This window comes from uncultured Alsobacter sp. (assembly GCF_945952055.1).
Lineage (GTDB): Bacteria > Pseudomonadota > Alphaproteobacteria > Rhizobiales > Beijerinckiaceae > Alsobacter.
This window is the reverse complement of record NZ_CAMFHB010000017.1, coordinates 57,672-114,088: the sequence shown is the minus strand read 5'-3', so window position 1 is coordinate 114,088 and position 56,417 is coordinate 57,672. Positions and strand designations below refer to the sequence as shown.

Below are 56,417 nucleotides of genomic sequence, written 5' to 3'. Positions count from 1 at the left end.
CGCCTACGGGCTCGCCATCGTGCTGATGCTGTTCTGGTTCGTGGCCCTCCGCCTGTTCCTGCGCAAGACGTTCCTGGGGCTGGCAATCAGCGCGCTCTCCCAGGACTTCGACGCGGCCCGGGCCGCCGGGCTTCCGGTCCGCCGGCTGCAGCTTATCGCTTTCGCCATAAGCGGCCTCATGGTCGGATCGGTGGGGTTCCTGGTGGCACCGGTCATCTCGGTAAACCCGGACGCAGGACTGCGGTACGTCCTCAACGGGTTCGTCGCTTCCGTGGTCGGCGGGATCGGCAGCTATGCGGGCACCCTGATCGGCGGCCCGCTGGTCGGGGTCACCGCGATGCTGACGGCGTACAAGATCGGGGGCGCCTACCAGGACCTGGCGTCCCTCCTGCTCCTCGTCGGCATCCTGATGCTGCGGCCGCAAGGCCTGTTCGGCCGCGTCACGGCACGGCGGGTCTGACATGGCCGTCGTCGAAAAGCACGCAGCGATGACGGCAAGCGGTGTTTCGGGCCGGAAGGCCGGCCGGTTCAACTCCGATCTGCCGCAGGTCTGGATCGGCATCGCCCTCATCGCCCTCACCGGCTTTGGGCCATCCCTGCTGGGCAACGAGTACTGGATCCACACATTCCAGCTCGTGAACATCTACATCGGCGTCGCGATCTTCCAGAATTTCCTCTTCGTCGACGCCGGGCAGAAGTCGTTCGGCCAAGGCGCCCTGCTGGGGATGTCGGCCTACGGCGCCGCCATCGTCTATGGGCTCAATGGCTGGCCGCTCGCCGCCGCAGCCGTCTTCGGCATCGGCGCGGCCATGGTCGGCGGCCTGCTGTTCGCCCTTCCTGCCTTGCGCGTCCAAGGGTTCCACCTCGGCTTCGTGACGATGAGCGCGGCGATCGTGTTTCCGCAGCTTCTCGTCACGCTCGACAAGTGGACGAACGGCATCAACGGGATCAACGTCAAGATCCCGTTCCTCACGCAGGAGCGGGCGTTCGGCCTGTCCCTCATCGGGCTCGCCATTGCGATCTTTCCGATGCTGGCGCTCGTGACCCACTATGCCATCCGCAGGTCGCGGCTCGGTCGCAGCATGTTCGTCGCCGCGCTGAGTCCCGAGGCGGCACGGGCGCTGGGCATCCGGCCGGGCGTGATGCGCTTCATCGCCTTCCTCATCGCCGCCGTCGGCACGGGCGTCGCCGGCCTCCTCTACCTGCCGGCCGTGGTGTTCGTGAGCCCGCAGGGCTTCAACATCGAGATGTCCTTCATCTTCTTCTTCGCCGTCGTCGTCGGCGGTCGGGGACAGATGTTGGGGCCGGTCGTCGGCATCTGGATCGTCTACATCCTGCCCAACATCCTGCTGGCGCAGTTCATCGAGTACCGGCTGCTGGCCTATGGCTGCCTCACCCTTCTGGCCGTGATGATCTTTCCCGACGGGATCGTTGGCTCGCTCGAACGCCTGCGGGCGCGGCGCCGGAGCACCGGAGGAGGAGAAAAGGCGTTCCGGATCGACAACTTCCTGGCAGACCTCGATCGGCGTTCCTTGACTTCCAGGCCGCAGGACGAGGTCATCGTCGAGGTGATCGGCGGAACGAAGAAGTTCGGCGAGGTCGTGGCGATCGACTCCGTGAACCTGAAGGTCCGCAAGGGCGAGGTTCATGGCCTCATCGGAGCGAACGGGTCCGGCAAGACCAGCCTCCTCAACGTGCTGACGGGATTGAGCCGCCTGACCAAGGGGTCGTTCAAGATCAACGGCATCGACGCAACCACGATGGCGGCCGACCGGATTTCGACGATGGGACTGGGACGGACGTTCCAGACGCCGCGGATCTTTCCGCAGATGTCCTTGTGGGACAACCTCAGGATCGGACTGGACGCGCGCACGGAAAACCCGAGCGCCGAGGTGGCGGCCCTCGCAGCGCGGCTCGAAGAGGCCGTCGGCGAGGACAGCGCGGCCCTGCTCTCCCACGGCCAGCGTCGCCTGGTGGAAGTGATGCGCACGGTGCTGAAGGAGGCGTCGATCGTACTCCTCGACGAACCGGCGGCCGGCCTCTCGCAAAGCGAACGGCAGCATTTCGCCGAGCTCGTCCGGTTCCTCAGCCGGAAGATGGGGAAGACCGTCATTGTCGTGGAGCACGACCTCGATCTCGTCTGGAACATCGCCGACACCATCACCGTGCTCGAGCAGGGGAAGGTCGTGGCCTCTGGGGCGCCGGTGGCGGTGGCCAAGGACCCGGCCGTCCAGCATATGTTCGTCGGAGCGCGGCATGCTTGAAGTCACCAACCTTGTCGCCGGCTATGGGACCGTTCCGGTCCTGCGCGGCGTGTCGCTGGCCGCCAACCCCGGAGAGATCCTGCTCATCGGAGGCGAGAACGGAGCCGGCAAGTCGACGCTGCTCAGGGCCATCGCCGGCTTCAACAAGCCGGACAGCGGCACCGTGGTGCTAGACGGAAAGCCCATCACAGGGATTGCGCCCGAGACCGCGGCGCAGATGGGACTGCGCCTGGTCCTCGACGGCCACCGCGTTTTTCCGGAGCTCAGCGTCTTCGACAACCTGCGCATGGGTGCCGCGGCACGGCGCGGAGACCGGGCCGGCTTCGAGCGCGCCGTCGAGGAGATCTACACGATCTTCCCGATCCTAAAGGAGAAGCATCGCCGCTTCGCCCGGGACCTGTCGGGCGGGCAGCAGCAGATGCTCGCGCTCGGGCAGGCCTTCATCGCACGGCCGAAAGTCCTGCTGTGCGACGAACCGTCCATGGGCCTGGCGCAGGCCCTCCTGCCCACGATCCTGGCCTTCTTGCGCAAGTGGGCCGAGACGGGCACGGCCGTGGTGGTCGTCGAGCAGCACCTGGCGGTGACGGCGCCCTATGCCGACCGCGCCATGATCATCGAGCGCGGACAGGTCAAGCTCAGCTGCCGGGCCGACGAACTCGAAGCCAGACTGGCGGGCGAGCCTGTCGTCGAAGCGACCTGAGCGATGGCGCCCATGGCAGGGACGCAGGGAGGCATTTCCCCGGAGACGACATACTCCGGCGAGGTCGATGCCGCCTGGATCGACGCCAACGCCCACATGAACGTGAGCTGGTACGATCGCGTGTTCGACCTTGCCGAGCTTGCTCTGTTCGCGCGGATCGGAATCGAGGATTCCTTCATCGCACGCACCGGCCACTCGCTGTATCGCCTGGAGCGATTCGTCCGGTACGAACACGAGCTGCTGCAGGGCACCCGCATCGCCGTGCAGAGCCGGATCGCCTGGACGGATTTCAAGCGCATCCATCACCAGCATGAGCTGATCGACGTCGACCGGCGCAGGCGCGCCGCCTTCGTCGACGGACTGTCAATCCACGTGGACCTCGGATCACGTAGGTCCTGCCCCGTCGTGGCAACGGAGGTGCGCGAGGTACTGGCGGCCCTTGCCCGCCGGCACGCGGCACTCCCGGCTCCGAAGGGCATTCCGCCGCGCGACGAGAGGCACAGGTTCGGCTCATGACGACAGAGTTCGACTATGTGATCGTGGGAGCCGGTGCCGCGGGCTGCGTGGTGGCGGCCCGCCTCGGAGAAGTTCGGGACGCGCGGGTCGTCTTGATCGAGGCCGGCGGGAGCGACAGGAACCCCATCCTGCGTCTTCCCGCCGCCAACGTTGCGACCGGGACGGATCCGCGGTTCAACTGGTCCTATGAGACCGAGCCCGTCGCCGAACTTGGAGGGCGTCGCCTCTATTGGGCGCAGGGCAGGATCCTCGGCGGATCCGGATCCATCAACGGCATGATGTACATGCGGGGGCACCGCACCGATTACGACCGGTGGGCGCGGCTGGGCTGCGCCGGATGGGACTATGCGGGCGTCCTGCCTTACTTTCGGCGCTCGGAAACAAACGAGCGCGGCGAAAGCGAGCTCCACGGCGGCAGTGGTCCCCTCCAGGTTTCGGCGGGACAGGGCACCGCGCCGGTGTGCGACACCTTTCTCGATGCTGCCGCCGCGGCAGGCTTCCCCGTCGTGGGCGATCTCAATGCCGATGTCCCGGAGGCCTTCGGGCACGTCGACATGACGATCGGGAACGGGCGACGATCCAGCACCTCGCACGCGTTCCTCAGGCCCGCGCTGCGCAGGGGCAACATAACGGTCGAACTGGACGCAGCCGTCGCCCGGATCGTGCTCGAGCGCGGCGTGGCGCGCGGCGTGGAGTTCGTCAGGAACGGCCAGAAGCACCAAGTCCGTGCGAGCCGGGCAGTCGTCCTGTGCGGGGGCGCGGTGAATTCGCCGCAGCTCCTGATGGTGTCGGGCATCGGCGATCCGCAGGCCCTGCGCAAGCACGGCATCCAGACGCAGGTCGAACGGCCGGCGGTGGGCCGCAATCTGCAGAACCATCCGATGTACAAGCTGATGTTCGCCGTCAGCGAGCCCGTCAGCGCGTACACCTACGCGAGGCCGCTGGGCGCGGTAAAAGCCGGCCTGCGCTACGCGCTCACCAGAAAGGGCGTCTTCTCGCGGGGGCTGTTCCCGACCTCGGGCTTCTTCCACGCGGATCCGGGCGACCCAGCCAGCGAAATCCAGGTCTGCATGGCGCCGGCGATCGTGGTCCGCAGGCGTCCGGGCGTGCTGGGCATCCTCCCGACGGAACACGGCTTCACGCTTCTGCTCAACCACGGTTCACCCTTCAGCCGCGGCGAGGTGCGCCTGCAGTCCGCCGACCCGCTCGCCAAGGCCGCGATCTCGCCCAACTACTTCTCCGATCCGCGGGACATCGGCATCCTGGCGCGCGGCGCGAGGCGCGTCCACGAGATCGTGGCGTCGCCCCCCCTCGGCCGGATGATCAGCCGCGTCATGCAGCCAGCCCGCCCGACACCCACGGTGTCCGACATCGAGGACGACATCCGGGCGACCACGGTGACGCACTACCACGCGGTCGGGACCTGCCGCATGGGGAGCGACGACGACGCCGTGGTGGACCCGCAGCTGCGCGTGCGCGGCGTCGAGAACCTCTTCGTCGCCGACGCCTCGATCATGCCCGTGCTCGTCAACGGGAACACCTACGCGGCCTCGATCATGATCGGCGAGAAAGCGTCCGATCTCATTCGGGCCCACCACTGACAGCGTCCAGGCAGGACAGGAGAAGGTCGATGGAGAAGCGCTACCTCGGAGGCTCCGGCCTCGAAGTGTCCGTCGTCGGGCTCGGGTGCAACAATTTCGGCGGCATGATTAAGTCGCTGGACCTCGAGGGATCCCGCAAGGTGATCCATGCCGCGCTCGACGCCGGCATCACCCTTTTCGACACGTCCGACAGCTACGGCGCCAACGGGGGATCGGAGATCACGCTCGGCGAGGTCCTGGGTGCGCGCCGCAAGGACATCGTCCTGGCCACCAAGTTCGCCTCCCCGATGAACCGCGAGAAGAGCAGCCGCTACAACGGGTCGCGCGGCTACATCATGCAGGCCGTCGAAGACAGCCTGCGTCGGCTGAAGACCGACACCATCGACCTCTACCAGTATCACTTCCCCGATCCCGCGACGCCGATCGAGGAAACGCTCCGGGCCCTCGACGATCTCGTGCGCCAGGGCAAGGTGCGCTACATCGGCTGCTCGAACCTCGCCGCCTGGCAAGTCGTCGACGCGAACTGGACGTCGCGCTACTGGGGCCTGAACCGGTTCCTGTCGACTCAGGCCGAATACAACATGCTGGCCCGAGGCGCGGAGAGCACCCTCTTCCCGGCACTGCGCGCCACCGGCCTGTCCCTCCTCCCCTATTTCCCGCTGGCCTCCGGCCTGCTCACCGGCAAGTACCGACAGGGCCAGGCGATCCCGGACGATACGCGCATGAGCCTCGCCTATTTCAAGGGCGGGTTGACGGACCAGCGCCTGGCGGTGGTCGAGCGTCTGATCGCCTTTGCGCAGGACCGCGGCCACTCGATCCTCGAACTTGCCTTCGCGTGGCTTAGGGCGGAGCCGCTCGTGGCCAGCATCATCGCTGGCGCCACCCGGCCCGAACAGGCGACGGCGAATGCCGCGGCCGCAGGCTGGACCTTGTCGGCGGAGGATCGTGCCGCGGTCGCGACCATCCTGGCCGACAACGGCTGACCCGGCTTCCCGGGCGTTGCAACGTCCGAACCGGTAGTCTCTTTGGACGATTGCCGGCCCAAGGCCGGATTCTACGGTCGATCATCCAGGAAAGGTCTGACGATGACGGATTTGGTGGAGCCGCGGACTGCTGACATCACCTACGAGACCGACCAACCGGTGCTCTACGAGGCCGAGGGTCCGATCGCCTGGATCACGCTCAACCGTCCCGCCTTCAACAACGCCCAGAACTCCCAGATGACCTACGCGCTCGACGACGCGTTCCAGCGTGCCGTCGACGACGATTCCATCCGAGTCATCATACTCAAGGGGGCCGGCAAGCACTTCTCTGCGGGGCACGACATCGGATCGCCAGGGCGGGACGTGAACAAGAGCTTCGAGCGGCGACTATTGTGGGCCGATCACGTCAACAAGCCTGCTGCCGAGATGCTCTACACCCGCGAGCACGAGGTCTATCTCGGCATGTGCCGGCGCTGGCGCGACATCCCCAAGCCGACGATCGCGCTCGTGCAGGGAGCCTGCATCGCGGGCGGGCTGATGCTGGCCTGGGTGTGTGATTTCATCGTCGCGACCGAGGACGCGTTCTTCCAGGACCCGGTCATCCGCATGGGGATCCCCGGCGTGGAGTACTTCGCGCACGGCTTCGAGTTGCCGACGCGCGTCGCCAAGGAATTCCTGCTGCTCGGGGAGCGGCTCAGCGCCCAGCGCGCCCTGCAGTTCGGCATGGTCAACCAGGTGGTCGACCGCGAGGTACTCGAGCAGGCCGGCAGGACCATGGCCACGAAGCTCGCGGCCTATCCTCGCCTGGGTCTCTGGCTCGGCAAGCAGGCGATCAATCACGTCGAGGACCTGCGCGGGAAGCGCACGGCGATGGACGCTCACTACCACATGCACCACTTCGCGCATGCCCAGAACGACCTGACGACCGGCGATCGTCTCGGCGGACAGGATGCGAGGAGCATGGCGGCTGCCAACAAGAAGCAGGCCGAGGGCGGCTAGGCGCCGCCTGCCAGGCCCGGACGAGGATCGTACCGTTGGATCTCACCTACAGCGCCGAGGAAAAGCAGTTCCGGCACGAGGTGCGGACGTGGCTGGAGAGCAACATTCCGGCCGAACCGCTGCCCTCTTTCGATGCGTCGCGCGAAGGCTTCGAGGCGCACCGCGCTTGGGAGCGCCGGCTCGATGCCGGCCGCTGGGGCATGGTGACGTGGCCGCAGGCCTATGGCGGACGCGCGCTGAACCTCATCCAGTGGCTGATCTTCGAAGAGGAGTACTATCGCTCGGGCGCGCCGCTGCGGGTGAACCAGAACGGCATCTTCCTGCTCGGTCCCACGCTCATGGAATACGGCACGGCCGAGCAGAAGGCGCGCTTCCTGCCGCCCATGGCCGCCGGTGACGAAATCTGGGCGCAGGCCTGGTCCGAACCGCAGGCCGGCAGCGACCTCGCCGGCGTCGCCGCCTCGGCCACCCGCGTCGGCGACACCTATGTCCTGAAGGGCCACAAGATCTGGTCGTCGCGCGCGGCGTTCGCCGACTGGGCGTTCGGCCTGTTCCGGACGGATCCCGGGTCGCAACGGCACAAGGGGCTGTCCCTCATCTTCTTCCCGCTGACTGCGAAGGGGGTGCGCGTCCAGCCGATCCCGCAGATCGACGGCGAAACGGGGTTCGCCGAGATCTTCCTTGACGACGTCGAGGTTCCTGCCTTCAACCGGCTGGGCGGCGAGGGTGACGGCTGGTCCATCTGCATGGCGACGGCAGGCTTCGAGCGGGGGCTGATGCTGCGGTCGCCGGCCCGGTTCCAGGTCGCAGCGCGCAAGCTGGTCGAGCTCTACCTCGCTCACCGGGACGCCGTTGAGCCGTCCGTGGAAGCTGCCGTGCTGCAGGGTTTCATGGATGCGGAGGCCTACGCGCTGTCCATCTACAGCACCGCGTCCCGCCTCGCGGCCGGAGGGCAGATCGGCGCGGAAGCGAGCACCAACAAGATCTTCTGGTCCGAGATGGACATCGCGCTGCACAGGACGGCCCTGTCGATCCTGGGGGCCCGCGGCGAGCTGCTGCGCACCGCGCCGGCCGCCGGCGACGTCGGCAAGTGGCTCGATGGCTACTTCTTCTCCCTGGCCGGACCGATCTATGCCGGCTCGAACGAGATCCAGCGCAACATCATCGCCGAGCGGATGCTCGGCCTGCCCCGGGCCTGACGCCATGGATTTCCGCTTCACCGACGAACAGCTCATGATGGGCTCCGTCCTGCGCGACCTCCTGGCCGATCTCTGCCAGCCGGCGGACCTGCGCCGGTTGATGGCTGCCGGAGCGCCGCGCGACGAGCGGCGCTGGAGCGCCATCGTCGAGATGGGCGTCGCCGGTGCGCTTGTCGCCGAAACCCAGGGCGGCCTGGGGCTTCAGCCGGTCGACTTCGTGCTCGGCGCCGAGGCCTGTGGCCATGCCTGCCTCCCCGAGCCTCTCGTGGAGAATGCCGGGGTTGCACTGCCCCTTCTGGCTGCCCTTCCGAGCGAGGCGACGCAGCCATGGCTGGCCGCGGGACTGGCAGGCGAAACGACCATCGCCATCCAGCATCCCGTCAACCCGTTCGTGGCGGATGCCGACACCGCGGGCGCGCTGCTGCTGGTGACCGATCACGGGCTGCATCTCGTCCCCAGAGAAGCCGTCCGGCTCACCGTGCAGCCCAGCGTCGATCCGTTTCGGCGCCTGTTCACGACCGACTTCGACCCGCCGGATTGGCCTCCGCTCGTGGGGCCGGATGAAGCGGATCGACTTCTGGCCGCAGCGCTCGACCGGGGTGCCCTGTTTGCCGCCGCCCAGTTGCTCGGCATCGCCCAGCGCTGCGTCGATCTCGCCGTGGCCTATGCCAAGGAGCGCCAGCAGTTCGGAAAGCCGATCGGCTCCTACCAGGCGGTCAAGCACCACCTGGCGACGGCGCAGGTCAAGATCGAGTTCGCCCGACCCGTCGTGCACGCTGCGGCCGCCTGCCTGCCGCAAGGGGACCTCTTCTCCCGGGCCCGCATCTCCCACGCCAAGCTGGCCGCCGGCGAGGCGGCGGACCTCGCCGCGCGCACGGCCATCCAGGTGCACGGGGCCATGGGCTACTCGTGGGAAGTCGACGTCCACTTCTTCCTGAAGCGCGCCATAGCCCTCCAGACCTGGTGGGGCACCCCTGCCCTGCACCGCGGCCGGGTCGCCCGGCGGGCCTATACCGGGGCGCTGGGACCCGACGCAACCTTCCCCATGGAAAGCAGCCATGCCTGAGGCCTACATCATCGACGCCGTCCGGACTCCCGTCGGCCGCAAGAAGGGCTCGCTGGCTGCACTCCATTCAGCCGACCTCGGCGCCATCCCGATCAAGGCACTCATTGAACGCACCGGCGTCGATCCGGCCGCCGTCGACGACGTCGTCTACGGCTGCACGGAGACGGTCGGGAGCCAGGCGGGCGACATCGCCCGGACGTGCTGGCTGGTGGCCGGCATGCCCGAGCACGTGCCCGGCGTCACGGTGGACCGCCAATGCGGATCGGCCCAGCAGGCCGTGCACTTCGCGGCCCAGGGCGTCATGAGCGGCGTGCAGGACCTCGTGGTGGCGGGCGGCGTCCAGAACATGAACGCCATCCCGATCATGACCGCGATGATCGTGGGCCAGCAGTTCGGCTTCCCGACACCGTTCGCCACCTCGCCCGGCTGGCTGGCCCGCTACGGTGACCAGGAGGTCAGCCAGTTCCGCTCGGCGGAGATGATCGCCGAGAAGTGGGACTGCTCCCGCGAGGAGATGGAAACCTTCGCGCTGGAGAGCCATGCCCGCGCCATCGAGGCCATCGACAAGGGGTACTTCTCGCGAGAGATTGTGACGGTGGGCGACTTCGCCACCGACGAGACACCGCGAAGGGACACGAACCGGGAGAGGATGGCCGCCCTCAAGCCGCTCACCGAGGGGGGGCGCGTCACGGCCGGCGTCTCGAGCCAGAACGCCGATGCGGCAGCTGCGCTGCTCATCGCCTCGGAGCGTGCCGTCAAGGACCACGGCCTCACACCGCGCGCGCGGATCCATTTCATGACCGTACGGGCGGCGGATCCCGTCTGGATGCTGACCGCCCCGATCCCGGCGACGCGCCATGCCCTCGCGAAGGCGGGTCTGACGGTGGACGACATCGACCTCTTCGAGTGCAACGAGGCGTTCGCTCCCATTCCGCTCGCATGGATGAAGGAACTCGGCATCCCGCGGGAGAAGGTCAACGTGAACGGGGGGGCCATTGCCCTGGGGCATCCCATCGGCGCGACCGGGGCCAGGATCATGACGACCCTGCTGAACGAACTCGAGCGGCGCCAGGGACGATACGGGCTGCAGACGATGTGCGAAGGCGGGGGACAGGCCAACGTCACGATCATCGAGAGGCTCTAGACATGGCCGTCTATGCGTTCGAGGGAATCGTGCCGGTCGTTCATCCCACGTCCTACGTCCATCCGTCGGCGGACCTCATCGGCGACGTGACGATCGGACCGCGCTGCTACATCGGTCCGAGCGCCTCGCTGCGCGGCGATTTCGGCCGGATCACGGTCGAGGGCGACAGCAGCATCCAGGACAACTGCACCATGCACACCGGCTCCGGCTCGGACTGCATCGTCCGGCGCGGCGCTACCATCGGACATGGCGTGATCCTGCACGGGTGCACCGTCGGGACCAACACGCTGGTGGGCATGAACAGCGTGATCCTGGATGGCGCGGTGATCGGCGAGGAATGCCTCGTCGCGGCGCTGAGCCTCGTGAAGAACGACACGATGACGCCCGACCGCTGGCTGATCGCCGGCAACCCGGCCAAGCCGGTGAAGGAGCTGGTCGAGACGGCCATCCGGTGGCGAAACGACGGCAACGGCGAGTACCAGCGGCTCGCGGACCGTTGCCTCGCGGGACTCGTCGCCTGCGACCCGCTCACCGAGGCCGAGCCGGACCGCAAGCGGAACGCCGGCATGGCCCGTGCCGTCCGCCTGTCGCCGTCCAAGTCATAGGGATCCGGAGCCATGCAGAGACTTTGCGAAGGCCGCGTCGTCATCGTGACGGGGGCCGGCCGTGGCCTCGGACGAGCCTATGCGCTCGGCCTCGCCGGGGCCGGGGCGAAGGTGGTCGTCAATGACCTCGGCGTGGGAACGCATGGCGACCCGACCGTGGAGACGCCCGCCCAGCAGGTCGTCGACGAGATACGCGCCGCCGGCGGCGAGGCCGTCGCGAACTTCGACGACGTCGCCGACTGGGAGGGGGGACGCCGCATCGTCCAGACGGCCGTCGAGGCCTTCGGGAGCCTGCACGCGGTGGTCAACAACGCCGGCTTCGTCCGCGACCGCATGTTCGTGTCGTGCACGCCCGAAGAATGGGACGCCGTCTTGCGCGTCCACCTGCGTGGCCACTTCTGCGTGAGCCGCCACGCCGTCGATCATTGGCGCGCCATGGCGAAGGCCGGGCAGCGCGTCGATGCGAGGATCGTGAACACCTCGTCCGGCGCAGGCCTTCAGGGCAGCGTCGGGCAGAGCGCCTACTCGGCGGCGAAGGCGGGCATCGCGACGCTGACGCTCGTCCAGGCCGCGGAACTGGGCCGCTACGGCATCACCGTAAACGGCCTTGCCCCCAACGCGCGCACGCGGATGACGGAAACCGCCTTCGCCGAAGCCATGAAGGCCCAGGAAGGCGCGTTCGACATCTATGCACCCGAGAACACGGCGCCGCTCGTGGCCTGGCTCTGCAGCGATCGGTCCGCTTCCGTGACCGGCCAGGTGTTCGAGCTCATCGGAGGCAAGATCAGGGTCTGCCTCGGGTGGACCGATGGCCCCGAATTCGACCTTGGCAGCCGCTGGCCGGCCAAGGACCTGGGCGACAAGATCCTCGAGCTCGTCGCCAAGAGGCCCGCGCCGAAACCCGTCTACGGCGGCTGACGGCGCAGCCCATCTGGCACGCACCGCGACAATGTCAGAGGCCGGATCGGGCCGTCAGGAACGCCCCAAGACCTCCGCTCGCAAGACAGTCTTTTGGACCTTGCCTTGCGGGCTCGTCGGCAGCGCGGCGCGAAACTCGATGCTTCGCGGGACCTTGAAGTTGGCGATGGTCTGGCGCGCCCAGGCGATGAGCTCCTGCTCGGTGGCGCTGCGGCCTGGCCGCAGGACCACGAAGGCCTTGCCAACCTCTCCCAACCGCTCGTCCGGGACGCCGATCACGGCGATCTGCCCCACGGCGGGATGGGCGCTGAGGAGCCTTTCGATCTCGGCCGGGTAGCAGTTGAATCCGCCCGTGATGTACATGTCCTTCAGGCGATCCTCGATCCTCAGGTTCCCGTTGGGATCGATGTAGCCGATGTCCCCGGTGTGCAGCCATCCCGCCTCGTCGATGGTGCGGGACGTGGCCTCCGGATCCATGAAGTAGCCGCGCATCGTGATGTAGCCGCGGATCACGACCTCGCCGTGCTCGCCATCGGGCAGGAAGGTCCCGTCCTGCGCCATGATGCGGACCTCCGTCTCCGGGAACGGCTTGCCGCAGGTGTTGGCGATCACCTCGTCGTCGTCGTCGGCCCGACACATGGTGCCATAACCGCCGCACTCCGTCAGGCCATAGCCGTTCACCACGCCGGCGAACCCGAGGTCGGACCGCATGCGCCTGATCAGCGTCGAGGGCACCACGGCCCCCCCGGTGATGCCCAGCCTCAGGCTGCTCGTGTCGTAGGAGGCGAGATCGGGCAGTTGCAGCATGCCGTGGAAGATCGCGGGCGGCCCCGGGATCACCGAGATCCGTTCCGCCGCGACGCGCTTCAGGATCTCGGCGGGATCATAGGTCAGGTGCGGCATCAGCACCGCGCCCCGCATCATCGAGACAATCGCCCCGGAGCGGTAGCCGAAGGCATGGAAGAACGGCGGGATCACGAGAATGCGGTCGCCATGCCCGATGCCCACCCGCGTGGCCCAGGCATCGATCGCCCGCAGGCACTGGCGATGACCGTACATCACGCCTTTCGGGTAGCCGGTGGTGCCGGACGTGAAGAGCATGTCGCACAGGTCGTCGGGCGTCACTTCGGCCGTGCGCTCCTCGAGTTCGCCGTCGCCGATCGCCGCTCCCCGGGCCAGGAACTCGTCCCACGGCAGGTCGCGTCCACGCGCCTCGTCGAACACGACGACGGCGCGCAGCGGTGCGCGCGCCTCCCGCTCGAGCATGTCGGGATAGTACTGTCCCAGGAACTCGCCGGCGCAAAGCATCATCGTGGTGCCGCTGCGCCGGATCAGCTCGGTCACTTCCGTCGCCTTGAAGCGGGTGCTGCAGGGGATGAGCACGGCTCCGGCACTCAGGAGTCCCAACGCACCCACGAACCATTTCCAGGAATTGGGGCTCCAGATCATGACCCGGTCGCCCTTGGCGACGCCGGCGGCCATGAAGGCCTTCGCGGCCTGCCGGCGCATGGCGTCCAGTTCGACGAAGCTGATCGACCGCTCACCGTCCTCGATCGCCGTCTCGTGCCCGTATGTCTGCGCGGCCCATACGCAGAGGTCCGGGATGGTCGTGAAGTCCGGGGGCGAGACGTTCGGGTCCATGCTGAACCTGCTGGCCCGGACGCGGCGCTCCGCACCCGGGAATTGAGCCTTCCCGTTCGATAGTCGGCCCATCCATCATCGGCATCGTCCGAAGGGACGAGTTGTCCGCACGCACGCTGGGCTAGGTGTACGATAGGGGGCATGGACAGGCCCTTGCCGCAAGGAGCTGCGCATGACGGCTGGCCTGTTTTCCCATCTTCCCGACCTGCACGGGCGTGTGGCCATCGTCACGGGTGGAACCAAAGGGATCGGGCGGGCGATCGCGACGGGGCTGCTGCACGCCGGCGCAAACGTGACGATCTGCGCACGCTCCGAACCCGAGACCCTGCCCGAGGCGATGGGCAGGCGCGCCCATTTCGTCGCGTGCGATGTCCGGCAGGCCGCGGCCTGCCGCAGCCTCGTCGACGGCGTGGGCGAAGCGCAGGGTCGGGTCGACATCCTGGTCAACAATGCGGGCGGATCGCCGCCCGCCGATGCGGCGACCGTCTCCCCGCGGTTTTCAGAGGCCATCATCGCGCTGAACCTGCTCGCACCGCTGCACCTCTCCCAGGCTGTTCATCGCTGGATGAATGCGCAGGCCGAAGGCGGATCGATCGTCAACATCGCCAGTGTCGTCGCCGAGCGCCCCGCTCCCGGAACCGCGGCCTATGGCGCGGCAAAAGCCGGCCTCGTGAACCTGACGGGCACGTTGGCGCAGGAGTGGGGTCCGCGGATCCGCGTCAATGCGATCATCGCGGGTCTCATGGAGACGGAGGACACCGCCCTGACCTACGGCTCAGCGGCGGCACAGCAGGAGCTTGCGGCGAACCTGCCGCTGCGGCGCATGGGGCGCGGCGAGGACATCGCGGCGGCGGTGGCCTTCCTGTGTTCACCCCTCGCCTCCTTCGTCAGCGGCGCGACTCTCGAGGTCCACGGCGGGGGCGAGCCGCCCCTGTTTCTCGACATCATCAAGCGTCATGCCGGCGCCTGAAGGAAGACTCCCAGCCTCTTCTAGTCTGAATGAATGATGCCAGCTGGACCGCAGGCGTTGATCGTCGGTGCAAATCAACCGGAGGGAGGATCCGCATGAAGATCGCATCAATGGGACGCAGGGCCGGCCTTCTCGCCATGGTCTCCACCATCGCGCTGGCGGCGAGTGCCATGGCCGCCTCGGCCCAGGAGACGATCAAGATGGGCGGCATCGTGTCCATCACGGGCGGCGGCGCCTCGATCGGCAAGGTCGCCACGATCGCCTGGAAGATGGCCGTCGACGAGATCAATGCGGCGGGCGGCATCAACGGCAAGAAGGTCGAGCTGGTGCTCGCCGACACCACGACGGATCCCACCCATGCCGTCAGCGAGGCGCGGCGCCTCATCAGCAACGAGAAGGTGCAACTGCTGGTGGGACCGGCCACCAGCCAGGAGACGATCCCGATCGTAGCCGTGACGAACGAGAAGAAGTTGGTGCAGGTGTCGACCGCAGCGTCCACCGACCTGACGCCTAAGTTCGGGCCCTACCACTTCTCGGACTCGGTGACCGGCCTCAACCAGATGAAGGCCAACATCGACTACGCGCTGGACGTGCTGAAGCTGACGAAGCTGGCGCTGATTTCCGACAACGGCGGCATGTCGAAGGCGGCGGTCTCCGACATCGTCGCCTACATGAAGTCGCGCAAGGCCGATCCGGTCATCATCCAGGAATTCCCGTTCCGCGCCGAGGACATGACGCCGCAGCTCTTCTCGATGCGCAACGCGGGGGCCCAGGCGATTCTCATGATCAATTCGATCGGCGACGACTCGCGCAAGCTGCTCGAAAACCGCGCCGACATCGGATGGGACGTCCCGGTGCTGGCCAACCAGACGATGACCAACTACGCCGTGGGCAACGTGAAGATCCTCGGCGAAGCCGCCTTCAAGAACGTCTACAGCACCCAGTTCGTCGGGATGACCTATTGCCCGAACGACCCTGTCGGCGCCTCCGAGTTCGCGAAGTTCGCAAAGCGTGCTGCCGAGAAGGTGCCGGACCTTGAACGCATGGGCGGAGCGCCGTCGCTGATCCCCTATTACATCCAGCCCCTGATCCTCGCGGATGCCGTTCGCGGCGCGGGAACGACGGATGGTGACGTGCTGGCGAAATGGATCGAGCAGAACGCCGGCAAGATCAAGGTCTCGATTGGCCCGCTCGACGCAAGCGACAGCAACCACTTCCTGCCCTCGCCGGCCGCGATCAAGGTGGTCAAGACTCCCTACAAGCTCCGCTCGGATGGTCTCGCGGAGCGCGTCGACTGTTCCTCCTGATCAACTCCCTCCCAGGACGAACATCCTGAGGCCCTGCGCTCGCGCAGGGCCTTTTTTCTTTTCGTCGTTTTTGCATCGACTTCATAAATCGTCATGTCGATGAATTTTTGACACTGCCATTGAGTATTTGACACGGCGTTGAATTTGCGACAGAGTCAGTAACAGACAAGATGATGGGGAGGGACGCATGCTCAAGCTGACGCGCTCACCGAACTCCGTTGCCGAGAGTCGAATGTTCTGAGATCGCTGTCGCGAACCCAATGACGTCACTGACATCGCTGGACAAGTAAAACCGCGCCATAGAGCTTGCGGAAAGGGGGATTCATGTCTTTCTATTCGAGACCAGCAATCGCATTCGGCCAGCTCATGAACGCCGTGACGCGCTCTTTGACTGATGGCCAGCCAGTGTCGACTGCGCTTGCGATCGTGCGCGACCACTTCCAGGCTGCGGACGCCGAGCTGGTCGTCACCCGCAGAGGCCAAGAGCCGACAGCGTACCGAAGCGTCGCCGACGATATTCCCGAGTCGGTCGACGACGACGGCGAATACACGTGTCGCATGGCCCAGACGCAAGAAACGAGCGGCGACGTGGACTACACGATGCGCCTCTTCTTCGGGCCGGACGCCGCTGCGTTCGAGAGGGATGAAGAGGATCTCCTCGGCGTCGTGCTGAACCAGATCGTCAGGGCGCTGGAACTCGCGTCGAGGATCGACACGCACGCTGTCGAGCGGGCTCTCTACTCGGACGCGCTGGACAAGCTCAACGTCGGCGTCATCACCGTCGACGCGGCGGGCAAGATCGTCAGCTCCTCGCCTGTCGCCGAACGGTTCCTGCGCGCCCGCGACGGCCTCCAGATCCAGTCCGGCAAACTGCGGGCCATGCTCGGCACCGAGGACAAGGAACTCCAGGCCTCGATCCGGCTCGCGTCGCAACGCCGCCCGTCGGGCGAGGCTGGTCCGTCGAAGGGCCTGGCCCTCACGAAGCTCTCCGGATCGCGAACCCTGGGAATCATGATCCGGCCGGTCCCGTCGTCGTCGGGATCGAGCAACGCCGTGGCGATCTACGTCCGTGACTGCGACAGCGTCCCCGAGGTCGAAAGCGAGTTCGTCCGCCAGATCTTCGACCTGACCCCTGCCGAGGCGGCCGTCACCCGACGCCTGACCGCGGGGCTGTCCCTGGAAGATGCCGCGCACTCGTTGGAGATCAGCAGGAACACCGCGCGGGCCCACCTGCGCTCGATTTTCTCCAAGAGCGGCATCACCCGCCAGACCGAGTTGGTGAGGTTGGTCCTCAGCAGCGCCGTGGTGCTGGGCGAGCGGCCGGCCCAGGTGGCGTGAGGGCGACAGCAGGGGTTCGGAGGCCGAACCTTTGTGGCTTGGCTCGGACCTGCTTGGGCGTCTCGCTAGCATTCGAATGTGGCCACCAGCCATTTGCGCGAGTGGCGATCGACCTACGGGAAATCAGTCCTGCGATTAGTAGAGCCCACCTGACCCCGATGTAAGCGTTCCACTCGCCTGCCAGGGAGGAGCAATGCTGGGTACAGAGTACGTATCGGGAGGCGCGGTTCCTGGTTTGAAGGCTTCCAAGATGGCGGTATTGCCATTGGCTCGCATTCCGGTCTGCGGATCGACGTGGATAAGTTTGATGCCCGGAGGGACGCGGAACGGCGTCGCCGGCTTATCCTTCAGGGCAGCCGTCATGAAATCGCGGAAGATCGGAGCGGCATACTGAGCAGCGCCAGCTGAAGTGCCAAGAGACTTTGGTGTGTCGTAGCCCATGAAGACTCCCACCGCCAGATCAGGTGAAAAGCCTACAAACCACAAATCTTTGGCGTCATTGGTCGTTCCCGTCTTGCCCGCCAAGGGTTTGCCGACCGAACTCACCACTCTGCCTGTTCCCGACTGAACAACGCCCTCGAGAATTGAAACCATTTGATATGCTGTAAGCGGGTCGAGAACTTGAGCGCTGTTGTCTGTAATCTTCGGTTCTGCTTGGCCAGTCCATGCGTCGGCGCTACAGGCTTCACAGACGCGCTGATCGTATCGAAAAATTGTCCGGCCGTGCCGATCCTGGATCCGATCTACGAGTGTCGGGCGGATGCGCCGGCCCCCGTTGACCAGCATGGAATAGGCGGCCGTCATACGCATGACCGTCGTCTCGCCGGCCCCGAGAGACATGGAGAGCAACGGCTGCATGTCGTCGTAGATACCGAAACGACGTGCATATTCGGCGATCAGCGGCATGCCGATGTCGTTGGCCAACCGCACCGTCATTTGATTTTTTGAGAACTGGATCCCGTACCGGAGTGTGTGCGGACCGGTCGACTTCCCGTTGGAGTTCTCCGGGCGCCATATGCCGACACCCGGCCCCTGATCAATTTCGATCGGAGTATCCATTACGATGGTGGAAGGGGTGTAGCCGTTGTCCAAAGCCGCGGCATAGACGAACGGTTTGAAGGACGACCCAGGCTGGCGGAAGGCTTGGGTCGCGCGATTGAAGACCGACTCGTTAGAACTAAACCCTCCGATCATCGCCAGCACGCGTCCAGAGAACGGCTCCATGGCAACGATGGCGCCATTCACCAGCGGCAGCTGACGCAGCCGAACTTGGCCAGCATGTCCGGCCATGGGCTCGACATAAACCACGTCCCCGACAGAAACGGCTTGGGAGGCCTGCTTTCGGCCAGTCCAACTGAAGCCCTCTCCAGATAGCGTCACCACCTCGCGTGCGGCACTCAACTGGCCAGAGCCGTCCCGAAGCGGGTGGAGTCCAAGCTTGGCGCTACTGGCACTGACGTCCAACACCACGGCGAGACGCCAAGGAGCGATGTCGCTCAAGACACGTTGCGCCCCAATCGCGAGGCCCCAATCCGTCCCGGTCAGCGCAATATGATCAATGGGTCCCCGCCACCCGCGAGTTTCGTCGTAACGAACCAGCCCATCTACGAGCGCCTTGCGTGCTTGAAGCTGCATTTGCGGATCAATGGTTGACCGCACCGACAGCCCACCCTCAAGCAGCTTTTTCTCGCCATAGCGATCTTGGAGTTCGCGGCGAATCTCTTCCACGAAATAACTTGCACCAATGTTGGTAGCGGAAACCGTTCGGGAATGGACATCCAGCGGCTGCTTCTTCGCAACGTCCGCAGTCACGCGGTCGACGTAGCCGTTCTCGACCATACGATCGAGGACGTAGTTGCGGCGCTCTAGGGCTCGGTCTCTGTTTCGAAAAGGATGCAGATCACTCGGCGCTTTCGGGAGTGCTGCCAAATAAGCAACCTCGTGCAGCGTCAACTCGTCGACCGACTTGTCGAAATACGCGAGCGCCGCAGCGGCCACACCGTAGCTGCCCTGTCCAGGTAACGGGGCGCCCAAGTATATCTCGTTCAAGTACAGTTCAAGAATCTTGTCCTTGGAATAGATCTTCTCAAGCTTCAGCGCGACCAAGGCCTCCCGGATCTTGCGATCCAGTGACTGCTCAGAACCGACTAAGAAGATTTTGGCAACCTGCTGCGTGATCGTCGACGCTCCTTGTGGGCGCCGGTTGCCGCCCCGGTTTCGGAAGTTCGCGATTGCGGCTCGGGCCAGGCCTTCCGGATCAACCCCAATATGCGTGTAGAAATTCTTGTCCTCGGCCGAGATGAAGGCCTTAATCATAAGCTTGGGAACTGCCTGAATCGGCAGATAGAGGCGGCGTTCGCGAGCAAATTCAGCAATGACGCGGCCGTCGCCAGCATGCACGCGGGTCATCACCGGGGGCTCATAATCCCGCAGCTGAGCAGTGTCCGGCAGATCGCGCGAGAAATGCCAGACAAGAACTCCCAACGCTGAACTGCCGATGACAAAGGCGATTGCGCCGGCCGCAAACAGCCAACCGAAGAATCTCATGATGTACCGCATCTGCTGCGTCAGCCTTGAGTGCCCCAGGCATGAAGGCGCTCCATCGTCGGGAAAGGTGCCATGGGCGGGTTGAACCGAGGCGCCAGGAGCATGGGCGCGACCCGTTCGATAACGTGCCCGGTGACCGCTCCCGAGTTCCAGGCCGCGGCGGCTTGGCCGAAGGTTTCCGGAATGCCTTGAGGTTCGTCCATTACTGTCAGAAACAGGTACTTGGGCGCGTCCGCCGGTACGATCGCCATGAACGTCGTGAACAGCCTGTCGTGAGCGTAGCGGCCATTGATCACCTTCTCGGCCGTGCCCGTCTTGCCGCCGACGAAATAGCCCGGCACCGCGGCTCTGGAGGCGGAGCCTTTGACGGCGTTCAGCCTCATGACGTAGCGCAGCGCCTCGCTTGTCTCCGGCTTCACCACCTGCTGCGCCTGCTCTGACGCCTCTGGTGTACTCCGCTTGAGGAAGGTCGGACGGATCAGCTTCCCCCCGTTGACCAGGGCTCCGACAGCCATCACGGCCTGGAGCGGGGCGACGGCCAGGCCATGCCCGAACGCAATGGTCATCGTGTTGAGCTCACCCCAGCGCGAGGGCACGATGGGAGCAGCGCTTTCGGGCAGTTCGGTCCGGAGACGATCCAGCATGCCCATCTTGCGCAAGAACTCCTGATGTCCCTGCACGCCCACCATCAGGGCCATCTTGGCCGAACCAATGTTGGATGAGTGCACGAACACCTCGGGAACGGTGAGGCTGCGGCCGGTGCCGTGATACTCATGGATCGTCTGCTTGCCCCAGCGAAGGACACCCGTACTGGTGTCGAAGGTCGAGTTGATCCCCACCTTGCCGGAATCCAGCGCCATCGCTGTCGTCAGCGCCTTCAGCGTGGAGCCCATCTCGAACACGCCCACGTTGATGCGGTTGATGCGGGCCGGGTCGAGTGCATCGGCGGGGTTGAAGGGATCGAAGTCCGGCAGTGAGGAGAGGGCCAGCACCTCGCCGCTGTTGACGTCGTAAACGACGCCCGCCGCGGCAGCCGCCTTGTACTTCCGCAGACCTTTCTCGAGCTCTTCCTGCAACGCATGCTGAACTCGCAAGTCCAGCGATAGCGTCACCGGCTTCAGATCTCCTCTTTCGATGTTGAGACCGGCTCTGCTCAGATCGTCGAGTCCGTGGGTGTCGAGGTATTTCTCGATTCCGGCAATACCTGTGCCGTCGATGTTTGTGGCCCCAAGCACATGGGCGGCCAGCCGACCATTGGGATAGACCCGCTTGCTCTCGGGCCAGAAACCGACGCCAGGAATGCCCAGTCGATGCACTTCAGCCTGCTGCCGGGGTGTCACGTGGCGGGCAATCCAGGCAAATGCCTTCTTGGATGCAAGCTTCGCGCGCAGATCGCTGGCGTTCAGATCAGGGAAGACGCCGTTCAAAAGCTCGGATGCCTCATCGGGATCAACAATGTTGCGTGGCTCGGCAAAGATTGAAGCTGTGCTGACGCTCGTTGCGAGAAGCTGTCCGTTCCGGTCCACGATGTCGGGACGCAGAGCAACCACGCCAGGGCCGCTCCGCGTTCTCGCCTCACGTGCGAGGTCCGGTGAGAGACCTAACGCCATGAGGCGCCCTGCGATGACCAGGAAGACGACTGTGAACGCTATGGAGATCAGGCCAATTCTGGGTCCAGTCTTCGCCCCATCGATGTAAAACAGACCGCGTGGCAGAGTTTCTGCCAGCCTTTTTTCATTTTCATCCAAGATCGACATGCGTAGATCGGTGGGTTCGCTGAGTATTACATGAATTCGTGGAGCGGGTATGCTCCCCGCGAATTCCCAGTGCATGGAGTTCCGAGCGTCCGGAGAGCTTTCACGGCGCTGCGTTGACGGTTAGCCAGGAGAGGCCTATCCGTCCAATTGATTTATTGGGTAAAAGCATAAGGTCATGTTATGCGAGTGACTCTTCGGCAGCTCGAGGCTTTTGCGACGGTGGCGAAGCTCTCCAGCGTGACGGCCGCTGCGGAACGAATGGGACTGAGCCAGCCTGCCGTCAGCAGTCTCCTCAGGGAGTTGGAGCGAGCCTGCGGGGACATTCCCCTTCTCGACCGATCGAAACGTGTCATTCGCCTCACGGAAGCCGGACGCGAAACGCTGCGGCGAGCCGAACTGATTCTTGGAGAAACGGCGACCCTGATTGAGGAGCTTAGGGGCTTGCAGGAGGGGCACGTCGGTAGCGTCAGCCTCGCCTGCACGGCGGCTGTCGCGAGCTCGATCCTGCCGAAGATGCTCCGCCAGTTCAGGGCGCACTATCCGCGCTGGCGATTTGTCATCCACGATATTCTCCCGCAGGATCTCGTCGATACGGTCCTGAATGGCAGCGCCGACTTTGGCATTGGGACTGTTGCGTCTCATCCCGACCTCGACAGCGTCCGTCTCTCGTCAGACGTCGTCAGTCTCGTCGTTCCCGCACAATCCGCCCTGGCGGACCGGAAGAGCTTGCGATGGGATGAGCTTGTCGGACTGCCGACCATAGCGATGCGCAAGAGCAATGTCGTGAGGCCCATTCTGGATGGGATCCTTGCCGCACACGGGACGGACTTCCAGCCTCTGATTGAGGTCTCGCTGCTCTCGACCGCTCTGGCGCTTGCATCCGAGGGACAGGGATATGCAATCCTGCCCGCGTTTCTGATCCCGGAACAACTGCGCGCTGGGTTGTCCGTCGTGCCCCTCACTGACCCGATAATAGAACGGCCGCTGTCCCTCTTCTCCAGGAAAGGTCGGGTTCTCTCACCAGCCGCGGAGCGCTTTCACGAAATCGTCAGCAAGACCTTTGAGGGTTCCTGAAGTCGGTAGGCTCCCAGCGAACCACCGTTCCGCCACCGGAGCCGGCCCCGGAGTGCAGCCGGTGCCTCCTCCGTCGTCCTTTGGCTCTACGGACCGGCCGACGATCCCTTGGCGACGCCGGCTGCGGGACGGACCAATTGCGGCAGCCTGGGGGATTTCACCAGGACCTGGGCTAGACCAGCCCGGCCAGCGCGTCCTTGTCATACCCGACCATCTCCGACAGCCGGCCGTCGCGCAGCTTGATGGCCCATTCGGCATCGGCGAGCAACGCACGCCCCACGGCGAGCAGGTCGAACTCGCCACGCTCCAGGGGACCCTTGATCACGTCGAGCGATGCTGGCGCTGCAGCGCCCAGCCCGGGCCGAGACAGGCCGACCCCGCCGACGGCGATCACGGGCCTGCCGCTCAGCTTCCGCGTCCAGCCGGCGAGGGTCAACTCTGAGCCTTCGAAGGCCGGTTCCCAGGCCCGCCGCGTCGAGCCATGGAAGATCGACACGCCGGCGTCGACCAGCGGCTCGAGGATCTCGGCGAGTTCGCCCGGAGTATCGGCCAGGCGGGCCGCGTAGTCCTGCTGCTTCCACTGGGAGAAGCGGAAGGAGATGGGGTAGTCTGGCCCGACCCGATCGCGGATGGCCGACACGACCTCGACCGCGAAGCGCGTGCGCGCCCGCCGGTCCCCGCCATAGCGATCGGTCCTCCGGTTCGTGGCCGACCACAGGAATTCGTCGATCAGGTAACCGTGGGCCCCGTGGATCTCGACGCCGTCGAAGCCGAGGGTGCGCGCGTCCTCGGCCGCCCGTGCGTAGGACTCGATCACCGCTGCGATGTGGGCCTCTGACATGGCCGCCGTGGCCTCGGGGTGACCCGTGAAGGCATTGAGGTTCTCGGACGGCCCCCATCCGGGTACCCCCGGCTCTGGCCCCATCCAGGACTGGCGGAAGCTGCCCGTGTGCCAGAGCTGGGGAAACATGCGGCCGCCCGCGCCGTGCACGGCATCGATGACCCTCTTCCAGCCGGCGAGCGCCTCGCCGTGGAAGACCGGAACCTTGTCGTAGCTGGCGGCGCTCGGGTGCCCGACATAGGTCCCCTCGCTGATGATCAGTCCCACCGCAGCAGCGGCCCGCCTCCGGTAATAGGCGGCGACCTCCTCGGTCGGACATCCGTCCGGGCAGGAATAGCGGGACATCGGCGCCATGACGATCCGGCTCGCCAGGTCCAGACCCGCGACGGACGTGGGACGAAAAAGGCCGTCGAGGACTGTTGCGTCAGCGGACACGCTGGCCTCGGATCTCCCGCCCCGCCCGCATCGTCTCGATGAACGCCTCGAGGGGGGCCGGCTCGCCGATCGGTTCGGAGGGCGCGCCCTTGCGGCTCCAGTACGTTTCCCAGCTCGGGAAGAGATCGTGGAAGGACCCCTCGTACGGCTCCCGTCCCGGCCAGCGCATCTTGCGCGAGCCGATCGGCGGGCGGTTCAGGTCGGTCGCGTACCAGTAGAGCGGTTGCCGCTTCGCGAAGCACCAGCGGCCGTCCACGCGCCGATAATGGTCGTAGTACATCATCTGCATGATGACCCATTCGGCCCCGGTCTCGTGCTCGTTCTTCGAGTAGACGACACCGACGGCCTCCTCGGTCCCGATGAACTCGATGATCGTCGTTCCGACGTGGTGCGACGTGCCGTCGAACTGGCGGCGCATGGTGTCGTCGAGCCAGTCGCGGAGCGCCTGGCGACCGGACGAGCCGCGTCCGACCTTCACGTCGGGCACGAAAAGATTGGCCATGGCGTCCATGTCGCGCATGTCGAGCGCGAGGGAATATTTCGAGATGAGCTGGCGGATTTCGTCGCGGGACTCGATGCGGTCGAGTCGCCTGAGGATCTCTGCTTGCACGTCGTCCATGGCCACCCTCTTCAGAGCCGTCGTGTCTTTCGCATCAGGACTGCCAGTCCAGTTCAGGCCCATCTCTCAGCCGTCATCCCCGGGCTTCGGCCCGGGGATCCACGACTTTGCCGGGGCCACTCTCAAGTCGTGGATGGCCGGGCCGAGCCCGGCCATGACGTGGAGAGGGTGGCGCAAGCTGGACCGGGAAAGCCATTCACGAACTCTCAGAAGTAGAAGCGGCCGACGATGTCCGCCACGCAGCCGGGCTTCGCCTGCCCTTCGATTTCCATCGTGATCCGCACCGTCGTCTGCACCGCGTTGCCGTCCAGCAGATCGGCCCTGACGAGTTCGCCGACGGCCCGGATCCGCGAGCCCACGGGCACGGGCGCGGGAAACCGCAGCCTGTCGGCACCGTAGTTGATGCCCATGGTCATGCCTTCGGCACGGATGAGATCCGGCAGGACCATGTTGATCAGCGAGAAGGTCAGGTAGCCGTGCGCCACCGTCCGCCCGAAGGGCCCGTCCTTGGCGCGCAGGGGGTCCACGTGGATCCACTGGAAGTCGCCCGTGGCCTTCGCGAAGCGGTCGATCCGCTCCTGGTCGATCGCGATCCATGGGCTCGCCCCGAGCGCGGTTCCCACCGCAGCGACCGCCTCCGATGGAGAGCGAAAGACGAGCCCCACGTCTCAGGCCCTCTGGCTGGAGACGGACACGACCTCGCCCGTCATGTAGCCGGAGTAGTCGCTGGCCAGGAACATCATCACGTTGGCGACCTCCCACACTTCGGCAGCCCGGCCGAAGGCTTCCTGCGCAGCCAGGGCCTCGAGTTCGCCGGGGCCGGCGGCCTTTTTCAGGAATTCGTGCATGGCGATGGAGGGCGACACGGCATTGATGCGGATGCCGTGCTCCGCGGCCTCGAGGGCGCTGCACCGGGTGAAGGCCATGACGCCGGCCTTGGCAGCCGCATAATGGGATTGGCCCTTCTGGGCCCGCCAGCCCAGGACGGACGCATTGTTCACGATCACGCCGCGCCGGCGAGGGATCATCTTGCGCAGGGCGGCACGGGTCATCCGCATCGTGCCGGTGAGGGTCACGTCGAGCACCAGGTCCCACTCCTGGTCGGTCATCTCGACGACGGGCTTCAGCCCACCCATGCCCGCATTGTTGATGAGGACGTCGATGCCGCCCAGTTCGGCCTCTGCAGCCTCGACGAGCGCCTGGACGTCGTCCTCGCGGGTGACGTTGCACAGGCGCGAATGGACGGACGGGCTACCGGGCAGTGCGCGCAGCTTGTCGGCCGCTTCGCCCAGCCGGCGCTCGTGGATGTCCGAGATCATGATGGCCCGGCATCCCTCTTCCACCGTCCGCCGCGCCGCGGCGAAGCCGATGCCGACGCCTGCGGCTGCCGTGATGAGGACGGTGCGGCCGGACAGAAGGCCATGGCCCTCCACGTAGCGCGGTTGCAGCATGCCAGTCGATCTCCCGTTGCCGCCCTCAGCGGGCGCCCTTTGCCTTGTCGAAGTCGGCGTCGCGCTTGGCCACGAAGGCGTCCCGCGCCTCTTGGGACTCTGCGGTGAGATAGGCTTGCGCCGTGAAGCCCTGTTCCCAGCGGTACTTGTGCTCGAGGTCGCCGTCCTCGATGCCGTTCAGGGCCTCCTTGGCGAGGCGGATGATGGTCGCGCTCTTCGACGCGATCTTCGCGGCGATGGCCATTGCGGCGGCACGGAGCTCGTCGCGCGGGACGACCTTCTCGACCGCCCCGAGCCGGTGCGCCTCGGCCGCGTCGATGGGCTCGCCGGTGAAGTACATCTGCCGGACTTTCTGGACCGGGAACAGCCGCTGAAGGTGGGCGCCGGCCCCGAGTGCGCCCCGGTCGACCTCGGGGACGCCGAAGGTCGCATCGGGCGAGCAGACGATGACGTCCGCCGAGCCGCAGATCCCGATGCCGCCGCCCAGGATATAGCCGTGGGCCGCGACGATGACGGGTTTCAGGCCGCGGTGGATGGCCCGGAAAGTCTCCCAGTTTCCGGCATTCACCTCGGGAATTCTCTCGGGGTGCCGCTGCAGTTCCTTGATGTCGACGCCGGCGCAGAAGCCACGGCCCTCGGCACGGATGACGATGACCCGTACGTCCGGATGCCTCTGCAGCGCGTCGATTTCTTCCGAGAAGCTGCGCCAGCCGATGCTGTCGAGCGCATTGACCGGTGGGTTCTCGATCACGAGTTCCGCGATGCCGTTCTCGATGGCGGTCCAGAATTGCTTGGCCATGCCCGTTCTCCCTCAAGCCACCGGCGCCAGCGACGACACCGCCGAAAGGCGTCCCACGGCCTCGCGAACGATGCGCGAGACCAGGTCCTCACAGCTCTCGAGGCGGTCGATCATGGCCGCGGCCTGTCCGCCCGGGAGCAGCCCGTGGTCCGGATCGCCGGACACGACGCCACGCTGCACGAGGGTGGGAAGGTTCGGGGCCATCACCGTCTGGGCAAACGTCGTGTCGCCGTTCGAGAGCACCTTCACGGCCAGCTTGGCCATGTCCAGCGCGCCAAGGCCCGACTGGCGCCCCCAGCGTCGGGCATACGCGATGCTCATCGCAAGGCGCGCCGGCATCGACATGCCCTCCAGTCGCCGGATCTCGTCGTTCTCGATGAAGCGCTGGGGCAGTCCGTCGACGGCGGTCGTCACGCGGATGACCGTAGGATCCTTGGTCGCGAGATAGCGGTCGAGGGCAGACCTCGGAACGGGTGAATCGGTGGTCATGAGGAAGCGCGTTCCCATCGCGATGCCGACGGCCCCGTAGGCCAGCGCCGCGGCCAGGCCGCGACCGTCGAACATGCCGCCGGCCGCCACGACCGGGACCTTCACCGCGTCCAGAACCTGCGGGAGAAGAATGGTCGTCGGCACGGCGCCCGTGTGGCCGCCGCCCTCTCCTCCCTGGACGGTCACGATGTCCGCCCCGAGTTCGACGGCCTTGACCGCGTGCTTCACGGCGCCGACGGTGGGCATGCAGACGACGCCTGCATCCTTCAACCGGCGGATCACCTTGGCGTCCGGCCCGCGGCCATAGCTCACGGCGCGGACCCCGTGCTTGATCACCCCGGCGATCACCTCCTCGGCGTTCGGCTGGAACATGTGGAAGTTGACGCCGAAGGGGCGATCCGTGAGCGCCTTGATCGCCAGCAGTTCCTTCTCGACCTCCCCGGGCTCGGTGGTCGCACCCGCGTAGAATCCGAAGCCGCCGGCGTTGCAGGTCGCAGCCGTCAGCCTCGCGTCCGCCACCCAGCCCATGGCGGTCTGGACGATCGGATAGCGACAGCCCAGCCTGTCGCACAGAAGCGTGTGGAGTTCTGCGGTCATCGGCCCTGCGCCCGTAACGTCATGCCCTGTCCCTTGGCCCCATCGCAGGGGGCCAACATCGTCCGAATGAGGTACGGCCGGTCAGTAGAAGACCCTGCCGCCGTTGACCATCAGTGTCTGCCCGGTGATGAAGCGCGCCTTGTCGCTCGACAGGAAGACGACCGCGTTCGCGATGTCCTCCGGATCGCAGAGTTCTCCCATGGGGATGGCGTTGCGGGCCCGCTCGTAGGAGTCCTTCGGGATGCGCTGCATGGCCCGCGTCTTCGTTGGCCCGGGACAGACGGCATTGACGTTGACGCCGAACGGTCCCAGTTCGCGGGCCAGCGCGCGGGTGAAGCCCAGCACGCCGGACTTGGCCGCGGCGTAGTCGACGCAGCCGATGTCGCCGTTCATGGCCGAGTCCGAGGAGATCGAGACGATCTTGCCCGTCCGCCGCTCCCGCATCGCCTCCACGACCTGGCGCGAACACATCAACGTCGTCATGAGGGAGACGTCGACGACGAAGCGCAGCGTCTCCGGCTTCGCCAGCCAGAACTCCGAATAGTTCTCGCGTGCGGTCTGGCCGATGTTGTTGAGCAGGATGTCGACGGGTCCGAGCGTTTCACGGACATTGGCGAAGGCGGAGACCACCCGGTCTAGGTCCGTCATGTCGCCGACCACCGACGTCACGCGAGCGCCTGCGGAGCGGAGCATGTCAGCCGTCTCGGCGAGCGCATCGGCCTCGCGGTCCAGGATGCCGAGATCGGCCCCCTCCCGGGCGTAAGCGAGCGCACAGGCCCGCCCGATCCCGTTGCCGGCGCCCGTGACCACGGCGACCTTGCCCTTGAACTCTGCCTCGCTCGCCATCGCGGTCGCTCCTTCGTTTCATTCCGTGGGGTTTGCCCGGCCGAACCACCGCAGGGCGTGGTAGGACAGGTCGTCGGGCCCCGCTCGCCCTGGCGGGCTTCCGGCCGCGAAGTCCTGGTACGCCTGCGCCGAGACCTCGCGTTTCACGGCCCAGTCGAGCGTGATCGAACGGCTCAGGAATCGCCACGCTCCGCCGGCCTTGCGGTAGCGGTCGAGGCTCCGGCTGCCCGTGACGATCTCATGGGGCGCGTCGCCGCCGGTGCGGTGGTAGTTCAGCTTGTGAACCTCACCCTCGGCCTCGTCGCCCCTGACCTCGAACAGCGCGTGCACAACGTAGTGAACGGTCGTGTCATAGGCCGAGACCGCCCGGCGGACGAAGGCGACATACTCGTCCGGGCCGCCCTGGAACATGTCGCCGTGTTTCTCGTAAGCCTCGTCGTCGTAGAGGCTGCGCAGCAACCCGAAGTCCCGCCGGTCGACGGCCCGCGAATAGGTGACCACGAGGCGGTGCAGGGCCTCGCGGGCGGTCAGCTCCTCCATCGTCGCCGGCACGATGCCCATCAGCGACCTCCCGTTCCGCGCGGCTCGCGGGGCATTCCCAGGCCCTGCTCGGCGAGGATGTTGAGCTGGATCTCGTTGGTGCCGCCGTAGATCGTGTCCGCGCGGCTGAAGAGGAACAGTTGCCTCAGCCGGTCCCGCCGCGGGTCGGCGTCCTCGATCGTCGCGACGGGGCCCATGACGTCCATCGCCAGGCGGCCGAGATCGCGATGCCAGTTGGACCAGTGGTACTTGTAGCCGAGGGCCTCGATGCGGGCCTCGGCGTCGGTGCCCTCGGCGAGCACCCGCATGGCGAGGTAGCGCATGGCCCGCAAGCCCACCCAGGCGCGCGCGATCCGCTGGCGGATGACGGGCGACCGGTCGGCACCCGTTTCGCGGGCGATCTCGCAGACGAGGTCGAGCTCCTGTGCGAAGGCCATCTGCTGGCCCAGCGTGCTGATTCCGCGCTCGAACCCCAGGAGGGCCATGCCGATGGACCACCCCTCTCCCGGTTGGCCGACGACGTCGCGCGCCTTCGCCCGCGCCCCGTCGAAGAACACCGCGTTGAACTCGGTGCCCCCGCCGATCTGGCGGATCGGTTGGATCTCCACGCCCGGCTGGTCGAGCCGCATCAGCAGGAAGATCAGGCCCTTCCGCCCGACCGATCCCTCCTCGCACCGTGCCAGGACGAAGATCCAGTCGGAAAGATGCGCGAGCGACGTCCAGACCTTCTGTCCGTGGACGACCCAGTCGCCGGTCGCGGCATCGAGCCGGGCGCGGGTTGACAGGCTGGCGAGGTCGGATCCGGCCGAAGGTTCGGAGTAGCCCTGGCACCAGAAATCGGTTCCGGCACGGATGCCCGGCAGGAAGCGTCTTTGCTGGTCCTCGGTGCCGAAAGCCAGCAGCGTGGGCCCCACCAGGCCTTCCCCGATGTGACCCAGGCGCCCGGGCCCGCCGGCCCGGGCGTACTCCTCCTGGAACGCGACCTGCTCCGCGACGGAAAGGCCGCGGCCGCCCCATGCCTCCGGCCAGCCCGGGCACGTCCACCGGCCGGCGGCGAGTTCGCGCTCCCACTCCTTGCGAAGCTCCGGCAAGGCGTCACCGTCGCCGGCGTGGCCGCGATGCTTCAACGGCAGGAAGCGCCCGACGAGGTGGGTCTCCATCCAGTGGCGGACCTCGGCCCTGAGGGCCGCGACGGGATCCTGGCTCATGACCCCACTCCCGCGCGCAAGACGATGTCGGCGATGGTGGAGAGATGCTCGTCCTGCCGGCCCAGCAGCATGGCGCTGGCCTGGGCCCGCTTGAAGTAGAGGTGCGGGTCGTACTCCCAGGTGAACCCGACGCCGCCATGCAGTTGGATCGCCTCCTCGGCGGCCCGGAAGGCGAGGTCGGTTGCAAGCGCCCGCGCCCCAAGGGCTTCGAGAAGCCGTTCCTGCGGCGATGCGGAGACGGCGTTCGCGGCGGCCCCGTAGACCATAGCCCGGGCTTCGGCGAGATCGATCTCCAGGCGGGCGCACCGATGCTTGATGGCCTGGAAGGAGGCGATGGTCCGGCCGAACTGCACCCGGTCGGCGATGTACGCGAGCGTGACGTCCATGGCCCCGCGGGCAGCCCCGACCTCTTCGGCGGCCAGGGCGAGTTGCGCCGTCGCGACGACCTTGGTCCAGTCGTCCTCCGAGAGGTCGCCCCGATCGATCCGCGCCATCGCCGGGACGTGCGACAGATCGAGTTCGCCGTAGGAACGGGTGCCGTCGAGACTGCGGACTCTGCGAACCTCGACGCCCTGTCCAGGTCGCAGTGCGAACAAGGCACGCCCTGTGCCCATGCGTGCAATGACGAGAAGGAGGTCCGCCACGGGTGCGTCGATCAAGGGCCCCACACGACCCGACAACCGATAGCCCTCGTTTTCGGTCTCGGCCGCGATGCCCATGAGCCCGGAGGCATCGGAAATCCCGGGCGCGGCAACCGCCGCGATGGTTTCACCGGCCGCGATACGGGGCAGCCACGTCTCGCACGCTTCAGGCGTCGAGACGTGGGCCAGCAACGCCACGGCGAAGGCGGCCGTCGACCAGAGCGGGACCGGGGCCAGACGACGCCCCGCCGCTTCCATCAGGATGACGGTTTCGACGGCGCCGAGGCCGAGGCCGCGAGACTGTTCCGGAACGGTCAGCGAGCACCAGCCGAGGTCACCGGCCACCCTGGCCCAGAGCTGGGCATCGTGCCCCAGGTCGTGGCTGAGGACCTCGCGGATGCGCGCCGAGTCGGCCATCTCGGCAAAGAGCCGGGCCGCCTCGTCACGGATCATCACCTGGTCTTCCGACAGAACGAGGCTCATCTCGGGCTGGGTACCTCTCTGACCGTCCACCTCATTCGTGGGCCACGGTCGGGACACACCATCGATCCCACGGGTTCAAGGCCCTCGACATCGTCCAATCGAGGGATGAGGCGCCGGTGCCATGGGGGCGGCTCAAAATGCGGCGGCATCCTACAAATGAACGATGGAGAACCTCCGGCCATCGGCAATGCTCGTCGTCGAGAGGGTCCGACCGTGACGCAAGCATCCACCATCGAAGCGCGACTCGCCAGCATCGAGCGTCGGCTGGGCGTGGCGGAAGACCGTCTGGCGATCTACGACCTGATTGCGCGCTATGGTCCCGCGGTGGATTCACGACGAGCCGCTGCGACCGGCGCCTTGTGGACGGACGACGGTACCTACGATTTCGGCGCGACGCCCCTGTCGGGCAGCGCCGACATCGGGGCGCTCGTCGACCGGGAGCCGCACGTCTCCTATGTGGAGAGCGGCTGCGCCCACGTCATGAGCCTTCCCGTCGTTGTCGTCGACGGTGACCACGCACGGGCCACGGGCTATTCGCGCGTCTACGTGCACGACGAGGGTCGCTGGATCGTGCTTCGGGCCAGCGCCAACCACTGGTCGTTCGTCCGTTCCGACAAGGGCTGGCGGGTCCAGAGCCGCGTCAATCGCCTCCTGGACGGTAACCGGGCTGGGCGGGACATCCTGTCGCTCGCCGACGACGAGGAGTGAGCGATGAAGCCCCTGTCCGGCAAGAGGATCGTGATCACGGGGGCCGGCGGCGGCCTCGGCGCCGCCTATGCGAGCCACGCGGCATCGCTGGGTGCCGCGGTGATCGTGAACGACATCGATCCGCAGGCCGCAAACGGGACCGCCGAAACGATCGTAGCCGCCGGGGGACAGGCCATCGCCCATGCGGGCGATATCTCGAACTGGGACTTTGCCGAGACCTTGATGGACTCGTGCATCGATCATTTCGGTGGCCTGGACGGCTTGATCAACAATGCCGGCATCCTCCGGCCCGCCCTGATCGCCGACATCACCGAGAGGGATGTCCGTCGCATGGTCGAGATCAACCTGGTCGGCACCATCGCCTGCGCGCGCGCGGCCGCCATTCGCATGAGGCAGCCGGGGCGCGGCAGCATCGTGAACGTCGCGTCGGGCTCCCAGGCCGGCGACATCGGGCTCGGCGCCTATGGCGCGACCAAGGCCGGCGTTGCGGCATTCACCTTCAGCATGGCCATGGAGCTTCGCGACTCGGGAGTACGGGTGAATGCCCTGTCGCCGCTGGCCGAGACGGCCATGGCCAAGCAGAACGCCCATCTCATGGCCATGCAGTCGGCCAGCCGCGACGTCCGCTACACCAAGCTGCCGGACCCCGGCATCAACGCGCCGGTGGCGTGCTACCTCCTCTCCGACGAGGCCGACCAGGTCCACGGGCAGGTCGTGCGGATCGCGGGGCGCCAGTTGTCGTTCGTCACCCACCCCACGATCGCGGCTCCGGTGATCGAGGGGGACTGGACGTTCGAGACTGTGGCTCACTGTTTTGCGACCGTGCTCAAGGGTCGTCAGCAAAAGCTGGGCTTGACGTTTTCGGGGCAGTTGTCATGAAGCGCAGCAGGATGCCGAGCGATGGCCGTTGGTCGGCGTTGTCAGGATGTTGTAGGTCACCGCGCCAACGTGGTCGTGGATCGCCGCGCTGCCGCGCGAAAGACGGGAAGGACAGGTCGTGAATCGTCCGGAGACTATCCTGGATAACGCGCCATCCTCCGTGGAGGCGCCCGAGGTCCTGCATCGTGGCACGGAGGCCCGCAACGGCTCCAATCCGCGCAAGGAGCTCGTCCGCGAGCAGTTGATCGACATCGCCGCGCAGCTCTTCGACAGCAAGGGCTACGCGCAGACCAGCATCAACGACATTGCGAGCGCCATCGGCCTGGGACGCTCGGCCGTGTATCACTACTTCCGCAACAAGGAAGAGATCCTCGCCGCGCTCGTCGAGGCCGAGGCGCTCGAACCGTCGCACCAGTTGCAGGAGTTGATCGAGCAGCGGGACCTGACGCCGAGCCAGCGCCTGCGCCTGGCCATCGTCGACGGCATCAAGCGTCGCCTCACCTCCGGATCGCGCTTCCTGCTGCTGTCCAGGCTGGAGGCGCAGATCCCGGAGGAACTCGGCCCCCTCTACAACCAGGGTCGCCGGGACATCTACGACTTCTACGTCCGCTGCATCTCGGACGGGATTGCCCGCGGCGAGTTCCGCCCAACGGATCCCAAGATCGCGGCGTTCGCGGTGATCGGCATGGCCAACTGGACGTCACGCTGGTATTCGCCCCATGGAGCCCTGAGCCCGCAGGAGATCGGCGAGATCATCGCGGATTTCGCCATGCACGGCCTGACGGCCCGCGACAGTGCCGTGACCGACGAAACGGGCGTCAGGGCCGCCCTTCAATCGATGCGCGAACAGATCGACTGGCTCGAGAAGAAGCTGACCTGACCCTTCAGCCCTGCATCGGCTTCTTGTCGGCGAGGAAATCCGCATAGGTGTCGTAGCGGATCAGCGGATCGCCACCGCTCCACGCGGCAATGCGGTCGAAGACGGCCTGGCGGGCCGCCTTCCAGCGCGGCGGCGATAGCTCGAGCATCGGCCCGAAGAGCGTCGGCGAGCGATAGTAGACGATGGGTTTGACCTCCCCCGGCACCGGGATCACGAATTCGCTGACATAGCCGGCCGCCTCCACGCGACGGCACGCCTCATCGTGGTCATGGACCCAGTAGCCAAGGTGCTGCAGGCCCTCATGCCCCGCGTCGAGGAACTCCCGATAGGGCGACGGTGCGTCGTTGACCTGCTGGATCAGCTCGATCTGCACGTCGCCGACATAGCCGAAGGCGAGCCGGGTCTCGACACGGACGGTCTCGCCCCGGAAGAACGAAGGATTGGGCGGCCTGCCCGTGCCCTTGTCGAGGAAGAGCCAGGGGCCGATGCCCATCTCCAGCCAATGCCGGACGGCGGCATCGAGGTCCCGAACCACGAAGCCGAGCTGGGTCGACGGTCCCAGGACGGGATTGAACGGCGGGCTACTGACCATCGCTCCGACCACCTCAGGAATAGATCTCGAACAGGCCGGCGGCTCCCATGCCCCCGCCCACGCACATGGTCACGACGCCATAGCGCGCCTTGCGCCGGCGCCCCTCGACCAAAACGTGCGCCGCCGTGCGGGCGCCGGTCATCCCGAACGGATGCCCTATGGCGATCGCGCCCCCATCGACGTTCAGCTTCGCGGGATCGATGCCCAGCGTGTCGCGGCAGTAGAGAGCCTGGCTGGCGAACGCTTCGTTGAGCTCCCACAGGTCGATGTCCTGCACGCTCAGGCCATGCTGGCGCAGCAGCTTGGGAACGGCGAACACGGGCCCTATGCCCATCTCCTCCGGCGGGCAGCCGGCCACCGCCATCCCGCGAAACGCACCCAGCGGCTGCAGGCTCCGGCGGGACGCCTCGCCCGCCTCCATCAGGACGAGCGCTGCCGCACCGTCCGACAGCTGCGACGCATTCCCCGCCGTGATGAATTCACCGGTCTTGACGACTTCGCCATCGGCAAAGACCGGCTTCAACTTGGCCAGGCCCTCGAGCGTCGTGTCGGCCCTGAACCCCTCGTCCTGCGCCAGCGTCACGTCCTCGTAGCGCGTCTCGTTGGTCTCCCGGTCGACGATCGCCTTGCGCGACGTCATGGGCGCGAGTTCCTGGCTGAAACGGCCGGCCGCATGGGCCGCGGCCGTCCGCAGCTGGCTTTCGACCGAGAACCGGTCCTGGGCCTCGCGGCTGATGCCGTATTTGCGCGCGACGATCTCGGCTGTCTCGATCATCGTCATGTACATGTGGGGCCATGCCCGCACGACCGTCTCGGAGCGATTGCGATAGACGTTCTTGTGCTTGTTCTGGGTCAGGCTGATGGATTCCACCCCGCCCGCAACCACGACCTGCATGCCGTCGTGGGCGATCTGCCGCGCCCCGATCGCGATCGCCATCAGGCCCGAAGAACACATGCGGTCCACCGTCATGCCGGACACCGACGTCGGCATGCCGGCCGACGCGGCGGTGAGACGCCCGATGTTGTAGCCCTGGGTGCCCTGCTGGGCAGAGCAGCCCATCACCACGTCCTCGACCGCCGCGGGCTCGACGCCGGCACGCGCGAGGGCCTCGCGTGCCACATGGCCAGACAATGCCGGCGCCTCGGTATCATTGAATGCGCCGCGGAACGCCTTTCCGATAGGCGTACGCGCGACCGAAACGATCACGGCTTCCCGCAAGGTCGATCTCCGAGTGTTCCAGGCCTTCGCACCACGAGAGGCCCGATCCTGAAACGGGTAAGCAACACGTCCCGCAGCGGCATCGTCTGAAAGGACTAACGGGGGTGTAGCAGAGGGTTGCGGCACGTGACTGCGATCATTCACCAGTCCAGCCTGCACCACCCTCTCCGCGTCATGGCCGGGCTTGGCCCGGCCATCCACGACTTGAGGATGGCCCCAGCAAAGTCGTGGATGCCCGGGCCAAGCCCGGGCATGACGGCTGAGGGGGGCGCGCGAACTGGACTGACACTTATCGAAACGGCTACCCCGCCCCTCTCAGGAAATCAGGATGCCGCTGTCGACGCAGACCATCTGGCCGGTGGTTCGGCGGGACTCGTCCGAGGCGAGGAAGACGGCCGCGCTGGCCACGTCCTCGGGCTCGCTCAGCCCGAGCAGATAGGCACGTTTCTGGGCCTCGAGATGGGGCTCGGTCGCGAAGAAATTCAGCACGCGCTCCGTGGCGACGGCGCCGGGAACGATGCAGTTCACCCGGATCTTGTCCGCAGCGTACTCCACGGCCATCGAGCGCGTGAGGCTGATCACGCCGCCCTTCGCCGCGGAATAGGCGTCGCGGTTGGGAACGCCCATGGCGCCCATGATCGAGGATGTATTGATCACGCTTCCGCCGCCCGCACGGATCAGGTGCGGGATTCCGTAGTGGCAGCAGTTCCAGGTCCCGAACAGGTCGAGGCGGATGGTCTGCCAGAACACGTCGGATGGCGTCTTCGTGACGGGGCCGTCCTTCGGGGACGATCCCCCGGCATTGTTGTAGAGGATGTCGAGCCGACCGAAGGTGGCTACCGTGTTCTGCAGCGCTGCCTCGACGGAAGCTTCGTCCGTGACGTCGGTGTGGACGAAGATCGCCGAACCGCCCGATGCGAGAATGGATGCGGCGATGGCCTCGCCCTCTGCCCGCCGGCGACCGGCGACCGCCACGCGGGCGCCTTCGGCCGCAAAGCGACGACAGGCGACCTCGCCGATCCCGCCGGTTCCGCCCGTGATGAAGGCCACTTTCCCGTCCAGCCTCGATACCATGTCGTTCATCTCCCGGGCGATTGACGGACAGCGCCGGTGGCGGCGCCGACCTGGGCGCCGACCTGGGCGACGATCTCGCCCACGGCTCGGCGCACGTCGCGGCGACCATAGCCTAGTCTGGCAGTCTCGGCCGGCTCCGGCTCGTAGGCCAGAACGCTGCCGCGGCCCGGCACGATGAACGCGTCTGGCAGAAACGGGTGCTCCTCGTCCCGGGTCTCGAGCCGAACCGACGAGCCGGCGGCATCGAAGAACATCTGGAAGAAGTCCCTGAAGCTCAGGTTCTCGTCGCCAACGAGATAGGCCCGGCCGGATTCGGCGTGATGCAGGGCACCCGCGATCGCCTCGCACAGAGACCGCACGGACATGTAGTTGGTCCCGCCGGGTGGGGCGAAGAGCGGAATGTCGGGACGGTTGCCGCTCGCCCAGGCGAGGAGGTTCTCGTACCGCCTCGCCGGCACTCCCGGCAGCATGCCCACGATGGAAGGCGGATTGAGAGTGGAGACGTTGAACTGCGCGGTGGCCAGGGCCCGTGCGCCCTCGTCCGCAAGCTGGCGGGCGCGCACATAGGCGTTCGTCGCGGCGAGCCGGGGCATGGCCTGATGATAGTAGCTGCCGATATGGACCACGCGCGAGACCCCCGCCTCCCGGGCCCGCTTCACGAAGCGAGGCACGCCCTCGATTTGCGTGTCGGCCCAGAAGGCATTTTCGTCGACACCGGAGCGCAGGTGGCGGATGTCGTTGCCGGCCGCGAACACGATCCCGTCGAACGGAGCGAGATCCTCCGGCAGGAAGGCATCGCGCGTGTAGTCACGCAACAGGCATGGCAGCCCGGCGATCGGCGTTTCGGGGGCCGGTGGCTTGCGAGCACCGAGGACCACCTCGTGGCCCTGCGCGACGAGGTGGAGGGCGGCGTGCCCGCCGATCATGCCGGTGCCGCCGACGATCAGGATGTTCATGGAGTTTCCAAGCTGCAGTTCCGCACCAGGCAAGCACGAGGCAGCTCCCCCGACATCGTCCGCTTCGACTAGGACAGGCCACAGATGCGAAACGACGCCGTCGGGCGCACTAGTGCAAACAGACGATGCCGGCTGTCCCGACGCACCGGACTCTCGGGACAGATTCCGGTGGGATGACGCGCGTGAACGACCGTCTCAAGGACAGGGCCATCCTCGTGACCGGCGCAGCCGGAGCGATCGGCCGCGCGACCGCGGAGCGCCTGTCGATTGAAGGCGCGCGCCTCGTCCTGGCCGACCGCCCCGGGACGCCCCTCGAGCAGATCTGCACCGAGTTGGGGAAGGGCCATTCCGCAGCGTTCTATGATGCCGCGGCTTCCGGTTCGGGCGAGACTCTGGTGCAGGGTGCGGTGGCGGCCCTGGGGCGCCTCGACGGGGTCTGCAACATCGCGGGCGTCTACGGGAAGGCGAGGTCGACGGACGTCACCGACGTGGACTGGAACCTCTGCCTTCAGGTCAACCTGACAAGCGCCTTCACGATTGCCCGTGGCGCCATTCCTCATCTGGCGCGCACCCGCGGCTGCGTGGTGAGCACCTCGTCCCTCGCGGCCCTCGAGGGCCTGGCCTACTCGACGGCCTACGCCGTGGCGAAGGCGGGCATCATCGCGATGACGAAATCCCTGGCGGCCGAGTACGCATCCGCGGGGATCCGCTTCAACGCCGTCTGTCCCGGCGCGATACGCTCGGGCATGAGCGCTGCGAAGCCCGTGCCGGACGCGGATCCGGATCTCACGTTCCGTCGATCCAAGCTCCTGGGTTTCGAGGGCGGACTTGGCGAGCCCCGCGATGCGGCGGCGGCCTTCGCGTATCTCGTCTCGGACGATGCCAGGTTCGTATCCGGATCAGTTCTGGTGGTGGACGGAGCCCAGTTCCAGATCTGAATTCCGTCACGCACGAGCCCGTCAGCCCGCGTCGGCCGGGCGATGGGATCGGCCAGTCGGGTAGGTGGCATCGCCGACCAACACCAGCACGCGGTGGGCGATCAGCCAGGCACCCTCGACGTCTTCGAAGATGTCCTCGTAGCGGATGGTCATCTCGTAGCAGAGGTCCTGGCCGGCCTTGTCGCGATAGTAGTGGCGCGCATGGGTGTAGGTGTGCGCCGTCGCGCGGCTCCCCTCGACGACGGGCACCAGTCCGACGACCGCGTGATGCGTGCGCTCATAAAGCCGACGCATCATGGGCGGGACGGACGCCAGCTGCTCGCGACCGGAAAACCGCCCTCGGGGAGCCTCGAGAATGCCCCCCGGCGTGAACTGCGCCGCGAACATATCCGCGTCGCCACGGTCGACGGCCATGGCGTAGCGCTCCGCGGTGGCCCGCATGGACCAGGTGGCCAGGAGTTCTTCGTGTCCGGACATCGACGATCTCCATGCTCGATCTGGCTTCAGGCTAGGAGACCGCCCGCCCCGGTCATCGTCCGCTTGGAGTAACCGGTCAGGCCGGCTACCACATACAGACGATGCGTAGGTCGCGCCGCTGGCCGTCTCATCGCGCCGGCGGAGATCCCGCATCGCCCCCGCATCGTCCCAAGGCTGAAGGCCCGATGGATTACCTGTCCCAAATACTCGCAAGCACCGTCAGGCGCGTGCCGTCACGGCCCTTCATCGTCACAGACACGCAGACGCTGACCTATGCCGAGTTCGCGGCGCAAACGGCGCAGCTCGCCGCCATCCTGCGACAGCGCGGCATCGGCAAGGGCGACCGGGTGGGCCTCTATCTGCCCAGCACCCCGCTCATGGCCGTGGCCTTCTGGGCATGCCAGCGGCTCGGAGCCATCCCCGCGCCGATCAGCGCCATGTTCCGCCATGCCGAACTGCGCACCATCATCGCGCATACGGCGATGAAGGCCGTGATCGCCGACGCCTCGACCTGGAGCTACTTCGCGGAGATCCGGCACGAGTTCGCCTCCCTCACGCAGTGCCTCGTGGCGACGGGCGACGGCAGCGGCGACGACCTCGTCGCCCTGATGGCGGCCGCGCCGAAGCAGTTCGAGGACGTCGCGTGCGAACCCGGCGATATCGCCTGCCTGTTCTTCACGTCGGGCACGACCGGGAGCCCGAAGGGCACGGCGCAGCCGCACGCCAGCATCCTGTCGACGCTGCGCGACATGTTCGTCTCCCATCGCAACCGCTTCGGGCGGGAGGTCTATGTCTGCGCCGTTCCGCTGTTCACGAACTTCGGTCTCAACGTCACGCTGAACCTCTGCCTCTTCGGCGGCGGCACGATCGTGCTGCACGAGCGGTGGGACACGCAGCGCGTCCTGACGGACATCGAGCGCCATGGCGGGACCTATTTCGGCGGGACGCCGACGATGTATGTCTACATCGTCAACGAGTTCGATCCGGCACGCCACGACCTGACCTCGCTACGGATCTGCACGACCGGCGGCGCACCCGTCCCGCAAAGCGTGATCCAGCGATTCGAGCAGCTCAGCGGCGCGCGCGTCACCCAGGTCTACGGCTCGACGGAGACCTGCGGGCAGAACGTGATGGAGCCGACACTCGGCGTCCGCAAGCGGGGGTCTGCGGGGCTACCGGTGGGCAGTTCGCGCATCACGGTGGTCGATGATCACGACCGGGAGGTCGCGCCCGGCGAAATCGGAGAGGTCATCATCGGCGGGGACTGCGTCGCGGCAGGCTACTGGCAGAACGAGGAGGCGACGAAGGCCGCGTTCACGCCGGACGGCTGGCGTTCCGGCGACCTCGGCTATGTCGACGAGGACGGCTATCTCTTCATCGTCGACAGGAAGAAGGACGTCATCATCGCCGGCGGGCACAACATCTACCCGCTCGAGATCGAGACGGTGCTGTACCAGCATCCCGCCGTTGCGGTGTGTGCCGTCGTTGGCGTGCCCGAGGAGGCCCGGGGCGAGATTCCCGTCGCCGTCGTCGTGCGCAACCCGGGCGTCGTCGTCGAGGCGCGAGACCTCGAGGGGCACTGCCGCGAGAGCCTGGCCGCGTTCAAGGTTCCCCGCGCCTTCCACTTCATCGACGAGATGCCGGTGGAAGCCGCCAAGATCCGCAAGCGTGACCTCGTGGCTGCTCTGCGCGAGGGAAACCTCGACCGCTTCCGGAGGCGCTGAGCCGCGTTTCAGTCGGACCCGGGAATGCTCTTGTCCACCGGGCCGGCCGCTCCGTAGGCGCTCCAGCCGCCGTCGACCGGCAGGACCGTCCCGGTGACGTAGCTGGCCCAGTCCGACAGGAGGAACGCGGCGGCCCGCGCCATCTCCTCCGGTTCGGCGAACCGCCCCAGCGGCGTGCGCCGCTCGATGGCGGTCGGATCGAAGACGTTCCTCTCCAAAAGGGCCCGGACCATGGGCGTGCGCGTGTAGGCCGGCGCGATGCAGTTGACCCGGATGCCGGCCGTTCCCCATTCGCAGGCCAGCGTCCTGGTGAGATGGATGACCCCCGCCTTGGCAATGCCGTAGCCCGAGCGCCCCGGAAAGGCCCCGAGCCCCACGATCGACGAGACGTTGACGATGGCCCCCTTCCCCTGCCGCAGCATGGACCGCCCTGCGGCACGACAGACGAGGTAGGTCCCGCGGAGGTTCACGTCGACCACCCGCTGCCATCGGGCCACCTCCTGCTCGTGCACCGGGACGAGGTCGTCGCCGATGCCGGCCGAGTTGAACACGAGGTCGAGCCCACCAAGGTGCGCCTCCGCTTCGGCGACCATGCGATCGACGGCAGCCTCGTCGGCGACATCGCCGGTGACGGCCGCGACGGCACCCAGCGCGGCGAGCGCCTCGGGGTCGACCGGCGCAATGTCGGCGACGACCACCCTGGCTCCCAGGTCCGCCATCAGCCTGGCGGTCGTCGCGCCGATGCCGCTCGCGCCGCCCGTGACGATCGCCCTCTTGCCGTCGAGGCGGAGGGACGGAATGGGCCGGTCATGCATCGGGATCGCTCTCCCCCGCTTCGTCGACCTTGAAATGGAAGTCGGGCGCCCACTGCTCCCGTGGCGCCTTGTGGAGCGCGAGATAGGCCGCAGCGACGCGGTCGTGATCGTAGGGCGTGCCGGCCTGCATGGTGCCGTGAATGGCGACCGTCGAGACGTGAATGCCGTGGTCGACCAGTTCCTTGAACAGCGAATGGCCGAGGCTCCTGAGGGCCGCCTTGCCGAGCGAGGTGACGCCCCACTCGATCCACGGCCCGAAGGCGAGCACGCCGCCCGTGAGCAGGATGGTCCCCCTGCCCCGCGCGATCATGGTCGGGGCGACGGAGGCCGCAGCATGGTGGGCGCCCGCGACGTTGGTGCGAAACGCGTCCACGACATAGTCGAAGCTCGCCGGCTCACCCCGCGCAGCCCAGCCGTCGGCCGTGCCGTATTTCGCCTCAGCGATGGCGGATCGCGTCACGAAGCGGGCCGGCTCGATGACCGCGGCATTGTAGACGAGAACGTCCGCCTCGCCGTAGAGCACCCTGATCCGACGGTGGACCTCGTCCATCGCCGACGGCATGCCGGCGTCGGCGGCAAAACCCGTCACGTCGTACCCTGCCGCGCGAAACCGGCCCTCATGCTCGGCCAGCGCAGCGGCGCGGCGGCCGACGAACGCCACGGCGAAGCCGTCCGCCGCAAAGGCGCGCACCAGGGCCTGGCCGAGGCCAGGACCCATCCCGATCACGATCGCCAGCGGTTTGCTCACGGCGCCACTCCGGATTTCGCGGCCGAAGCGGGAGCCCCGATGCCGCCTGCTGACGTTTGTCGCGCCTTGCGGTTGGCGATGAATTCTTCGAGCGTGCCGATCACCCCCTTGCGCAGGAAGAGCACGCACAGCGTGAAGATGATCCCTTGGATCACGACGACCCAGGAGCCGAACGTGGCGAGCTTGGTCTGCAGGACGACGACGATTCCTGCGCCGACGACCGGGCCGAGAAGCGTGCCCACGCCGCCGATCAGCGTCATCAGCAGGACGTCCGCGGAGGTCGTGAAATAGACGTCGTTGAGCGAGGCGATCTGGAAGACGATCGCCTTCATGCCGCCGGCGACGCCCGACAGGAGGGCCGAGAGGGTGAAGGCCAGGAGCTTGAACCGGCTCGTGGAATAGCCGAGCGAGATCGAACGCGCCTCGTTCTCCCGGATGGATTTCAGGGTCTGTCCGAACGGCGAATGCACGATCCGGTACACGAAGGCGAAGCCGGCCAGGAAGACCGCCAGCGTGACGTGGTAGATGGTCAGCGTGTCGGCGAGGTCGAAGATCCCGAACAACCGGCCACGCGGCACGGACTGGATGCCGTCCTCGCCATGGGTCCAGCTCGACTGCAGGGCGTAGAAGTACACGATCTGGGCAAGCGCCAGCGTGATCATCGCGAAGTAGAGACCCTGCCGTCGGATCGCGAGCCAGCCGAAGAGCGCGCCCAGCACCGTGGCCGCCGCGACACCGAACAGTAGGCTCAGTTCGGGCGGGAAGCCGCCATAGGCCGCCGACTGCGCGGTGACGTAGGAGGCGGCGCCGAAGAAGGCCGCATGGCCGAAGGCCAGCAGCCCGCCGTACCCGAACACGAGGTTGTAGGCGAGCGCGAACAGGGCGAGGCACAGGATCTTCATCCCGAGGATCGGGAAGAAGAGATGTGGGAACACGAGGCCCAGCGCGAGGAGCACGACGAACCAAAGGCGGCCGTTCTCCAGGATGCTCCCCGATCGGCCCGACGACAGGTCGGCGACGGCATGCGCCGTCGTCTCGCGGCCGAACAACCCCGCGGGCCGCAGGACCAAGACGATCGCCATGATCACGAAGATCACCGTCGTCGACGCCTGCGGATAGAAGACCTTCGTGAGGCCCTCGATCAGCCCCATCAGGAGCCCGCTGAAAATCGCTCCGCCGATTGAGCCCATCCCGCCGATCACAACGACCGCGAAGACGGTGATGATGATGCTCTGGCCCATCTGCGGCCCGACCTGGTAGATCGGCGCCGCCATCACGCCCGCCAGGCCGGCGAGCCCCACCCCGAAGGCGTAGGTCAGCATCAGCATGCGCGGCACGTTGATGCCGAAGGCCCGCACGAGATTGGGGTTCTCGGTCGCGGCACGCAGGTACGATCCGAGCTTCGTGCGCTCGATGAGGAACCACGTACCCAGGCACAGGAGCAACGCGGCGACGATCACCCAGGCACGATAGTACGGCAGGAACATGAAGCCGAGATTCATGCTGCCGCGCAGAACCGCCGGAACGTCATATTGCTGTCCAGCTGCGCCGTAGCGCACGTTGAACAGGCCTTCGATGACCATGGCGAGGCCCACGGTCAGCAGCAGCCCGTAGGCGTGATCGAGGTCGTAGACGCGGCGGATGAACAGCCGCTCGGTGATCGCCCCGACGCCGGCCATGACGACCGGCACGATCAGGAGCGCCCACCAGTAGCTCAACGAGGGCAGGCCCAGCCCCGGAAACAGGTCGGGCAGGTTGAACAAGTACCAGGCCCCGAACGCGCCAAGCATGTACTGGGCGCCGTGCACGAAGTTGCCGATACGCAGCAGCCCGAAGATGACGGCGACGCCGAGGCTCATCATGGCGTAGAAGGCGCCGTTGATGAGGCCGACCAGGAGCTGGCCGAACAGCAGCTGCGGAGGAATGCCGAGCAGCGGGATCATGCCTAAACTCCGAGGTAGGCGTGCAGCCGATGTTCGTTCCCGGCCAACTCGTCACGCGTCAGCGTCTCGACGACCCGACCATGCTCCACGACGCAGAACCGGTCGGCGAGACGTGAGGCGAACCGGAAGTTCTGCTCGACGAGAAGGATGGTGAATCCGCTCGTCTTGAGCGACGCGATCACGGCCCCGATCTGCTTGACGATGACCGGCGCCAATCCTTCCGTGGGCTCGTCGAGCAGCAGTGTCCGGGCGCCCGTACGCAGGATCCTGCCGATCGCGAGCATCTGTTGTTCGCCCCCGGAGAGCTTGGTGCCCTGGCTCGTCCAGCGCGCCTGCAGGTTTGGGAACATCGCGAGCACCTCCTTGGTGCTCATCCCACCGCTGGCGATCACCGGCGGCAGTTCGAGGTTTTCCCCGACGGTCAGGCTCGAGAAGATGCCCCGCTCCTCGGGACAATAGGCGAGACCGGCGCGTGCGACCGCCTCGGGAGGGCTGTGCGAAATGTCCTGGCCGCGGAAGCGGATCTCGCCGGACTTGCGTCGCAAAAGTCCCATGATCGACCGCAGGGTCGATGTCTTTCCCGCGCCATTGCGTCCGAGAAGCGTGACGACCTCTCCTTCCCGCAGATCGAACGAGATGCCGTGGAGAGCCTTGCTCTCCCCATACCAGGCTTCGAGGTTGCGGACCTGGAGGAGCGGCGTGGAGGATCGGCCAGGCTCAGTCATCGATACCACCGATATACGCCTCGACCACGCGCGGGTCGGTCGACACCGTCTTGTAGTCCCCTTCCGCCAGGATCCGACCGCCCGCGAGCACGGTGATGCGGTCGGACAGGGCCGAGACCACGGAGAGGTTGTGCTCGACCATGAGGATGGTCCGGTTCGACGAGACCTTCCGGATCAGGGCCGCCACGCGGTCGACATCCTCGTGGCCGAGGCCCGAGGTCGGCTCGTCAAGGAGCAGCATCTCGGGGTCGAGCGCCAGGGTCGTGGCGATCTCGAGTGCGCGCTTGCGTCCGTAGGACAGCATCGCAGCGGGATCGTCGCTGTTGGCCTCCAGCCCGACCTCAGCAAGCAGTTCATCCACGCGAGCGTCGAGCGCACGCAGGGAGCGCTCGCTCTTCCAGAACTGGTACGACACGCCGGTCGGCCGCTGCAGGGCGATCCGGACGTTCTCCCGGACGGTCATGCGCGGGTAGACGGCCGAGATCTGGAAGGAGCGGACAACCCCTCGCCGCGCGACCTCCTCGGGCTTCAGCGCGGTGATGTCCTGTCCGTTGAACCGAATCGACCCGGAGGTCGGCTGCAGGACCTTGGTGATCAGGTTGAAGAGCGTCGTCTTTCCTGCACCGTTGGGGCCGATCAGGGCATGCACGGAGTGGCGCTGAACCCGCAGATTCACGTCGTTCACCGCCGTGAAGCCGGCGAACGACTTGGTCAGCCCGACGGCTTCGATGACGGCGTCACTCGCCGCACCCGTCGCAAGACCGCCGGCCGTCATGCCCGCCTCCCGGATAGTGCCGGAAACAGAAGCCGCGCGACGATGGTCGCGCGGCTCCGGGACTGGCGTATTGGCTTCACTTCTTCACCAGCGGGCACTTCGTCTCGGACAGCGGCTTGAAGGCCTTGTCGGCGGCAACGGTGGTCACGACCTTGAAGACATCCTGCTTGTCGGCGCCGCCCGGCGCGTTGACCTGGAGCAGGTACATGTCGTGGACCAGCCGCCCGTTCGTCCAGAGCGTCCCGTTCTTGGCGAACATGTCGTTCGTCTTGGTTTCGCGCATCTTGGCCAGCACGGCCTGCGGTTCATCCGTGCCGGCCGCCTTGATGGCATTCAGATAGTTCATGGTGGCCGAGTACGAGCCAGCAGCGACCCAACCCGGCGCGTTGCCGGTCTTGGCCATCATCTTCTCCTTGAACTGCTTCGACGCGTCGTCCGTGTTCCAGTACCAGGGCGACGCGAACTGGATGCCCTTCAGCGTCTCCAGCCCGATGGACCGCGCGTCGGACTGATGCAGGGTCCCCAGCGCCACGCGCTGGCCGCCCTGGATGATGCCGAACTCCTGGATCTGCTTGAGAGCATTGACCAGTTCGGGGCCGTTGAGCGTCAGCGCCAGAACCTTCGCCTTCGAGGCCTGCGCCTGCAGCAGATAGGACGAGAAGTCGGTGGTGCCGAGAGGCGCGCGAACGGTGCCAAGCACCTTGCCACCGCTTTCCTCGACGGTCGCCTTGTAGGTGGCCTCGAGGACCTTTCCGGCTTCGTAGTCCGGCGAAATGATGTACCAGGTCTCGCCACCCGTCGCGATCTGGGCCATGGCCGAAGAGCGAGCGACCGAATAGGCGTCGTAGGCCCAAGCAACGCCGTAGCCGTTGCAGCTGTCTTCGGTCATCCGGTCCGTGATCGGGGAGACGAACAAGCCGATCTTCTTGCGCTCGCCGAGCAGCGTGTTGACGCTCAGCGCAATGGCGGAATTGGCGATGTCGACGACGGCGTCGACCCCGTCCTGCTCCAGCCACTGCCGCGCGATGGAAAGCGCGACCTCGGGCTTGTTCTGGTGGTCCGCGGCGACGAGCTGGATCGGCTTGCCCAGGACTTGGCCGCCGAAATCGGCGATGGCCAGCCGCACGGCCTCGACTACTTCCGTGCCGCCGAGGGCCGAGAACGAGGTGGACTGGTCATTGAGGACGCCGAGCTTGACCTGGCCGTCCTGGGCGAAGGCCGCGGACGACAGCAGGAAAACCGACAAGGCGGTGGCAACCGCAAACTTCATGGCTTCTCTCCTCCCGAGTGCGCGGCGAAAGCTCGCGCTGTTGCTTTTCTGCGCTCCCACACGCGGGCGCACGCTGCAGCATACGCTCCCTGTTCGCGCGATGCAGTCATCGTCCGAAAAGACTATCGAGACGCGTATCGCGGCCACGACGCCCGTTAGTCCCAACGGACGATGCTGCGACGGAACGGTTCTCGCCATTGTGCCAGACAGGGTCCGGAGGGTTCGGCAGCATGGCGGATGCAGTGCAGATGAGGGCGGTCGTGTGCCGGCAGTTCGCCCCGCGGGCGGAGCTGCGGCTCGACACGGTTCCAGCCCCGTCGGCCGCCGAGGGGCAAGTCGTTTTGCGCGTCGAGGCCGGTGCCATCAATTTCTTCGACGGACTGATGGTTGAGGGCAAGTACCAGACCCGACCCGACCTGCCGTTCACGCCCGGCAGCGAAGCCGCCGGCACGGTGGTGGAGGTGGGCCCCGGCGTTGCCGACCTCCAGCCGGGAGCGAGGGTGCTGGCTTTCACAGGCCAGGGTGGCTACGGCGAGCAGGTTGCGGTCGACGCCTCACGCGTCCATCCGATCCCCGACGCGATGTCCTTCGAGCAGGCCGCCGGATTTCTCATCACCTACGCCACCTCGCACCATGCGCTGAAAGATCGCGCTGGCCTGCAGGCGGGCGAGACGGTGCTGGTGCTCGGCGCGGCAGGCGGCGTCGGGATCACGGCCATCGAGATCGCCAAGCGCATGGGCGCGCGCGTCATCGCGGCCGCCTCGACGGATGAGAAGCTGGCGATCTGTCGCCAGCGCGGTGCGGACGAGACCATCAACTACCGGACCGGCGACCTGCGCCAGGGCCTGAAGGAGCTCACCGGAGGGCGTGGCGTGGACGTCGTCTATGATCCTGTCGGCGGCCCGGCGACCGAGACCGCGCTGCGCAACCTCGCGGTCAATGGACGCCATCTCGTCATCGGCTTCGCGGCGGGCGACATCCCCAGGATCCCTCTCAACCTGTTGCTGCTCAAGCAGTCGTCGCTCATCGGCGTGTTCTGGGGCGCTTTCGCCAAGGCGAACCCCGCCCGCAATGCCGCCAACCTCGCCGAACTCATGACCTGGTTCGAGGACGGCAGCCTGCGCCCGCATATCGGGGCCGTCTATCCCCTAGACCAGTTCGCCGAAGCTCTCGACGTCGTCATGGAACGGCAGGCCCAGGGCAAGGTCATCCTCCGCATGAACACCACGGCCGCCTGAACAGAATGGACAGCCAGCGCATGACCACCGAGGTCTCCGACAAAGCCGTCAAATGCGAGGCACGGGGCCATGTCCTCGTCGCGACGGTGGACAATCCGCCCGTCAACGCCCTCTCCCACGCGGTCCGCTCCGGACTGGTCGATGCCGTCGAGCAGCTGGAAGCGTCGCCGTCCCTGCGTGCGCTGGTGATCGTATGCCGGGGCAAGACCTTCATCGCCGGGGCCGACCTGCGTGAATTCGGAAAGCCGCTGCAGGAGCCGCGCCTCGGGGTGGTCATTGATCGGCTCGACCGCTGCGGCAAGCCAATCGTCGCAGCGCTCCACGGCACCGCACTGGGCGGTGGGCTCGAGGTGGCTCTCGCCTGCAGCTACAGGGTGGCCTCTCCAACCGCACGCATGGGTCTTCCGGAGGTGAAGCTGGGCCTTCTCCCGGGATCGGGGGGGACCGTCCGGCTGCCGCGGCTCATCGGTGTCGAGGCCGCGCTGACGATGATCAGCGAGGGCGGCCAGATCGATGCCGGCGCCGCCCGCGACCAGGGTCTCGTGGACGCCATGATCGAGGGCGACCTCACCGACGGGGCTGTCGCCTTCGCCGAAAAGGTCGTCAGCGACGGTGGATCTGTTCGCCGGGTCAGCGACCTGCCCGTCCCCGCCTTCGATCCAGGGATCCTGGCCGCGAAGCGAACCGAGCTTGCGCGCAAATTCAAAGGCTTCTCGGCTCCGCAGCTGGCCGTCGATCTCATCGAGGCGATGACGAAGACGCCCTTTGCCGAAGCGGCCGCCCATGAATACGACGTCTGCAAGACCCTGATCGCCTCGCCGCAGTCCCGCGCGTTGCGTCACCTCTTCGCGGCGGAGCGCGAGGCCCTCAAGATCGATGGGGTGACGCCGGAGACGAAGCCGCGCGACATCGCCAAAGTCGCCGTCGTGGGTCCGGGCACGATGGGCCGCGGCATCACCGTCTGCCTGCTCAACGCCGGCCTCCCGGTCGTTCTCGTCGGGCGTGACGACGAGACGCTCTCGGCGGGCGTGGAGGCCATCCGCCGGACGTTCGATAGTTCGGTCAAGCGCGGCTCGATGCAGCAGGCAGACGCCGATGCGAGGCTGGCGCGGCTCACCCCTACGGTCGATTATGCGCCTCTCGCCGACTGCGATCTCGCGATCGAAGCCGTGACAGAGGACCTCGGCGTGAAGTGCGAGGTCTTTCGCCGGCTCGAGGCTGCCCTCCCCGAGCGCGCCATCATCGCGACGAACACGTCGTTCCTCGACATCGAGGCCCTCGCCGACAGCATCTCGCGCCCGGAACGTGTCGCGGGGATGCACTTCTTCAATCCGGCCAATATCATGAAGCTGCTCGAGAACGTTCGCGGCAGCCGAACGTCCACCGATGTCCTCGCCACCACCACGGCGCTGGGTAAGCGCCTGGGCAAGGTGCCGGTCATGGTCGGCCGTTCCGAAGGCTTCGTGGCCAACCGCATGTTGTCCAAGCGGTCGCGCGAGGCACAATTCCTCCTTGAGGACGGTGCGTCGCCCCAGCAGGTCGATCGCGTGCTTGCCGGCTTCGGCTTCCCCATCGGTCCCTTCGCGCTCGCCGACCTCGCCGGCATCGACGTGATGTGCGCCGCTCGGGCCGCCCGCTTCGCGCGCATGACGAAGCGCGAGCAGGAGTGCGACATCGTCGACAAGCTGAAAGCGGCAGGGCGCCTGGGGCAGAAGAATGGCGCCGGGTACTACCGCTACGGGGAGGATCGCAAGGCCCAGCATGACCCCGCGGTCGACACCATCCTCGAGGCTCATCGTGCGCAGCGCGGACGGGATCGCCGCGACATCTCCGACCAGGAGATCCTCGAGCGCTGTCTCTACGCGATGATCAACGAGGCAGCCAGGATCCTCGACGAGGGCGCCGCGGCACGCCCGGGCGACATCGACGTCATCTGGACCAACGGCTTCGGCTGGCCGACCTATTTCGGCGGCCCGATGTTCTACGCCGACCAGATCGGGCTCCCCAAGGTCAAGGACGCCCTGGACCACTACAGCCGACTTGTCGGTGACGAATACTTCAAGCCTGCCAGGCTGATCGAACGCTGCGTGGCCGAGGGCCGCGGCTTCTACGGCTGACGACATCATTCTTCGAGCGACGCAGAACAACGACAGGAAGTCCCATGAACAAGGACATGAGCGCCAGGGCGGTCATCTCGCAGCTTCGCGACGGCATGACGATTGGCGTCGGGGGATGGGGCCCGCGACGCAAGCCGATGGCACTGATCCGGGAGATCCTCCGGTCGGACCTGAAGGATCTCACCATCGTCGCCTATGGCGGGCCCGAGGTGGGCATGCTGTGCGCCGCCGGCAAGGTCCGCAAGGTCATCTACGGCTTCGTGTCGCTCGATACGATCCCGATCGAGCCCTACTTCCGCAAGGCACGCGAGGCAGGAGCCGTGGACGTCTGCGAACTCGACGAGGGGCTCCTGCTGCTCGGCCTGAGAGCCGCGGGCCATCGCCTCCCCTTCGTCGCGACGCGCATCGGAATGGCCTCCGCGGTCATGACGAACAATCCTGAGTTCAAGACGATCCGATCTCCCTACGACGACGGGGAAGAACTCCTCGCCTTGCCCGCCATCAAGCTCGACGTGGCGCTCATCCACGTCAACCGTGCCGACCGGAAGGGCAACACGCTGACCTTCGGGCCGGACCCCTATTTCGACGACCTGTTCGCGCGTGCCGCGGACAAGGTCTTCGTGACCACGGAAGAGATTGTCGACAGCATCGCCAGCCACGACCCCGAGGTGATGAAGGCCAACCTCTTCGAGCCCTATCTCGTGGCGGGTGTCGTCTACGCGCCGCTCGGCGCGCATCCGACGACATCGTTCGGCGCCTATGGCTGGGACATGGGCCACCTCAAGGCCTATGCCGCGACCGCAACTGAAGACGGCGGGTGGCAAGGCTACAGGGACAAGACCATCGGGAACGACGAGGCGAGCTACATTGCCAGCGTGGGCGGCGAAGCCCATGTCCGCGGTTTGCCCATTCCCACTTTCTGATCGGACGCGCCATGACAACCGCGACAGACTTCACCCTCGCCGAGCTCATCATCGCCGCAGCCGCAGAGACCTGGCGGGGCGACGGAGAACTCCTCGCCACCGGGATCGGGCCACTGCCACGGCTGGCCGCGAGCCTCGCCAAGCTGACCTTTGCGCCGGGCCTCCAGATGACGGACGGCGAGGCTTTCCTCGTCGAGGAGCCCGTTCCTCTCGGGGCGAGGGGCAGCTACCAGCCGCGTTACTCCGGCTGGATGCCCTACAGCCGCGTGTTCGACAGCGTCTGGTCCGGGCGGCGCCACGCCATGGTGACCCCCGTCCAGGTCGATCGCTATGGCCAGGGCAACATTTCGGCGCTGGGCCCGGACTTCAGGAAGCCGAAGGTGCAGATGCTGGGCGTCCGGGGCTTTCCCGGCAACAGCGTCTCCCACAAGAACTCGTTCTTCCTCCCGAACCACAGCAAGAGGTCCTTCGTCGAGGGGGAAGTCGACGTCGTCGCGAGCGCGGGCCTGAAGCCGTCGTCGTGGCCGGCCGGCGCCCCGGCGGACTACGTCAAGCTGGGCCTCGTCGTCACGGATCTGTGCGTGTTCGACTTCAACGGTCCGGGGCATGCCGCGCAGGTGCTCTCCCTCCACCCGGGTGTGACCTTCGCCCAGGTCCAGGACGCCACGGGATTCCCGCTGCTGCAGGCACCCGGCCTCAGGGAAACGGCTGCACCGGCCGAGGAGCAGCTTGCGGTCATCCGGAACCTGGATCCCCACAATGTCCGGGCCACGGTGCTGAAGGGCAACCCACCCGGCGTGCGGGCGGCCTGACGCCGGGGCCGCTGGCCCGACAGCAAAGGGGGATCCCGTGGATTTCGACTACAGCGCCAAGACGAAGGACCTGCTCGTTCGACTGCAGGCCTTCATGGATGAGCACGTCTATCCGATCGAGAAGGCCTATTACGAGCATGTGCGCAGGGAACGGTGGACCAATCCGCCCGTCGTCGAGGCGCTCAAGGAAAAGGCGCGGGCACAGGGCCTGTGGAACCTGTTCCTTCCCGAGTCCGACCATGGCGCCGGGCTCACGAACGTCGAGTACGCGCCACTGTGCGAGGTGATGGGGAGGGTTCACTTCTCCCCGCAGATCTTCAACTGCGCAGCCCCGGACACGGGCAACATCGAGACGATCGAGCGCTACGGGACCCCCGAGCAGAAGGCACGGTGGCTGCCGCCCATGCTCGACGGCAAGATCCGCTCGGCCTTCGCGATGACCGAGCCGGACGTGGCCTCCAGCGACGCGACCAACATCCAGAGCTCGATCGTGCGCGATGGCGACGACTACGTCATCAACGGGCGCAAGTGGTGGATCTCGGGCGTCGGCGACCCGCAGTGCGAACTCCTGATATTCATGGGCAAGACGGATCCCACAGCCGCCAAGCACCTGCAGCAGTCGATGATCCTCGTGCCCCTGAAGACACCGGGCATCGAGGTCGTGCGGCACCTGACCGTGTTCGGCTACGACGACGCGCCGCACGGGCACATGGAGATCATCTTCGACAATGTCCGCGTGCCGGTGACCAACATCCTGCTGGGGGAGGGACGCGGGTTCGAGATCGCCCAGGGACGGCTCGGGCCCGGCCGCATCCACCACTGCATGCGCATGATCGGGCTGGCCGAGCGCTGCCTTGAGATGATGTGCCGCAGGGTGCAGAGCCGCGTCGCGTTCGGGAAGCCCATCGCCGAGCAGACGGTGACGCTGGAGCGGATCGCCGAGTCGCGCATTCTCATCGACCAGGCCCGCCTGCTGACGCTCAAGGCCGCGCACATGATGGACACGGTCGGCAACAAGAAGGCCCGTGCCGAGATCGCCATGATCAAGGTCGCAGCGCCAAACATGGCTTGCCGCGTCATCGACTGGGCGATCCAGGCCCATGGTGGCGCCGGCGTGTCGCAGGACTTCCTGCTCGCCAACTACTATGCCCACGCCCGCAAGATCCGGCTCGCGGACGGCCCCGACGAGGTGCACCGCAACCAGATCGGCCGCCTGGAACTCGCCAAGTACAAGACGGCGGGCTAGGCGATGGACGCGTCGCGGTTCGTCGGAACGGAACCGCTGCCGGCAGGAAGCACAGTCGATCCCGGCAGGCTTCAAGCATACCTCGTGGGGCGGTTGCCGGATTGCGGTGGCGTCCTGACGATCGAACGCTTCCGCGGCGGACAGTCCAACCCCACGATGGTCCTGTCCATCGACGGGAGGCGCCGGCTCGTGCTGCGCAAGAAGCCGGACGGAAAGCTGCTGCCCTCCGCCCACGCGGTCGATCGCGAGTTCCGGGTCATCTCGGCCTTGTGGGATTCGGGCGTGCCGGTCGCCAGACCGAGGCTGCTGTGCGAGGACGAGTCGATCGTGGGGACGATGTTCTACGTGATGGATTACGTCCCGGGCAGGTCGTTCTGGGAACCCTGGCTGCCGGACGTGTCACAGGAGACCCGCAGAGCGATCTACGGCGAACTCAACCGTGTGATCGCCCGCCTGCATGGCCTGGACTTTGGGGCGCTTGGCCTCTCCGATTTCGGCCGCCCGACGGACTACGTCGCCCGCCAGGTGAAGCGGTGGACGACGCAGTACCGGGCGTCGGAAACCGAGCGCATCGCGGCAATGGACGACCTGATCGCCTGGCTCCCGGCCAACATCCCGGCCCAGCGCCGATCCGCCCTGATCCATGGCGACTACCGCCTCGACAACATGATCGTCCACCCGATTGAGCCGCAGGTGGTGGCCGTCGTGGACTGGGAACTCTCGACCATCGGCGATCCCTTGGCCGACTTCGCCTATCACATGCTGTCCTGGACTTTCCCGCAGAGTCCGTTCCGCGGCCTCCAGGGTCTCGATCTCCCGGAGATAGGGATCCCCGACGCGAGTGCCTACCGGGACACGTACCTGCGGGCGACCAATCAGGACGACCTCAGCGACCGGGACTGGCAGGCCTATCTCGCCTTCTGCCTGTTCAGGGTAGCCGCGATCCGCCAGGGCATCATGAAGCGTGTCGTCGAAGGGACTGCCAGCAACCCCCACGCCCGGGAGGCCGGTGCACTCGCGAGGCCCGTCGCGGAAATGGGCTGGGCCTGCGCCACCCGCGCCATGAAGCTTTGAGGACACCATGACCGACAAGCCCCCCCTCTACCCGACGGACGGATGTGCCCTGGTGATCGGCGGAAGCGGTGGCGTCGGCTCCGAGATCGCGCGCGTCCTGGCGCGGGACGGATGCGATGTCGCGCTGACCTACAACCGGAACCGCGGCAAGGCCGATCGGACAGCCGCACTGGTGGCATCAGAGGGGCGCCAGGCGTGGATCCATCAGGTCGATCTCCAGGATCCGACCGCTGCGGAGGCCCTCGTCGCAGAGGTCGTCGCCGAAAGTGGCGGCTTGCACACGCTGGTCTATGCGGCCGGCCCGCTCGTTCCCTTGATCCATCTGAGCAGGGTGCCGCCGCAGCAGATGCGCGACCACCTGCTCCAGGACACGTTCGGCTTCTACAACGCGGTCCACTTCGGGCTACCCCACCTGCGCAAGTCTCAAGGCTCGATCGTCGCGATCCAGAGTTCTGCCCAGTTCCGATATGCTTCCGCGGACGGACTCTCCGTGGTGCCGAAGGCCGGCGTGAACGCGATCATGACGGCGATCGCAAAGGAGGAGGGCCGCTTCGGCGTTCGCGCCAACGGCGTCGCCCTCGGCATCATCGACGCGGGCTCCCACCCCGAACTCATGAAGCAAGGCTACATCGATCAGAAATACATCGACGCTGCCGCCGCCAACGTGCCCCTGCGGCGCTGGGGCGAGGCGATCGACGTGGCGGAGGCCGTCACCTACCTCGCCTCCCGGCGCGGCCGGTTCGTGAGCGGCCAGGTCATCAACGTCGACGGCGGCTATCATGTCTGAGGCGCGGACGGCGTGACGGGCCATGGCCTCTCCTGATCCGGACTACGTCATCGTCGGCGCGGGGAGCGCCGGCTGCGTCCTGGCCAACCGGCTCAGCCAGGATCCACAGACGCGCGTCGTTCTCCTCGAGGCCGGCCCGGGGTGGCACCATCCCCTGTCGGACATGCCGCGCGGATGGGTGATGCTCACCGGGCATCGCGAGCGGGCCTGGTCATTTCCCGTCACGTCGGAACATGGTCGCCCGGTGCCTGAGACCTGGGCCCGCGGCAGGGGGCTCGGCGGGTCGAGCGCGATCAACGGCTCGATCTACTGCCGGGGTGCGCCGCAGGACTACGATGGGTGGCGCGCCTTCGGCACCGAAGGCTGGGACTGGTCGGCTTTCGAGGGCGCCTTCGAGGCGATCGACGGCGGGATGGCGCCGGGCCGGCGGCCCTTGCTCGGCACGGGGGTGCGATCGCTGGAGGAGCCGCTCGGGTCGGCCGTCCTCGCCGCAGGGCGCTCGCTGGGCCTTCCGGTGCGCAACGTCATCGACGGAGCCCGGGAAGAGGCCGTCGGGCACTACGCCCACTCCGTCGGTCCGAAGGGGCGCCGGTCCAGCGCGGGCCGGGCCTTCATCGATCCCGTCAGGCATAGGCCGAACCTCCGGATCGTCACCGGGGCTCGGGCAGAAAGAGTCCTCCTAGAGGGTGGCAGGGCGGCGGGCATTCGCTTTCGCCAAGGCAGTCACACCGTCGACCTCCACGCCGGGACGGTCGTGTTGTCCTGCGGAGCGATCCAGTCGCCGCAGCTCTTGCAGGTGTCGGGCATCGGCAAGGCCGATGACCTGAAGGCGGCAGGCGTCACGCCAGCGCACGACCTGCCCGGCGTCGGCGCCAACCTGGCCGAGCACCTCGTGATCGCGCTGCCTTACCGGCTGCGC

53 protein-coding genes and 1 pseudogene (2 of these 54 cut by a window edge) are annotated in these 56,417 nt (G+C 66.7%); 29 read left to right on the top strand and 25 right to left on the bottom strand.

Going from position 1 to position 56,417, the window contains the following annotated elements; genetic code table 11:
- From Q0Q47_RS14725 to Q0Q47_RS14670, 12 genes are all read left to right on the top strand, one after another.
- A protein-coding gene (locus tag Q0Q47_RS14725) for a branched-chain amino acid ABC transporter permease (RefSeq protein ID WP_293861111.1) crosses the window boundary here: on the top strand, positions 1-460 show its 3' portion. It extends 419 nt beyond the left edge of the window; only the last 460 of its 879 coding nucleotides appear in the window; the start codon falls outside the window, past its left edge; the stop codon is at positions 458-460.
- A gap of 1 nt (position 461) precedes the next feature.
- Entirely contained in the window at positions 462-2,264 is a 1,803-nt protein-coding gene (locus tag Q0Q47_RS14720) for an ATP-binding cassette domain-containing protein (RefSeq protein ID WP_293861108.1), read from the top strand.
- On the top strand, positions 2,257-2,964 hold the full coding sequence (locus Q0Q47_RS14715) for an ABC transporter ATP-binding protein (protein ID WP_293861105.1): 708 nt from the start codon (positions 2,257-2,259) through the stop codon (positions 2,962-2,964). Before Q0Q47_RS14720 ends, Q0Q47_RS14715 begins: the two co-directional genes overlap by 8 nt.
- Before the next feature lie 12 nt (positions 2,965-2,976).
- The gene (locus Q0Q47_RS14710) at positions 2,977-3,480 is read left to right on the top strand and encodes a thioesterase family protein (RefSeq protein WP_293861102.1); all 504 of its coding nucleotides are present in this window, start codon (positions 2,977-2,979) and stop codon (positions 3,478-3,480) included.
- On the top strand, positions 3,477-5,081 hold the full coding sequence (locus Q0Q47_RS14705) for a GMC family oxidoreductase (RefSeq protein ID WP_293861099.1): 1,605 nt from the start codon (positions 3,477-3,479) through the stop codon (positions 5,079-5,081). Before Q0Q47_RS14710 ends, Q0Q47_RS14705 begins: the two co-directional genes overlap by 4 nt.
- 29 nt (positions 5,082-5,110) lie before the next feature.
- On the top strand, positions 5,111-6,064 hold the full coding sequence (locus Q0Q47_RS14700; protein ID WP_293861096.1) for an aldo/keto reductase: 954 nt from the start codon (positions 5,111-5,113) through the stop codon (positions 6,062-6,064).
- 102 nt (positions 6,065-6,166) lie between these two features.
- Entirely contained in the window at positions 6,167-7,063 is an 897-nt protein-coding gene (locus Q0Q47_RS14695; RefSeq protein WP_293861093.1) for an enoyl-CoA hydratase, read from the top strand.
- 35 nt (positions 7,064-7,098) lie between these two features.
- Positions 7,099-8,262: an acyl-CoA dehydrogenase family protein gene (locus Q0Q47_RS14690; RefSeq protein ID WP_293861090.1), complete on the top strand. Its 1,164-nt coding sequence runs from the start codon at positions 7,099-7,101 to the stop codon at positions 8,260-8,262.
- A 4-nt stretch (positions 8,263-8,266) separates the two neighbouring features.
- Complete coding sequence (locus tag Q0Q47_RS14685; RefSeq protein ID WP_293861087.1) at positions 8,267-9,328, top strand: acyl-CoA dehydrogenase family protein; 1,062 nt, start codon at positions 8,267-8,269, stop codon at positions 9,326-9,328.
- Positions 9,321-10,472, top strand: a complete 1,152-nt coding sequence (locus Q0Q47_RS14680) for an acetyl-CoA C-acetyltransferase (RefSeq protein ID WP_293861084.1) — start codon at positions 9,321-9,323, stop codon at positions 10,470-10,472. The genes Q0Q47_RS14685 and Q0Q47_RS14680 overlap by 8 nt, the downstream gene beginning before the upstream one ends.
- A 2-nt stretch (positions 10,473-10,474) precedes the next feature.
- Positions 10,475-11,077, top strand: coding sequence for a phenylacetic acid degradation protein PaaY (locus tag Q0Q47_RS14675; RefSeq protein WP_293861081.1), 603 nt, complete (start codon positions 10,475-10,477; stop codon positions 11,075-11,077).
- Positions 11,078-11,089: 12 nt separating this feature from the next.
- On the top strand, positions 11,090-11,995 hold the full coding sequence (locus Q0Q47_RS14670; RefSeq protein WP_293861078.1) for an SDR family oxidoreductase: 906 nt from the start codon (positions 11,090-11,092) through the stop codon (positions 11,993-11,995).
- A gap of 54 nt (positions 11,996-12,049) precedes the next feature.
- Here Q0Q47_RS14670 and Q0Q47_RS14665 read toward each other — a convergent pair whose 3' ends face one another.
- The gene (locus tag Q0Q47_RS14665; RefSeq protein WP_293861075.1) at positions 12,050-13,636 is read right to left on the bottom strand and encodes a FadD3 family acyl-CoA ligase; all 1,587 of its coding nucleotides are present in this window, start codon (positions 13,634-13,636) and stop codon (positions 12,050-12,052) included.
- Positions 13,637-13,808: 172 nt separating this feature from the next.
- Here Q0Q47_RS14665 and Q0Q47_RS14660 point away from each other — a divergent pair, with 172 nt between their 5' ends.
- The 3 genes from Q0Q47_RS14660 to Q0Q47_RS14650 all read left to right on the top strand — a co-directional run bounded on the left by Q0Q47_RS14660 (position 13,809) and on the right by Q0Q47_RS14650 (position 17,251).
- On the top strand, positions 13,809-14,606 hold the full coding sequence (locus Q0Q47_RS14660) for an SDR family oxidoreductase (protein ID WP_293861072.1): 798 nt from the start codon (positions 13,809-13,811) through the stop codon (positions 14,604-14,606).
- Between the two features lie 95 nt (positions 14,607-14,701).
- Complete coding sequence (locus Q0Q47_RS14655; RefSeq protein ID WP_293861069.1) at positions 14,702-15,913, top strand: ABC transporter substrate-binding protein; 1,212 nt, start codon at positions 14,702-14,704, stop codon at positions 15,911-15,913.
- A gap of 324 nt (positions 15,914-16,237) precedes the next feature.
- Positions 16,238-17,251, top strand: coding sequence for a helix-turn-helix transcriptional regulator (locus tag Q0Q47_RS14650; RefSeq protein ID WP_293861066.1), 1,014 nt, complete (start codon positions 16,238-16,240; stop codon positions 17,249-17,251).
- Positions 17,252-17,386: 135 nt separating this feature from the next.
- Here the strand turns inward: Q0Q47_RS14650 and Q0Q47_RS14645 are convergent, their stop codons facing one another.
- Positions 17,387-19,810, bottom strand: a complete 2,424-nt coding sequence (locus tag Q0Q47_RS14645) for a penicillin-binding protein 1A (protein WP_293861063.1) — start codon at positions 19,808-19,810, stop codon at positions 17,387-17,389.
- Between the two features lie 8 nt (positions 19,811-19,818).
- A complete protein-coding gene (locus Q0Q47_RS14640; protein WP_293861060.1) occupies positions 19,819-21,555 on the bottom strand; it encodes a penicillin-binding protein 2 in 1,737 nt (578 codons plus the stop codon).
- Between the two features lie 180 nt (positions 21,556-21,735).
- Here Q0Q47_RS14640 and Q0Q47_RS14635 point away from each other — a divergent pair, with 180 nt between their 5' ends.
- Complete coding sequence (locus Q0Q47_RS14635; RefSeq protein ID WP_293861057.1) at positions 21,736-22,629, top strand: LysR family transcriptional regulator; 894 nt, start codon at positions 21,736-21,738, stop codon at positions 22,627-22,629.
- Positions 22,630-22,801: 172 nt separating this feature from the next.
- Here the strand turns inward: Q0Q47_RS14635 and Q0Q47_RS14630 are convergent, their stop codons facing one another.
- From Q0Q47_RS14630 to Q0Q47_RS14585, 10 genes are all read right to left on the bottom strand, one after another.
- Positions 22,802-23,905 carry an NADH:flavin oxidoreductase gene (locus Q0Q47_RS14630; RefSeq protein WP_293861054.1) on the bottom strand — a complete coding sequence of 368 codons (1,104 nt, stop codon included), beginning with the start codon at positions 23,903-23,905 and terminating at the stop codon, positions 22,802-22,804.
- The gene (locus Q0Q47_RS14625; protein WP_293861051.1) at positions 23,895-24,524 is read right to left on the bottom strand and encodes a nuclear transport factor 2 family protein; all 630 of its coding nucleotides are present in this window, start codon (positions 24,522-24,524) and stop codon (positions 23,895-23,897) included. The genes Q0Q47_RS14630 and Q0Q47_RS14625 overlap by 11 nt, the downstream gene beginning before the upstream one ends.
- Positions 24,525-24,730: 206 nt before the next feature.
- Positions 24,731-25,147, bottom strand: a complete 417-nt coding sequence (locus tag Q0Q47_RS14620) for a MaoC family dehydratase (protein WP_293861048.1) — start codon at positions 25,145-25,147, stop codon at positions 24,731-24,733.
- A gap of 45 nt (positions 25,148-25,192) precedes the next feature.
- Positions 25,193-25,975, bottom strand: coding sequence for an SDR family oxidoreductase (locus Q0Q47_RS14615; RefSeq protein ID WP_293861045.1), 783 nt, complete (start codon positions 25,973-25,975; stop codon positions 25,193-25,195).
- Positions 25,976-26,000: 25 nt separating this feature from the next.
- Complete coding sequence (locus Q0Q47_RS14610; protein ID WP_293861042.1) at positions 26,001-26,774, bottom strand: enoyl-CoA hydratase family protein; 774 nt, start codon at positions 26,772-26,774, stop codon at positions 26,001-26,003.
- 12 nt (positions 26,775-26,786) lie between these two features.
- Positions 26,787-27,860, bottom strand: a complete 1,074-nt coding sequence (locus tag Q0Q47_RS14605) for a nitronate monooxygenase family protein (protein ID WP_293861039.1) — start codon at positions 27,858-27,860, stop codon at positions 26,787-26,789.
- 81 nt (positions 27,861-27,941) lie between these two features.
- A complete protein-coding gene (locus Q0Q47_RS14600) occupies positions 27,942-28,706 on the bottom strand; it encodes an SDR family oxidoreductase (protein WP_293861036.1) in 765 nt (254 codons plus the stop codon).
- Between the two features lie 18 nt (positions 28,707-28,724).
- A complete protein-coding gene (locus Q0Q47_RS14595) occupies positions 28,725-29,267 on the bottom strand; it encodes a nuclear transport factor 2 family protein (protein ID WP_293861033.1) in 543 nt (180 codons plus the stop codon).
- Entirely contained in the window at positions 29,267-30,454 is a 1,188-nt protein-coding gene (locus tag Q0Q47_RS14590; RefSeq protein ID WP_293861030.1) for an acyl-CoA dehydrogenase family protein, read from the bottom strand. Before Q0Q47_RS14590 ends, Q0Q47_RS14595 begins: the two co-directional genes overlap by 1 nt.
- On the bottom strand, positions 30,451-31,578 hold the full coding sequence (locus tag Q0Q47_RS14585) for an acyl-CoA dehydrogenase family protein (RefSeq protein ID WP_293861129.1): 1,128 nt from the start codon (positions 31,576-31,578) through the stop codon (positions 30,451-30,453). The genes Q0Q47_RS14590 and Q0Q47_RS14585 overlap by 4 nt, the downstream gene beginning before the upstream one ends.
- A gap of 213 nt (positions 31,579-31,791) precedes the next feature.
- Here Q0Q47_RS14585 and Q0Q47_RS14580 point away from each other — a divergent pair, with 213 nt between their 5' ends.
- The 3 genes from Q0Q47_RS14580 to Q0Q47_RS14570 all read left to right on the top strand — a co-directional run bounded on the left by Q0Q47_RS14580 (position 31,792) and on the right by Q0Q47_RS14570 (position 34,045).
- A complete protein-coding gene (locus tag Q0Q47_RS14580; protein WP_293861027.1) occupies positions 31,792-32,286 on the top strand; it encodes a nuclear transport factor 2 family protein in 495 nt (164 codons plus the stop codon).
- Between the two features lie 3 nt (positions 32,287-32,289).
- A complete protein-coding gene (locus tag Q0Q47_RS14575) occupies positions 32,290-33,165 on the top strand; it encodes an SDR family NAD(P)-dependent oxidoreductase (RefSeq protein WP_293861024.1) in 876 nt (291 codons plus the stop codon).
- A gap of 160 nt (positions 33,166-33,325) precedes the next feature.
- A complete protein-coding gene (locus tag Q0Q47_RS14570; RefSeq protein ID WP_293861021.1) occupies positions 33,326-34,045 on the top strand; it encodes a TetR/AcrR family transcriptional regulator in 720 nt (239 codons plus the stop codon).
- A 4-nt stretch (positions 34,046-34,049) separates the two neighbouring features.
- On the opposite strand, the gene Q0Q47_RS14565 is transcribed toward Q0Q47_RS14570, so the two are convergent.
- From Q0Q47_RS14565 to Q0Q47_RS14550, 4 genes are all read right to left on the bottom strand, one after another.
- On the bottom strand, positions 34,050-34,637 hold the full coding sequence (locus tag Q0Q47_RS14565; RefSeq protein ID WP_293861018.1) for a VOC family protein: 588 nt from the start codon (positions 34,635-34,637) through the stop codon (positions 34,050-34,052).
- Between the two features lie 13 nt (positions 34,638-34,650).
- Positions 34,651-35,856 (bottom strand): acetyl-CoA C-acyltransferase, encoded by a 1,206-nt coding sequence (locus Q0Q47_RS14560; protein ID WP_293861126.1) that lies wholly within the window; start codon positions 35,854-35,856, stop codon positions 34,651-34,653.
- 315 nt (positions 35,857-36,171) lie between these two features.
- The gene (locus Q0Q47_RS14555) at positions 36,172-36,930 is read right to left on the bottom strand and encodes an SDR family NAD(P)-dependent oxidoreductase (protein ID WP_293861015.1); all 759 of its coding nucleotides are present in this window, start codon (positions 36,928-36,930) and stop codon (positions 36,172-36,174) included.
- Between the two features lie 5 nt (positions 36,931-36,935).
- Positions 36,936-37,886: an NAD(P)-dependent oxidoreductase gene (locus Q0Q47_RS14550; RefSeq protein WP_293861012.1), complete on the bottom strand. Its 951-nt coding sequence runs from the start codon at positions 37,884-37,886 to the stop codon at positions 36,936-36,938.
- Between the two features lie 182 nt (positions 37,887-38,068).
- Between Q0Q47_RS14550 and Q0Q47_RS14545 the strand changes: the two genes are divergently transcribed.
- The gene (locus tag Q0Q47_RS14545) at positions 38,069-38,824 is read left to right on the top strand and encodes an SDR family NAD(P)-dependent oxidoreductase (protein ID WP_293861009.1); all 756 of its coding nucleotides are present in this window, start codon (positions 38,069-38,071) and stop codon (positions 38,822-38,824) included.
- Between the two features lie 21 nt (positions 38,825-38,845).
- Here Q0Q47_RS14545 and Q0Q47_RS14540 read toward each other — a convergent pair whose 3' ends face one another.
- Positions 38,846-39,301 carry a nuclear transport factor 2 family protein gene (locus Q0Q47_RS14540; RefSeq protein ID WP_293861006.1) on the bottom strand — a complete coding sequence of 152 codons (456 nt, stop codon included), beginning with the start codon at positions 39,299-39,301 and terminating at the stop codon, positions 38,846-38,848.
- A 185-nt stretch (positions 39,302-39,486) separates the two neighbouring features.
- Between Q0Q47_RS14540 and Q0Q47_RS14535 the strand changes: the two genes are divergently transcribed.
- Positions 39,487-41,025 (top strand): class I adenylate-forming enzyme family protein, encoded by a 1,539-nt coding sequence (locus Q0Q47_RS14535; protein WP_367278252.1) that lies wholly within the window; start codon positions 39,487-39,489, stop codon positions 41,023-41,025.
- 8 nt (positions 41,026-41,033) lie between these two features.
- On the opposite strand, the gene Q0Q47_RS14530 is transcribed toward Q0Q47_RS14535, so the two are convergent.
- The 7 genes and pseudogenes from Q0Q47_RS14530 to Q0Q47_RS14500 form a co-directional block, all read right to left on the bottom strand.
- Complete coding sequence (locus Q0Q47_RS14530; protein ID WP_293861000.1) at positions 41,034-41,840, bottom strand: SDR family NAD(P)-dependent oxidoreductase; 807 nt, start codon at positions 41,838-41,840, stop codon at positions 41,034-41,036.
- Complete coding sequence (locus Q0Q47_RS14525; protein ID WP_293860997.1) at positions 41,833-42,588, bottom strand: SDR family oxidoreductase; 756 nt, start codon at positions 42,586-42,588, stop codon at positions 41,833-41,835. The genes Q0Q47_RS14530 and Q0Q47_RS14525 overlap by 8 nt, the downstream gene beginning before the upstream one ends.
- The gene (locus Q0Q47_RS14520) at positions 42,585-43,490 is read right to left on the bottom strand and encodes a branched-chain amino acid ABC transporter permease (protein ID WP_293861123.1); all 906 of its coding nucleotides are present in this window, start codon (positions 43,488-43,490) and stop codon (positions 42,585-42,587) included. Before Q0Q47_RS14520 ends, Q0Q47_RS14525 begins: the two co-directional genes overlap by 4 nt.
- Before the next feature lie 132 nt (positions 43,491-43,622).
- Positions 43,623-44,531, bottom strand: a pseudogene (locus Q0Q47_RS14515) (branched-chain amino acid ABC transporter permease); the annotation flags it as partial.
- Between the two features lie 2 nt (positions 44,532-44,533).
- Positions 44,534-45,256 carry an ABC transporter ATP-binding protein gene (locus tag Q0Q47_RS14510; RefSeq protein ID WP_293860994.1) on the bottom strand — a complete coding sequence of 241 codons (723 nt, stop codon included), beginning with the start codon at positions 45,254-45,256 and terminating at the stop codon, positions 44,534-44,536.
- Positions 45,249-46,031 carry an ABC transporter ATP-binding protein gene (locus tag Q0Q47_RS14505; RefSeq protein WP_293860991.1) on the bottom strand — a complete coding sequence of 261 codons (783 nt, stop codon included), beginning with the start codon at positions 46,029-46,031 and terminating at the stop codon, positions 45,249-45,251. The genes Q0Q47_RS14510 and Q0Q47_RS14505 overlap by 8 nt, the downstream gene beginning before the upstream one ends.
- A 76-nt stretch (positions 46,032-46,107) precedes the next feature.
- Positions 46,108-47,301, bottom strand: a complete 1,194-nt coding sequence (locus Q0Q47_RS14500) for an ABC transporter substrate-binding protein (protein ID WP_293860988.1) — start codon at positions 47,299-47,301, stop codon at positions 46,108-46,110.
- Between the two features lie 248 nt (positions 47,302-47,549).
- On the opposite strand from Q0Q47_RS14500, the gene Q0Q47_RS14495 reads away from it, so the two are divergent.
- The 8 genes from Q0Q47_RS14495 to Q0Q47_RS14460 form a co-directional block, all read left to right on the top strand.
- Positions 47,550-48,539 (top strand): NADPH:quinone oxidoreductase family protein, encoded by a 990-nt coding sequence (locus Q0Q47_RS14495; RefSeq protein ID WP_293861120.1) that lies wholly within the window; start codon positions 47,550-47,552, stop codon positions 48,537-48,539.
- Between the two features lie 20 nt (positions 48,540-48,559).
- The gene (locus Q0Q47_RS14490) at positions 48,560-50,656 is read left to right on the top strand and encodes a 3-hydroxyacyl-CoA dehydrogenase NAD-binding domain-containing protein (RefSeq protein WP_293860984.1); all 2,097 of its coding nucleotides are present in this window, start codon (positions 48,560-48,562) and stop codon (positions 50,654-50,656) included.
- A 44-nt stretch (positions 50,657-50,700) separates the two neighbouring features.
- On the top strand, positions 50,701-51,579 hold the full coding sequence (locus Q0Q47_RS14485) for a CoA transferase subunit A (RefSeq protein WP_293860981.1): 879 nt from the start codon (positions 50,701-50,703) through the stop codon (positions 51,577-51,579).
- 11 nt (positions 51,580-51,590) lie between these two features.
- Positions 51,591-52,391, top strand: coding sequence for a ketoacid CoA transferase (locus Q0Q47_RS14480; RefSeq protein ID WP_293860978.1), 801 nt, complete (start codon positions 51,591-51,593; stop codon positions 52,389-52,391).
- 37 nt (positions 52,392-52,428) lie between these two features.
- Positions 52,429-53,637 (top strand): acyl-CoA dehydrogenase family protein, encoded by a 1,209-nt coding sequence (locus tag Q0Q47_RS14475; protein ID WP_293860975.1) that lies wholly within the window; start codon positions 52,429-52,431, stop codon positions 53,635-53,637.
- 84 nt (positions 53,638-53,721) lie between these two features.
- Complete coding sequence (locus tag Q0Q47_RS14470; RefSeq protein WP_293860972.1) at positions 53,722-54,711, top strand: phosphotransferase family protein; 990 nt, start codon at positions 53,722-53,724, stop codon at positions 54,709-54,711.
- A gap of 7 nt (positions 54,712-54,718) precedes the next feature.
- Positions 54,719-55,498, top strand: coding sequence for an SDR family oxidoreductase (locus Q0Q47_RS14465; RefSeq protein WP_293860969.1), 780 nt, complete (start codon positions 54,719-54,721; stop codon positions 55,496-55,498).
- 22 nt (positions 55,499-55,520) lie between these two features.
- A protein-coding gene (locus Q0Q47_RS14460; protein ID WP_293860966.1) for a GMC family oxidoreductase crosses the window boundary here: on the top strand, positions 55,521-56,417 show its 5' portion. 732 nt of this gene lie beyond the right edge of the window; the window shows 897 of its 1,629 coding nt (coding positions 1-897); its start codon is at positions 55,521-55,523; its stop codon lies off the right edge, out of view.

Bases quoted from the DNA above. Each gene is read 5' to 3' on its own strand.
- Q0Q47_RS14720 (WP_293861108.1), top strand. From the start codon at position 462: ATGGCCGTCGTCGAAAAGCACGCAGCGATGACGGCAAGCGGTGTTTCG.
- Q0Q47_RS14715 (WP_293861105.1), top strand. From the start codon at position 2,257: ATGCTTGAAGTCACCAACCTTGTCGCCGGCTATGGGACCGTTCCGGTC.
- Q0Q47_RS14710 (WP_293861102.1), top strand. From the start codon at position 2,977: ATGGCAGGGACGCAGGGAGGCATTTCCCCGGAGACGACATACTCCGGC.
- Q0Q47_RS14705 (WP_293861099.1), top strand. From the start codon at position 3,477: ATGACGACAGAGTTCGACTATGTGATCGTGGGAGCCGGTGCCGCGGGC.
- Q0Q47_RS14700 (WP_293861096.1), top strand. From the start codon at position 5,111: ATGGAGAAGCGCTACCTCGGAGGCTCCGGCCTCGAAGTGTCCGTCGTC.
- Q0Q47_RS14695 (WP_293861093.1), top strand. From the start codon at position 6,167: ATGACGGATTTGGTGGAGCCGCGGACTGCTGACATCACCTACGAGACC.
- Q0Q47_RS14685 (WP_293861087.1), top strand. From the start codon at position 8,267: ATGGATTTCCGCTTCACCGACGAACAGCTCATGATGGGCTCCGTCCTG.
- Q0Q47_RS14680 (WP_293861084.1), top strand. From the start codon at position 9,321: ATGCCTGAGGCCTACATCATCGACGCCGTCCGGACTCCCGTCGGCCGC.
- Q0Q47_RS14675 (WP_293861081.1), top strand. From the start codon at position 10,475: ATGGCCGTCTATGCGTTCGAGGGAATCGTGCCGGTCGTTCATCCCACG.
- Q0Q47_RS14670 (WP_293861078.1), top strand. From the start codon at position 11,090: ATGCAGAGACTTTGCGAAGGCCGCGTCGTCATCGTGACGGGGGCCGGC.
- Q0Q47_RS14665 (WP_293861075.1), bottom strand. From the start codon at position 13,636: ATGGACCCGAACGTCTCGCCCCCGGACTTCACGACCATCCCGGACCTC.
- Q0Q47_RS14660 (WP_293861072.1), top strand. From the start codon at position 13,809: ATGACGGCTGGCCTGTTTTCCCATCTTCCCGACCTGCACGGGCGTGTG.
- Q0Q47_RS14655 (WP_293861069.1), top strand. From the start codon at position 14,702: ATGAAGATCGCATCAATGGGACGCAGGGCCGGCCTTCTCGCCATGGTC.
- Q0Q47_RS14650 (WP_293861066.1), top strand. From the start codon at position 16,238: ATGTCTTTCTATTCGAGACCAGCAATCGCATTCGGCCAGCTCATGAAC.
- Q0Q47_RS14645 (WP_293861063.1), bottom strand. From the start codon at position 19,810: ATGCGGTACATCATGAGATTCTTCGGTTGGCTGTTTGCGGCCGGCGCA.
- Q0Q47_RS14640 (WP_293861060.1), bottom strand. From the start codon at position 21,555: ATGTCGATCTTGGATGAAAATGAAAAAAGGCTGGCAGAAACTCTGCCA.
- Q0Q47_RS14635 (WP_293861057.1), top strand. From the start codon at position 21,736: ATGCGAGTGACTCTTCGGCAGCTCGAGGCTTTTGCGACGGTGGCGAAG.
- Q0Q47_RS14625 (WP_293861051.1), bottom strand. From the start codon at position 24,524: ATGGACGACGTGCAAGCAGAGATCCTCAGGCGACTCGACCGCATCGAG.
- Q0Q47_RS14615 (WP_293861045.1), bottom strand. From the start codon at position 25,975: ATGCTGCAACCGCGCTACGTGGAGGGCCATGGCCTTCTGTCCGGCCGC.
- Q0Q47_RS14610 (WP_293861042.1), bottom strand. From the start codon at position 26,774: ATGGCCAAGCAATTCTGGACCGCCATCGAGAACGGCATCGCGGAACTC.
- Q0Q47_RS14605 (WP_293861039.1), bottom strand. From the start codon at position 27,860: ATGACCGCAGAACTCCACACGCTTCTGTGCGACAGGCTGGGCTGTCGC.
- Q0Q47_RS14600 (WP_293861036.1), bottom strand. From the start codon at position 28,706: ATGGCGAGCGAGGCAGAGTTCAAGGGCAAGGTCGCCGTGGTCACGGGC.
- Q0Q47_RS14595 (WP_293861033.1), bottom strand. From the start codon at position 29,267: ATGGGCATCGTGCCGGCGACGATGGAGGAGCTGACCGCCCGCGAGGCC.
- Q0Q47_RS14590 (WP_293861030.1), bottom strand. From the start codon at position 30,454: ATGAGCCAGGATCCCGTCGCGGCCCTCAGGGCCGAGGTCCGCCACTGG.
- Q0Q47_RS14585 (WP_293861129.1), bottom strand. From the start codon at position 31,578: ATGAGCCTCGTTCTGTCGGAAGACCAGGTGATGATCCGTGACGAGGCG.
- Q0Q47_RS14575 (WP_293861024.1), top strand. From the start codon at position 32,290: ATGAAGCCCCTGTCCGGCAAGAGGATCGTGATCACGGGGGCCGGCGGC.
- Q0Q47_RS14565 (WP_293861018.1), bottom strand. From the start codon at position 34,637: ATGGTCAGTAGCCCGCCGTTCAATCCCGTCCTGGGACCGTCGACCCAG.
- Q0Q47_RS14555 (WP_293861015.1), bottom strand. From the start codon at position 36,930: ATGGTATCGAGGCTGGACGGGAAAGTGGCCTTCATCACGGGCGGAACC.
- Q0Q47_RS14550 (WP_293861012.1), bottom strand. From the start codon at position 37,886: ATGAACATCCTGATCGTCGGCGGCACCGGCATGATCGGCGGGCACGCC.
- Q0Q47_RS14540 (WP_293861006.1), bottom strand. From the start codon at position 39,301: ATGTCCGGACACGAAGAACTCCTGGCCACCTGGTCCATGCGGGCCACC.
- Q0Q47_RS14535 (WP_367278252.1), top strand. From the start codon at position 39,487: ATGGATTACCTGTCCCAAATACTCGCAAGCACCGTCAGGCGCGTGCCG.
- Q0Q47_RS14530 (WP_293861000.1), bottom strand. From the start codon at position 41,840: ATGCATGACCGGCCCATTCCGTCCCTCCGCCTCGACGGCAAGAGGGCG.
- Q0Q47_RS14520 (WP_293861123.1), bottom strand. From the start codon at position 43,490: ATGAAGATCCTGTGCCTCGCCCTGTTCGCGCTCGCCTACAACCTCGTG.
- Q0Q47_RS14510 (WP_293860994.1), bottom strand. From the start codon at position 45,256: ATGACTGAGCCTGGCCGATCCTCCACGCCGCTCCTCCAGGTCCGCAAC.
- Q0Q47_RS14505 (WP_293860991.1), bottom strand. From the start codon at position 46,031: ATGACGGCCGGCGGTCTTGCGACGGGTGCGGCGAGTGACGCCGTCATC.
- Q0Q47_RS14500 (WP_293860988.1), bottom strand. From the start codon at position 47,301: ATGAAGTTTGCGGTTGCCACCGCCTTGTCGGTTTTCCTGCTGTCGTCC.
- Q0Q47_RS14495 (WP_293861120.1), top strand. From the start codon at position 47,550: ATGAGGGCGGTCGTGTGCCGGCAGTTCGCCCCGCGGGCGGAGCTGCGG.
- Q0Q47_RS14490 (WP_293860984.1), top strand. From the start codon at position 48,560: ATGACCACCGAGGTCTCCGACAAAGCCGTCAAATGCGAGGCACGGGGC.
- Q0Q47_RS14485 (WP_293860981.1), top strand. From the start codon at position 50,701: ATGAACAAGGACATGAGCGCCAGGGCGGTCATCTCGCAGCTTCGCGAC.
- Q0Q47_RS14480 (WP_293860978.1), top strand. From the start codon at position 51,591: ATGACAACCGCGACAGACTTCACCCTCGCCGAGCTCATCATCGCCGCA.
- Q0Q47_RS14465 (WP_293860969.1), top strand. From the start codon at position 54,719: ATGACCGACAAGCCCCCCCTCTACCCGACGGACGGATGTGCCCTGGTG.